The sequence below is a fragment of the Comamonas flocculans genome (genome assembly GCF_007954405.1).
Lineage (GTDB): Bacteria > Pseudomonadota > Gammaproteobacteria > Burkholderiales > Burkholderiaceae_C > Comamonas_C > Comamonas_C flocculans.
This window is the reverse complement of the sequence record NZ_CP042344.1, coordinates 2171723-2226580: the sequence shown is the minus strand read 5'-3', so window position 1 is coordinate 2226580 and position 54858 is coordinate 2171723. Positions and strand designations below refer to the sequence as shown.

Genomic DNA, 54858 nt, shown 5'->3' with positions numbered 1-54858 from the left:
CTCGACATCCACCTGCGGACCCTGCAGGTCGCGCTTGAGCACGAAGGCCAGCTCCACCTCGACGCGCGGCGCGATGAAGCGTTCTGCCGGCAGCTCCAGCACCTGGCCCGGCGTGGCCTGGTAGAGCATGGAGTCGAGCAGCGTGCCGTAGTCGGGCTCGCTGATCTGGCTGCTCAGCTGCATCGCGCGGCTGGTCAGTCCTATCTTGTGGCCTATGACGCTGCGGCCTTCGGCCAGTTGCAGCGCGACCCAGGCGCGGCTCACGCGGTAGCCGTCTTCGATGCTCATGCCGGGAAAGCGCTTGGAAAAATGCTCGACCTGCTGGCGCGAGCGCTCGCTGGCGTGCAGCTCGGCCGCCAGCTGGGCGATGTGGGCGTCACTCAGCATGGCTCAGTCCTTGCGAAACAGCGGGTGCAGGGTGCTGTGCTTGGCGCCGAACACCTCCTGGCCTTCGTCCACCTGCACGGTCAGGCCGATGTGGCGCGTGGCCATCACCGGATCGAGATGGGCGCGCAGCGCCGCAAGCACCGCCGCGCCGGCGCGCTGCTGCGTGGCGCTGCTGCGCCCGCGCGCCATGCGCAAGTTGGCGTAGAGAAAGCCGTACTCGCCCGGGTCGGCGCCGGAAAGACCGGTCTTGCCGGCACCGGCCGCGCGCCCTGCGGGGCCGCCGTCGGCCAGCGCGAAGTGCGGCGCAGGGTAGGCCAGCACGCGGGTGCCGCCCGTGGGAAAGACCTGCGCGCCGTGTTCGTCGCGCACCGCCAGCATGGCGTCGGCCGCGTCGCGGCACAGGCGCGGCATGTCGAGCACGGCGTCGAGGTTGCCGGAATAAAGCATTACCAAATGCGGCATGTCGCCCTCACAGTCTGGGAAAAGCCTTGAAGCTGGTGGCGCGCGAAGCATCGGGCGCTGGCACGGCATGGCCGTCCTGCGCGCTCACCGGGAAGACGGCGTTGATCTGCCCCGTGCCCGAGGCGCCGAAATACGGCGTGAGCACTTCGGCCTTGCCCTCGTAGGCGGACCAGCCGAGCGCACCCAGCAGCATGGCGGTGTCGTGCATCATGCCCTCGCCGTGACCCTTGACCGCGTACTCGGGCAGCATGGCGCAGAAGTCCTGCCACTGGCCGTCCTGCCACATCTGCACCACCTCGTGGTCCAGGCGCTCCAGGAAGGGGCTCCAGATCTTGAAGGCCATGTCCGGCGCCATGCCGTTTTGCGCAAAGCGGTGGGAGAGCGAGCCGCTCGCCAGGAAGGCCACCTTGCCGTCGTAGTGCTTTTCCACCGCTTCGCGCATCGCCCAGCCCAGACGCGCGCTGTCGTTGAGGTAGTGGCTGGTGCACAGCGCCGAGACGGACACCACCTTGAAGTGCTCGTCCTCGTTCATGTAGCGCATCGGCACCAGCGTGCCGTACTCGGGCTGCAGCGTGGTCGCGTCGTGCGCCAGCGTCTCCACGCCCTGGGCATTGCATTCCCGCGCCAGCAGGCGGCCGAGCTCGGGGTTGCCGCTGAAGCCGTAGGCCATGTTGCTGATGAAGTGCGGCAGCTCGTTGCTGGTGTAGTTGCCCTGCCAGTGCTCGGCACAGTTGAGGTGGTAGCCGGCGTTGACCAGCCAGTGCGTGTCGAACACCACCAGCGTGTCCACGCCAAGCGCGCGGCAGCGCCGGCTGATCTCGCGGTGGCCTTCGATCGCCGCTTCGCGCGTGCCCTGGCGCGTGCCCGGCAGTTCCGAAAGGTACATGCTCGGTACGTGGGTGATCTTGGCTGCCAGTGCCAGTTGTCCCATGGTGCTGTCTCCTGAAAATGCTGCAAAGGTGTCAGCGGCATCGCTTGCCGCTGCATGGCGTGCCGGCCGGCGCGCGCTGGCGCCGGCCAACGCCTCACGGCGCTACTCCCCAGCGCGGGATGGCGTGGCTGCCCATGGAGACCGCCACGTTCTTGGGCTCGAGGAACACCTCGTAGCTCCAGCTGCCGCCCTCGCGGCCGGTGCCGCTGGCCTTGGTGCCGCCGAAGGGCTGACGCAGGTCGCGCACGTTCTGGCTGTTGACGAAGCACATGCCGGCCTCGATCGCCGCGGCCACGCGGTGGGCGCGGCCGATGTTCTCGCTCCAGACGTAGCTGGAGAGCCCGTAGTCGATGTCGTTGGCCTTGGCGATCGCGTCCTGCTCGTCCTTGAACGCAATCAGGCAGGCGACGGGGCCGAAGATCTCTTCCTGCGCGATCTTCATGCGGTTGTCCACGTCGGCAAACACCGTGGGCCAGACGAAGTTGCCGCCGGCCACGCGCGCGGACAGCTCGGGCGCGTAGGAGGGGCGGTCGACGCCGCCGCACAGCAGGGTCGCCCCCTCCCTGGGGCCCAGCTCGATGTAGCTGCGTACTTTCGCCAGATGGTTCTTGCTGACCATGGGGCCGATGATGGTTTGCTCATCCCGCGGATCGCCGACGACGATCTTCCTGGCGCGCTCGGCAAACCTGGCTGCAAAGTCGGCATAGATGCTCTGCTGCACCAGGATGCGGCTGCCCGCGGTGCAGCGCTCGCCGTTGTTGGAGAAGATCATGAAGACGGCGGCATCCAGCGCGCGTTCCAGGTCGGCGTCGTCAAAGACCACGAAGGGGCTCTTGCCACCGAGCTCCATGCTGAACTTCTTCAGCCCGGCGCTGCGCACGATGCGGTTGCCCGTCAGGGTGGAGCCGGTGAAGCTGATGGCACGCACGTCCGGATGCGCTACCAGCGGCTCGCCCGCCTCCTTGCCATAGCCGTGCACCAGGTTGAGCACGCCCGCGGGTATGCCCGCTTCGAGCGCCAGCTCGCCCAGGCGCGCGGCGGTGAGCGGGCTGAGCTCGCTCATCTTGAGCACCGCGGTGTTGCCGAAGGCCAGGCAGGGCGCAACCTTCCAGGTGGCCGTCATGAAGGGCACGTTCCAGGGGCTGATCAGCGCGCACACGCCCACCGGGTGGTAGAGCGTGTAATTCAGGTGCGTGGGCGTGGGGTAGGTGTGGCCATCCACGCGCGTGCACATCTCGGCGAAGTAGTGGAAGTTGTCCGCCGCGCGCGGCACCAGCGCCTTGCCGGTCTGGGCGATGGTCTGGCCGGTGTCGTCGGTCTCGGTGGCCGCAAGCTCGGGCACGTGCCGCGCGATCAGGTCACCGAGCGCGCGCAGCTTGCGCGCGCGTTCGGGCGCGGGCAGGCCGGCCCACTTGGGGAAGGCCGCCTTGGCCGCGGCCACGGCGGCGTCCACCTCGGGGGCGCCGCTGCTGGCCACCTCGGCCAGCACCTCTTGCGTGGCAGGGTTGATGGTTTCGAAATAGTCGCGCGCTGCGACCGGCTTGCCGTCGATGAGATTCTCAATTTTCATAGCTGCTACCGCTTGGCTGGTATGGGTTGGATCGGGTTTTTGCCGATAATCGTGTTTTCCAGGCTACCCAGGCCTTCGATGCTGCACACCACGTGGCTGCCTATGGGGCAGTCGACCACGCCATCGGGCGTGCCGGTCAGGATCAGGTCGCCCGGGTACAGGGTCATGAAGCTGGAGAAATGTTCCACCAGCGTGGGTACGTCGAACACCATGTCCGCGGTGCTGCCCTGCTGCGTGAGCTGCCCGTCCACGTGCGTGCTCAGGCGCAACGCCATCGGGTCGGGCACGTCGCCCGCGTCCACCAGCCAGGGGCCGATGGGCGTGCAGGTGTCGCGGTTCTTCACGCGCAGATTGGGGCGGTACCAGTTCTCCAGATAGTCGCGGATCGCGTAGTCGTTGGCCACGGTGTAGCCGGCGATGAAGTCGTAGGCGTCGTCCTTGCCCACCTTGCGCGCCTCGCGCCCGATCACCACCGCCAGCTCGCATTCGTAGTGCATGTGGCGCACGCCCTCTGGGCGCAGCGTGAAGCCGCGGTGGCCCGTGAGCGAGCCGCTGCCCTTGGCAAAGGCCAGCGGCTCCTCGGGCGGCTTGAACGCCAGTTCGCGCGCATGGTCGGCGTAGTTGAGCCCCAGCGCGAGGATGGTGCGCGCGCGCGGCGTGGGCGCCAGCGGCGGCAGCCAGACCACTTCGTCGAAGGACAGGCGCCGTCCGCGCAGGGCCGGGGTGCGCAGCTCCAGCGCGCCACCGGCTTCAACGGCCTCGTGGATGGCGCCGCCCCAGGCAATGCGTGCGTGTTTCATGCGTGCTCCTCCACCAGTGCGTGCGCCAGCGGTGCCAGGCCCGGCGCGCTGAGCTCGATGCGCTCGCCCGCCGCGGCCAGCAGCGGCCTGCCATCGGGCAGGCAGTCGGTGCCCAGCATCAGCACGTCACCGAGCTGCAGCGTCATGAAGGCCGATACCTCGGCCCAGAGGCCGAGCGCCGGGCGCACCAGCGTCGCCAGGTCCACGCTCTGCACCAGCGCGCCGTTGATGTGCACCGCAATCTGCAGCGTGTCCAGCGCAAGTTGCGCCAGCGGCGTGCTCCGCGGCGCGCAGACCAGAAAACCGTCGCGGTTGCGGTAACGGATCGGCGGGCGAAAGTAACTCTCGTGCGGCAGGCACAAATCGTCCAGCAGCACGGCGTGCGTCGGCTCGCCCGCGGCGCCGGCGATCAGCCCCAGCGTCGCGCCCACACGCACCGGGCCGGGCACGGGGACGGCGGCGCCATCGGGTGCAAAGGTGTTGGCGGTCTTCACGTAGAGCACGGGGGCCGCGGGCGGCGCCTCGTAGGGCGCCTCATGCATCTGCGGCGCCCACAGCTCGAATTCACGGCGCAGGTTCAGCAAGGCGCCATAGACCGTGCCCTGTGGCTGCCAGGCCAGTTTGGCTTTCATCTGCATCACGACTCCGGTGTGCCCGCGGGCGCCGCGGCAGCGCTCTCCGCGGGTTGCGGCGCGCGGCCCTTGCCGGCGCCCAGATAGGTTTCAATCACGCGCCGGTCGCTCATCAGGCTGCGGGCCGGGCCGCTGAGCGCGATCGCGCCCATCTCCAGCACGTAGCCGCGGTCGGCCACCTGCAGCGCGGCGCGCGCGTTCTGCTCCACCAGCAGCACCGACACGCCCATGCCGCGCAGCGAGGCGACGATCTTGAGCACCTCGCGCACGATGAGCGGCGCCAGGCCGAGCGAAGGCTCGTCCAGCATCAGCAGGCGCGGGCGCGCCATCAGCGCGCGGCCGATGGCCAGCATCTGGCGCTCGCCGCCCGAGAGCGTGGCCGCGAGCTGGGCGCTGCGCTCCTGCAGGCGCGGAAACAGCGCAAACACTTCCTGCATGCGCTCGGCCTGGTCGCGCTGCCCGCGGCGCCAGCGCGCAAAACCGCCCAGCAGCAGGTTGTCCTGCACCGACATCTCGCCGAACAGCTCCCGCTTCTCGGGCACCAGCCCGACGCCGTGCGCCACCATGGCCTCCACCGAGGGGCGCGGCACCGGCGCGCCTTCGAAGCGCAGCTCGCCGCGCGAGGGCAGCAGCCCCATGGCCGCGTTCAGCAGCGTGGACTTGCCCGCGCCATTGGGGCCGATGACGGTGACGATCTCGCCCTCGTTGACCGTCAGGTCCACCTGGTGCACCGCCTCCACCGGTCCGTAGGAAACAGAAAAACCCTTCAGTTGCAGCAAGGCCCTGGCTGTCATGCGGCATCTCCCTCGATGTCTTCCACGCCCAGGTAGGCCTGCATCACGCGCGGATTGGCCTGCACCTCGTCGGGCGTGCCCAGCGCGATCACGCGGCCGAACTCCAGCACCGTGACGCGGTCGGCCAGGTTCATCACGAACTCCATGTCGTGCTCGACGACGAGCACCGCCAGGCCCTCGGCGCGCAGCTGCACGAGCAACTGCACCAGCGCCTGCTTTTCCAGGTGGCGCAGACCGGCTGCCGGCTCGTCCAGCAGCAGGATCGAGGGCTGCCCCGCCAGCGCGCGCGCGATCTCCACGATGCGCTGCTGGCCCAGCGGCAGCGATGCCGCCGGCGTGTCGATGTAGCTCTGCAGCCCGCAGCGCTCGATCTGCTTGCGCGCCTCGGCCAGCAGCGCCGCCTCTTCGTGGCGGTCGGTCTGCAGCATGGCCGACAGCCAGCCGCGGCGCCCGCGCAGGTGCGCGCCCAGTGCCACGTTCTCCAGCACCGTGCGCTGTCCGAGCAGGCGCACGTGCTGGAAGGTGCGCCCCATGCCCAGCGCGGCAAACGCGCGCGCCGGCTTGCCCGTCATGGGCTGGCCGAGCAGCGCCACCTGGCCGGCGCTCGGGTCGTCCACGCCGGAAATCATGTTGAAGAAGGTGCTCTTGCCTGCGCCGTTGGGCCCGATCAGCGCATGCACTTCGCCGGCCTTGACTTCCAGGTCCACCGCGTCGTTGGCCACCAGGCCGGCAAAGCGCTTGGTCACCTGCTCGGCGCGCAGCACCACCTGGCCCGGTGGCGGCAGCTTGCGCCGGCCCAGCGCCGCCTGCGTCGTTCGGGCGGTGCGCGCCGGCGCCGGCTTGATCCAGCGTCCTGCGCGCGCGGCGATCAGGGGCCACAGGCCATCGGCCGCGCGCTGCAGCAGCAGGATCATCAAGAGACCGAAGACGATCGCCTCAAAGTTGCCGCTGGTGCCCAGCAGCTTGGGCAGCCAGTCCTGCAGCTGCTCCTTGAGCAGCGTGATCAGCGTCGCACCGAGGACCGCACCCCAGAGGTGGCCGGAGCCGCCGACCACCGCCATGAACAGGTATTCGATGCCGATTTCCAGGTTGAACGGGGTCGGGTTGACGAAGCGCTGCAGATGGGTGTAGAGCCAGCCCGAGATGGCCGCCAGCAGCGCCGCCAGCAGGAACAGCTTCATGCGCTGGCGCGAGGTGTCGACGCCCATGGATTCGGCCATCACCCGCCCGCTCTTGAGCGCGCGGATCGCCCGCCCCTCGCGCGAGTCGAGCAGGTTGTGCATCGCCCAGATCGCCAGCAGCAGCACGGCCCAGATGACGATGCCCATGAGGCGCGGCGAGGCCAGCTCCAGTCCTGCGATCGACAGCGGCCGCACGCCGGCGATGCCGGTGAAACCGCCCAGCCCCTCGATGTTGCCGAACAGGTAGTACAGGCTCAGACCCCAGGCCAGCGTGCCCAGCGCCAGGAAATGCCCCGACAGCGGCAAGGTGACCGCGCCGAGTATCCAGGCGATCAAGCCGGTCACGAGCAGGCCCAGCAGCAGGCCCAGCCAGGGCAGCAGCCCCGCAGGCAGCCCCGAGAGCGCCTGCGCCGCCAGCGGCGAGGTGCAAACCCAGGCGGTGGCATAAGCGCCAAGCCCGACGAAGGCCGCCTGGCCGAAGGAGGTGATGCCACCCACGCCGGTCAGCAGTACCAGGCCGACGGCAACCAGCGCGTACAGCCCGATGTAGTTGAGCAGCGTGATGGAAAAGGGCGAGAGCAGCGGCCAGGCGACCGCGAGCAGCGCGATGGCGAGCCAGGTCCAGTGGCGTGAACTCATTCCTCGTCCTCCACATGGCGGGTGTTGAGCGAGCGCCACCACAGCACCGGGATGATCAGGGTGAAGACGATCACCTCCTTGTAGGCGCTGGCCCAGAAGGAGGAAAACGATTCGAGCTGCCCCACCAGCACCGCACCGGCCACGGCCGCCGGATAGCCGGTCAGCGCACCGACGATGGCCGCCACGAAGCCCTTGAGTCCGATCAGGAAGCCGGTGTCGTAGTAGATCGTCGTGACCGGCGCGATCAGGATGCCCGACACCACGCCGATCAATGCCGCCAGGGCAAAGCAGACGTCGCCCGAGAGGTCGGTCGGCACGCCCATGAGGCGCGCGCCGACCCGGTTGATCGCCGTGGCACGCAGGGCCTTGCCGATGATGGAGCGCTCGAAGAACAGATACATGGCCACCAGCAGCACCGTGGCCGCGCACACCACCACGAGCGACTGGCCGCTGACCGGCACACCGCCCAGATCCCATGACGCGTCCCAGACGGCGCTGGTGCGCGAACCTTCGGCACCGAAGAAGTACAGCCCCAGGCCCGCCATCACCAGATGCAGCGCCACCGAGACGATGAGCAGGAACAGCACGCTCGTGTGCGCCAGCGGCCGAAACACCAGGCGGTACAGCAAGGGGCCCATGGGCACGATCAGCGCGAGCACGACGGCAGCCTGCATCCAGGCGCTCTGCGGCTTGAAGCCGAAGACCATCGCGGCCGCAACCGCCGGCAGCACGACGGCCCAGACCACCGTCGACTTCCAGTCCACGCGCAGGCCCTGGTGGTGGCGCCAGGCCTCCATGAGCAAGGTCAGCAGCGCCAGCGCCAGCAGCAGCCAGACGATGGCCGGGCGCGTCCCGGCCTGGATGGCCGCCATGGACAGTGCCGCATAGGTGACGAACTCGCCCTGCGCGATCAGGATGACGCGCGTCACCGAAAACACCAGCACCAGGGCCAGTGCCATCAAGGCGTAGATGGCGCCGTTGACCAAGCCATCCTGCCCCAACATCAAAGCTATCTGCAGATCCATGTGACTACACCACCTGTGCGTTTCCGAGAGCGTGAGAGACACCGCCGTGGGCTGGCGATGAAGCGCGCCGGTTCAGCTTGCGGCACGATGCGAAGGCCGGCCGCAGCCATGGCGCCGCAACCGTTCTTGCGTCGGCCGCCATGCACCTGCTCGCACCTGCGAGCCGGGCGCGCCGCGGCCACGCGCTGGCATGCCGCCGCTTCACGGAACATGCCGCGCGGCCGCGCGCGACTGCAGACGCGAAGGCCAGGGTTCATGGCAGCAGACTGAAGCCCGACTCGAAGCGCGTCTTGCCCGACGACGCCAGCACGATCTGCAGATAGCCCATCGCCTCCAGCTGTACCGACCGCGGAAGGGGCCCGACGTCCACGGCGCGCAGCCCCGCGGCCTGCAGCAGCTCGGTGAGCGCGAGCTTTCCCGCCGCATCGTCCCCGGCGAACAGCACCGTCGTCGCCGTCATGCCGTTCGTGCGGGTCTTGAGCGTGTCCGCCAGGTTCACGTTGAAGGCCTTGAGCACCGCCACGTCCTCGGGCAGCTCCCTGGCCAGCTCCAGCGCGGTGGAGGTGTTGCGCAGGGCTTCGGGCTGCTCGTAGGTCGTGAAATCCATCGGGTTGCTGATGTCGATGACGACCTTGCCACCGAGCCGATCGCGGTAATGCTTGAGGATGTTGGGGTAGGCGCCGTGCGGAACCGCAAGAACGACGATGTCCCCGGTGAGGTCCTCGCCCAGAACCGCGTGGGTGGTGTCGGGGCGGTCGTCGGCTGGCGTGGCGCTGCGGTTGACGAGTTGTATCTGCGCTCCCGCGCGCTGCGCGATCCCGGCGATTGCCGAGCCCATCTTGCCTCTGCCAATGATGCTTATCGATGTCATGCGAGTAAATCCTGTTGGTACGTTGGGGTGCTGACTGCGCGATGTCCAATGCGAATCAAAGCTTCTTGAACCGCTTGAGCGCCATCTCGGCAACCTTGAGCGCGTCGTAGTCGAAAACCGCGGCGCGGCGGAAGTCGCGCCCCGAGGTGATGTCGACGTCGCGCTTTTCGGTATCGGTGAACTGGAACTGCGAATCAAACATCCAGCCCGCCCGGCGCGAACCCACCTGCAGGATGGTCGCGCGCTGCATGCGCACGGCGGTGTAGCGCCTGAAGGCCAGCGCAATGTCGCTGACGCTGTCCGCCTCCTTGAGGAAGTAGGCCAGGGTGAGACAGTCCTCGAAGGCCTGGTTCACGCCCTGTCCCTGGTGCGGGATCATGCTGTGGGCCGCATCGCCCAGCAGCGCGATCGGCCCGCGCGACCAGTTGGTCAGGGGCTCGATGTCAAACAACCCCCACCAGAATGTCTCCTTGATGTGCGAGAGGAACTCATGCACCCGCGGGTCCCATTTCTGGCGTTCGAATTCGGCATGCACCTCGGACACCTGTGCGGGGCCGGACCAGGGGCCGTGCAGGGGCCGGCTGCTGGGCACGCAGGCCACGTAGTTGTAGAGCTTGTGCTGCTGCAGCGGGTAGGTCATCAGGTGGCGGTCGTTGCCCATCCAGGTCTGGCTGATCCTGTTCCAGTCCCTGGGCAGGTCCGCGGCATCGATCACGCCGCGGTAGGCGATGAAGCCGGAATAGACGAAGCCGGTCTGCTGCCCCACCGCCGCCCGCACCACCGAACGGATGCCATCGGCACCGATGACGGCGTCAAAGTCTTCCTGCTCGCCATTGGTGAAATGCACGCGCACGCCCTTGTCCAGCAGCTCGACCGAGCTGGCCCGGTGGTGCAGCCGGATCATGTCGGGATCCACCGCCCCGGCAAGGATGTCGATCAGGTCCGGTCTGAATATGCCGACGTTCTGGTACTTTTTCGCGCTGTCTTCCCAGGCGGCGTCGGTCACCACATTGCCCAGCGCATCGAGATAGACCCCGTGCCCGTCAGGGGTGGCCCCGGCATCGCGGATGGGCTCGAACAAGCCCAGCTTGTCGAGCATGCGCGAGCCGTTGGGCGCCACGGTAACGCCCGCACCGACCTCGTCGTGCTTGTTCGACTGCTCGAACACCGTGGCCCTAACGCCGGCTATCTTCTGCAGGGCGACCGCAGCCGTGAGTCCGGCCAGCCCGCCGCCCACGATCGCGATCCTGGTATCTTGACTAAGCATTCATTCTCCTTCGTTTGGTTTGATTGGTGCCCGCATGTCCATGCGCTGCACGCCGGCTTGAAATTTGATGCAATCGCCCCGCCGCAGCGAGGCGCCCGCGGCGGGAAATTCCGCTCACGGACCGTGCGGGGCACGGGCAGACAGGGCAAACGGCCATGCATGCAGCTCGGGCTGCAACCGCGCCCCACCGGACGGAGCGCCAAGGAGCGCTCGCGAGCTCGCGCCGCCCCGTGCCGGCGCTGGCGGCGCGCACACGCGCCCACAGGCCGCCGTGCGGTGCCGGCTACATGACTCAGTCCTGGCCACTTGCGATGTCTCCTTCAGGTCCATGCGAGTCGCCCGCAGTCTAGGAGTACGGCAGCGGCAGATAAACCGACGCCAGCCGGACACACTGTCCAAATTTTTGGATAATCTTTTTCCATGAACTGGAACGATTGCGAAATGTTCTGCCATGTTGTAGAGCACGGCGGTTTCTCGGCGGCGGCGCACTATCTGGGGCATCCCAAATCGAGCATCAGCAGCGCGGTGCAACGCCTGGAGCAGGAGCTCGATACACGGCTGCTGGAGCGCACCACACGCAGCGTGCGGACCACCGAGGCCGGTGAAATCCTCTACAAGCGCGCAGCCCATCTGTTCACCAACCTGCACGAAGCCTGCAACGAGGCACTGTCGAGCCGGCGCGAAGTCGCGGGCACGCTGCGCATCGCCGCGCCCTACGAGTTCGGCGCCCACCACCTCGGGCCGGTGGCCTGCCGCGTGATGGAAACCTATCCGCACCTGCAGCTGCAGATCGACGTGGAACACCGCCAGATCAATCCGCACGTCGAGCCCTACGACATCGTTTTCGCCATGCTCGAGCACCAGCTGCCCTCGTCGAGCATCGTGATACGGCGCATGTTTTCGCTCGAGCGCGGCCTGTTCACCTCGCCGGCGCTGCTGCGGCAGATGGGGCAGCCGCTGCACCCCGCAGACCTCAAGTCCTGGCCGCTGGTGGTGAGCAGCGCGGACACCGAATGGACCTTCACCGACAAGGACGGCGTGGACCATGGCGTGCCGATCCAGAACCCGCGCGTGATCAGCGCCAACGCCGACTTTCGCCTGCAGGCGGCGACCAGCAGCTTCGGCATCACGCGCGTCACGGCCAATTTCTGCGCGCCGGCAGTGTCCCGCGGCGAACTGGTGCGCGTGCGCCTGCCCGACTACACCTGCGAGCCGCTGCGCATCTACGCCTTGCTGCCGGGCAAGCGCATGGTGCCGGAGAAGGTGCGCTACTTTCTCGAAGCCTTGGCGGCGTATTCGCACGCTCTGCGCTGAGCCCATCCGGGCCAAACCGCCTGAAAAGCCGGCTTCGGCCCCCAAGGATTGTTCAATTTCGTGAACATTATGTCCACACAAGCTTCATTGATTGATGGCCTTGGCGTCGCTACGGTACAGGGCTCCATCGACCCGCGGGCGGGCGCTGGAGCCTTTCCATATCCGGAGACAACCAAGGAAACCACGATGAATTGCAGCAACCTGTATCGGGCCGTCTTCACGCTGGCCGCCCTCACGCTCGCGGCGGCGAGCGCGCACAGCCAGATCAAGATCGGTGTCGTGCTGTCCACCACCGGTCCGGCCGCTTCCCTCGGCATACCCGAGCAGAAAACGGTGGAGCTGTTCCCCAAGCAGATCGGCGGTGAAGCGGTGCAGTACATCATCCTCGATGACGCTTCCGACCCCACGGGCGCCGTCAAGGCGACAAAGAAGCTGGTGACCGAGGACGGCGTGCATACCGTCATAGGCTCGACCACCACCCCGAGTTCGCTGGCCATGCGCGACACCCTGGCCGACGCCGGCGTGCCGCAGATCTCGGTGGCGGCGGGGCGCTCCATCGTGTACCCCATGGACGACAAGCGCCGCTGGGTGTTCAACACCGCTCCTTCCACGGCGCTGATGGCCAACGCCATCGCGCGCCACATGAAGGACCAGGGCGTGAAGAAGGCAGCCTACATCGGCTTTGACGACGCCTTCGGCGAAGACTGGTCGATCAACTTCGCGGAATCGGCCAAGGCCAACGGCATCGAGCTCGTGGCTTCGGAGCGCTACAGCCGCGCCGCCACCTCGGTGACCGGACAGACCCTGCACATCAGGGCCGCCAAGCCCGATGCGGTCATGATCGGCGCCTCGGGCACGGCCGCGGCGCTGCCCGAGCGCTCCTTCAACCAGATCGGCTACAAGGGCAAGCTCTACCAGAGCGGCGGCGTGGCCAACCCCGACTTCCTGCGCATCTGCGGCGCCGATTGCAACGGCACCATCGTCGCGGCGGCGCCGGGGCTGGTCGCTCCACAGCTGCCGGACAGTGCCTCGTTCAAGGCTGCGGCCATGCGCTTCGCCGACACCTACCAGGCAGCCCACGGCCCCAAGACGCTGACGCAGTTCGGCGCCAACGCCTGGGATTCGGGCGTGCTGCTGGAGCAAGCCATCCCGGTGGCACTCAAGAGCGCCAAGCCGAGCGACCGCAAGGCCTTCAGTGCTGCGCTGCGTGATGCGCTCGAAGGCCTGAAGAACGTGCCCGCCGCGGGCGGTGTCTACACCATGACCGCCACCGACCACAACGGCCTGGACGAGCAGGGCGTAGTGCTGGTCGAGATCGTCAACGGCGACTGGAAGCTGATGAAGTAAGGCACCCGCCTTGCACGATCTGCCGCTGGCCAGACGCCAGCGCGCCCTCTTCCTCCTGCCCCGCCACAGTGCGGGGTTTTTTCACCCTTCACGGCACAAGGCCATGCCATCTACTGTCTCTTCCTCTTCCGTCTCCCCGCTGGCCGACCTGGCCGATCCCAGCCTCCTCATCACCGACGGTCTGATCAATGGCCGCTGGCTCAAGGGCCGCCAGCGCTTTGACGTGCTGGACCCGGCCAGCGGCCACAAGCTCGCCGACGTGGCCGACCTGGGCGCCAGGGAGACGCGCACGGCCATCGAGGCGGCCAACGCCGCCTGGGGCCCCTGGCGCAGCAAGAGCGCCAAGGAGCGCTTTGCCGTCCTGATGCGCTGGTATGAGCTGCTCATGCAGCACCAGGAGGATCTGGCGCGCCTGATGACGGCCGAGCAGGGCAAGCCCCTGGCCGAGGCACGCGCCGAGGTGGCCTATGGCGCCAGCTTCGTGCAGTGGTTTGCCGAGGAGGCCAAGCGTGTGAGCGGCCAGACGCTGGCCACCTACGATGCCAACAAGCGCTATCTGGTGCTCAAGCAGCCCATAGGGGTGTGCGCGGCGATCACGCCGTGGAATTTCCCGCTGGCGATGATCACGCGCAAGGTGGCTCCGGCGCTGGCGGCAGGCTGCACCGTGGTGATCAAGCCGGCCGAGCTCACGCCGCTCACGGCGCTGGCGGCGGCCGAGCTGGCCCAGCGTGCGGGCTTCCCCGCAGGGGTGGTCAATGTGGTGACGGGCACGGATGCGCCGGCCATCGGCCAGGCGCTGTGCGAGAGTGCCGTGGTGCGCCATCTGTCGTTTACCGGCTCCACCGAGGTGGGGCGCATTTTGATGGCGCAGTGCGCCCCCACGGTCAAGAAGCTCTCGCTGGAGCTGGGGGGCAATGCGCCTTTCATCGTGTTCGATGATGCCGATCTGGATTCGGCGGTGGAGGGGGCGCTGGCGAGCAAGTACCGCAATGCGGGTCAGACTTGCGTGTGCGCCAACCGGCTGTATGTGCAAGACGGTGTCTATGAGGTGTTTGTCAAGAAGCTGGCTGCGCGCGTGAAGGCGATGAAGGTGGGCAATGGCTTTGAGGAGGGGGTGAGTGTGGGGCCCTTGATCGAGCCGGCGGCGCTGGCCAAGGTGGACAAGCATGTGAAGGATGCGCTCAAGAAGGGCGCGCGCATTGTCACGGGGGGCAAGAGGCTCAGGGGGCAGTTTTTCGAGCCGACGGTGCTTGCCGATGCGTCGGACAAGATGCTGGTGGCGCGTGAGGAGACGTTCGGGCCGCTGGCGCCAGTGTTTCGCTTTCACACGGAGCAGGAGGCGATTGCCGCGGCCAATGCCACGGAGTTCGGCCTGGCGAGCTATTTCTATGCGCGCGACGTGGGGCGCATCACGCGCGTGAGCGAGCAGCTGGAGTACGGCATGGTGGGCATCAACACCGGGCTCATCTCCACCGAGCATGTGCCCTTTGGCGGCGTCAAGCAGTCGGGCCTGGGGCGCGAGGGCTCGGTGCACGGGATAGAGGAGTACCTGGAGATCAAGTACCTGTGCCTGGCGGATGTGCAGCGCTGAGGGGGTAGCTCAGGCGCCGCAGCACTTCTTGTACTTCTTGCCGCTGCCGCAGGGACAGGGGTCGTTGCGCCCCACCTTGTCGCTTTGCGCCGGCGGCTGTCGCGGCCCCAGGCTGCGCGCGATGTCGTAGAGGTCGTACACCGCCCAGACGGCATCCCCAAAGGCTTCGACGCGCGCCTGGCTCACGCTGGGCGCGCACGCCTCGTCGTAGAGATTGAATTCGGGCACGCCGCTGTCATCGTGCAGCAGCACGCCGATGGCGGCAATCGCCTCGCGCATCTCGGCAGCGATCTCCTTGTCGCGCGGCGGAGCCCAGTCCTCCATCCAGTGGTCCACCGCATCGAGAAAGCCCGCCGCCCAGGCCTGGGCGAAGGCCGGCGGCGCCTCGGCGTCCTGCAGTTTCGCGCGCTCGGGCTCGGGCAGGCTCAGCAGCAGGCCGCGCCAGTCCAGCACGCCGGGATCCAACGCACGTTCATCGTCGAGCGCCTGTACCGGCGCCTGCAGCGCGCTGCGCAGCTGCTGCTCGCGCTCGAGCCAATGCATCATGAAGCGGGTTTGCTCGGCGGGGCTGGCAAAAATCTCCTGCGTGCTTCGCTCGAACAGCATGGCCAGCCATTCATCGGCGGGCACCTCGCGGCGTGTGCACAGCAATGCCGTCAGGACGCCTTCGCAGTACTCCCATTCGGGCACGTCGCCGCCGTGTCTGCCCTGCAGCTCCTGCAGCAGGTCTTCCAGCGCTGCCAGGGTGGCGCCGTGCGCAGCGGGGGCCGCGTCCTGGCCGGTGGGTACGTGGGTGGTGGGCTGGGTCATGGCGATGCCTTGCTTGGACAAGGCGGCATGGTAAGCCTCAGCGCCGTCGCGAACCGAGCCAGAGCACGGCGGCGACGACGATGATGGCCCCGAGCATCTGCATCCCCGCCACCGACTGGCGCAGCACCAGCCAGCCGACGATCAGGGCAAACACCGGCTCCACATTGAGCACCGCGGAATTTCCCACCACCCCCAGGCGCGGCAGGACCGTGAACAAGATCGTGATGCCCGTGCCATAGAGCACGGTGAGCAGGACCAGGCCCCACCAGCCGGGCGCCGCATCGGGCAGCTGGAAACCGCCCTGTGCCGCCGCCGCGGCGCAGGCCACGACCACCACCACCGCCATCGACACCAGGGTGCGCACGCGCCCGTCGACTGCGCCCGCCTCATGCTGGGTGAGCACCAGAGCCAGCGCGAACATCACCGCACCGGAGAGCGCAAAGGCCACGCCCGCGCCAATCTCGCGCCATTGACCCGCTGCGCCCAGGCCGGAGGCCGCGCCCAGCACGTCGAGCGCCAGCACCAGGCCGATCAGGATCACCGGCATGGCCACGAGCACCGCGGGCTCGGGGCGGTGTCCATAGAGCACGCGTGCCCAGAAGGCGGTGAGCAGCGGAAAGGTGTTGAACACCAGCAGCGCCAGCGCCACCGGCAGGCGTGCCACCGCCGAATACAGCAGCAGGCTCTGCACCCCGATCAGCGCGCCGATGAACAAGAGGCTGCGCCATTCGCGCGCGCGCAGGGAGCGCCAGGCACCCTGGCGCCACACCAGCAGCGTCACCACCAGCGCAGTGCCCAGGCTGCGAAAGCCGACGGCAGTGGCAACGCTCGCGCCATGGTCGAAGGCCAGGCGCGCGGCCACGTGGTTGCAGGCCATGAGCAGCGCAATGAGCAGGAGCAGGGCAAATCCCGCACCGGCGCCGCGGCGAACCCCGCTCATGCCGGCCCTCGCCCGCGGGCGCCACTGGCCAGGCTCGCGGGTCCGCAGTCCGGCAGCTTGCGCATCGCTTCAGTCTTCAAAGGCAATACCGGTGCGGTAGATGACGTCTGCATTGCGTTTGACTTCGCTGCGCAGAAACCGGGCAAACTGATCGGTACTGCCGGCGATCGAGACAAGACCGTGCGCCTGCAACAGGCTCTGCGCGGATTGGGTCTGGAACACCGCAGCAATCGCCTGGCTCATCTGCTGCACCACGGCCTCATCGACCCCGGCCGGCGCCATCACGCCGCTCCATGAAGCCGACTCGACGCTGGCGCCCTGCTCGCCCAGGGTGGGCAAGTGCGGCGCGAAGCCCGAGCGTTTCTCGCTGGCCACGCCCAGCGCATTGAGCTTGCCTTGGGCGATCGCAGTGCGCAGCTGCGGCCAGGTGCCGAACATCAGCGCGACCTTGCCCTGCAGCAGCTGGGCAAGCGCCGGCGCTTCGCCGCTGTAGGGCAGGTGCACGATGCCCGGCGTACCCAGGATGGTCTTGAGCAGCTCGCCCGCCAGATGGGCCGAGCTGCCCGGGCCGAAAGAGGCATAGCTCAACCCCCTGCCGCTCTCGTACTGGGCGACGATGTCGGCCACATTCTTCAGACCGCTGCCCGGATAGGCCACGAGCACGTGTTCCGAGCGCGCCATGGCCGAGACCGGTTGCAGATCGTGCATGCGGTAGGGCAGACGGCGCACCAGGGTTTCATTGGCGCACAAGCTGTTGGTGACGGAAAGCCAGGAGTAGCCGTCCGCCGGCGCGTCGGCCACCTGCTTGACGCCATGCACCGTGCCGCGGCCGGGCACGTTGTCCACCTCCACGCTCTGACCCAGCAGCGGCGCGAGCGCCTGCGCCAGCATGCGAGTCACGAAATCGGTGGTGCCGCCAGGCGAAAACGGCACGACCCAGCGCAGCGGCTGCTCGGGCCAGCGCGCGCACAGCGCCGCGCCTGGCAGGAGGGTGGCCAGAGCGCTGGCATGGATCAGTTGGCGTCGTCGCATGGTGTCTCTGGGGGGCTGCCGGCCGGCTTGGCAGATCGCCTCGCCCGCAGACTCAGGCAAGGGTCGGGGCGCGCAGGCGGCGGGCGATCTTCGCACACATGCCAGCGGGCTGCCAGACGGGGCGGGCGCGACACGCGGTCCGCCGCCACCTGAAACGCAAGGGCGTGCCCGCGCATCCAATGGGCCACAACGGTTGCGGACACGGCGGGAGCACCACAGCCTGCGTGCCGGCGCATCCCGCTCCGGAAAACAGGCCCGCCTCCATGCTCAGCCGAACCGTCGTCGCCTTGTTGGCCCTCGCCTCGTGGCGTTTGCGCGAGCGGCAACCGTGCCAGCGCTTGATTTTTCCTGCCCGCAGGGCAGACTGATTTGGAACCACACGAAAGGGAGCCGCAAATGCTCATGCATGTACAAGCCAGTCCCGACAACGAGAAGCAAGCCGGTGCAGGCATGGCGGTCTCCGAACGCATACGCTATCGCCTGATGTGCGCCGGCCAGCGCTTCAACGCCAACGACAACATTGCCGACTTCATCGAGGAAGGCGAGCTCGACGAACTGCGCGACGAGGTGCAGGCCAGGATGCAGGCCGTGCTGCGCGCGCTCGTCATCGATACCGACCACGACCACAACACCTTCGATACCGCGCGGCGCATGGCCAAGCTCTACATCGACGAGGTGTTTGGCGGGCGCTACGAGGCCGCGCCGCAGGTGACGGCCTTTCCCAACGTGGCGCAGCTCAACCAGCTCATGGTGATCGGGCCGATCACGGTGCGCAGCGCCTGTTCGCACCATTTGTGCCCGATCGAGGGCAAGGTCTGGGTCGGCGTGCTGCCCAATGCCGAATCCGACCTCATAGGCCTGTCGAAATACGCGCGCATCTGCGACTGGATCATGCGCCGCCCCCAAATCCAGGAGGAGGCCATCACCATGCTGGCCGATGAGCTGCAGCGGCGCATCCAGCCCGACGGCCTGGCGGTAGTGATGCAGGCCAGCCACGCCTGCATGCACTGGCGCGGCGTGAAAGACGAGGGCGCGCGCATGAGCAACTCCATCATGCGCGGCGAATTCCTCACGAACGCGGCGCTGCGCCGCGAGTTCCTCGGGTTCGTCAGGTAAGACGCGCAAAGGGCTGGGGCGACACCGCCCTCAGGTGTCCTTGCTGATGATGATGTCGGGGAAGGCCGGCAGCTCGTTGCCAGCCTGGCGCGCGACATTGCTCGCGAGCTGGCGCGCCATCGCCTTGTACAGGCGCGCGACCTCGCCATCAGGCTCGGCAAAGACCGTGGGGCGGCCCGAGTCGGCCTGCAGGCGGATGTGCAGTGCCAGCGGCAGCGCGCCCAGGTAGGGCATCTCGTAGTCCTGGGCCAGGCGCCTGCCACCGTCTTCGCCAAAGATGTGCTCGGCGTGGCCGCAGTGGCTGCAGATGTGCACCGCCATGTTCTCCACGATGCCCAGGATGGGCACGCCCACCTTCTGGAACATGGTGATGCCCTTCTTCGCGTCCAGCAGCGCAATGTCCTGCGGCGTGGTGACGATGACCGCGCCGGTCAGCGGCACCTTCTGCGCCAGCGTCAACTGGATGTCGCCCGTGCCCGGCGGCATGTCCACGACGAGGTAGTCCAGGTCCTGCCAGCGCGTCTGGTTGATGAGCTGCTCCAGCGCATTGCTCGCCATGGGGCCGCGCCAGGCCATGGCCTGCTCCTCGCGCACCAGAAAGCCTATGGAATTGATCTGCAGCCCCATGGCGCGCTTGGGCTCCATGAGCTTGCCGTCGCGCGTCTCCGGCTTGCCCGAGGTGCCGGTCATCATCGGCTGGCTCGGGCCGTAGATGTCGGCATCCAGAATGCCCACCTGCGCACCTTCGGCCGACAGCGCCAGCGCCAGGTTCACCGCCGTGGTGCTCTTGCCCACGCCGCCCTTGCCCGAGGCCACGGCGATGATGTTCTTCACGCCCGGAATCAGGCGCGCGCCGCGCCCCGCCACCTGTGCAGTAATTCTGCTGCTGATGTGCACCGCCGCGCTGCGCACCCCGGCCAGGCTGCGCGCCGCAGCCGACAGCTGCGCCTGCAGATCGGGCACCAGACTTTTGGCCGGGTAGTCCATCTGCACTTCGAAGGAAATGCTGTCGCCCGCCACCTGCAGGTTGCGCACGCTGCGGGCCGTCGCCAGCGGCTTGCTCGAGACCGGGTCCTTCACGCCGGCGAGCGCCGCCAGCAAATCCTGTTCGGTAATGGCCATGTCCTGTGGTTTCCGTACCTCTGGTCTGTGAACCCGGCTAGTCTAGTCAGGGCGGCTAGCCATTTGAGCAAGTGCGGTGATTTCAAGCAAAATATGCCCCAAACGCTTTGTTGGCAAGCGCTACAAGCTATTATTTTCATAGGCCACCGCGCCACGGCGGTGCGTGGGCGAAAATACCGGCCCGCTGCACGCCTGCAGCCGAGCGGCCCGCCGCCTTCGATTGCCGTGTCCCACCCCTGCCCCATACGCCCCGCCGACATCGGCCGCTTTGATGCGCTGATCGATGCGCGCTCGCCCGCCGAGTTTGCCGAAGACCACCTCCCCGGCGCGATCAACTGCCCGGTGCTGGACGACGCCGAACGCGCCACCGTCGGAACGCTGTACGTGCAGCAAGGCGCCTTCGAGGCGCGGCGCGTGGGCGGCGCGATGGTGGCGGCGCACCTGGCCGAGCACCTGCGCGGCGCCTTTGCCGAGCAGCCCGCCGGCTGGCGCCCGCTGGTGTACTGCTGGCGCGGCGGCATGAGAAGCGGCGCCATGGTGCAGTGGATGCGCCTGGTGGGCTGGAAGGCCGAGCAGCTCGCCGGCGGCTACAAGGCTTTTCGCCGCCATGTGATCGATGGCCTGCAGGCGGGTGCGGCGCAGCTGCAGATTCGCGCGGTGGTGGGCGCCACCGGCAGCGCCAAGACCCGCATCCTGCACGCCCTGGCCGCACGCGGCGCGCAGGTGCTCGATCTGGAAGGTTTGGCACGGCACAAGGGCTCGCTGCTGGGCGGACTGCCGGGGGTGGAGCAGCCCTCGCAAAAACACTTCGAGACCCGGATCTGGCACGCGCTGCAGGCCATGGACCTGGCGCAACCCGTCTATGTGGAAGGCGAGAGCGCGCGCATCGGCCGCCTGTCGGTACCGCCGGCGCTGGTGCAGCGGCTGCGCCAGGCGCCTTGCATCGAGATCGATGCGCCGCTGGACGAGCGCCTGCGCTACCTGCTGCGCGACTATGCCTACCTCGGCGACGAACCCGAAGAGCTGGCCGAGCGCCTTGCGATGCTGACCGAAATGCACGGGCACAAAACCGTGCAGCGCTGGCAGGCCTGGGCGCATGGGCGCGAGCTCGCCCCGCTGTTCGGCGAGCTGATTGCACGTCACTACGACCCGCACTACGGGCGCTCACAACAGCGCAACTTCGCGCGCTGGGACGCCCGCCAGCGCATCGCCGCTGGCGATCTGTCCGATGCGGGCATCGCAGCGCTGGCCGAGACGCTGCTCGGCCAGGCGCGGGCCGCCGCCTAAAATGCCCCGCTTCAGCCCCTGGATGAACACCATGAACCGCTGTCGCCGCCTACTCGCCCCCGCCGCGCTGGCCCTGCTGCTGGCCGGCCCGGGCCTGCCCGCACAGGCCCAGCAGCAGCCGCTGGCGCCTTCGGGCGGCGCGGCACGCAACTTTCCCGATGCGGCGCTGCGCGGCAGCGTCACCTTCGAGTCGGCACAGCGCGTGCTGCTCAACGGCCAGCCGCTGCGCAGCGCACCCGGGCTGCGGGTGTTCGACACGCACAACCGCCTTGTCATGGCGCACACCCTGCGTGGCAAGACCTTCACGGTGCACTACGTGATCGAACGCTCCACCGGCATGCTGCACACCGTCTGGCTCCTGAGCGAGGCCGAAGCCGCGCGCCCGCGCGCCGCGCCCGGCATGCAGTTGCGCAACTTCCGCTTCGAGTCCGAACTGCCGGACGGCGGCATCCAGCGCCACTGAGCCACCGCGCCCGGACGCCGCGCCTGCGTGCCGCTGGCCGGTGCCCGTCCTGACCCCTTCCCCGCGAGAACCCCATGAGCAAGAAAGTCTTCATCAAAACCTTCGGCTGCCAGATGAACGAGTACGACTCGGGCAAGATGCTGGACGTGCTGGCCGATGCCCGGGGCTATGAAGCCACCGACAACCCCGACGAGGCCGACCTGGTGCTGTTCAACACCTGTTCGGTACGCGAGAAGGCGCAGGAGAAGGTGTTCTCCGACCTCGGGCGCGTCAAGCACCTCAAGGACAAGGGCACACTGATCGGCGTGGCCGGCTGCGTGGCCAGCCAGGAGGGCGAGGAGATCGTCAAGCGCGCGCCCTTCGTCGACCTGGTCTTCGGCCCGCAGACCTTGCACCGCCTGCCGCAGATGCTGGACGCGCGGTTGAAGGAAAACCGCCCGCAGGTGGACGTGAGCTTTCCCGAGATCGAGAAGTTCGATCACCTGCCGCCGGCGCGTACCGAAGGCTGCACGGCCTACGTCTCGATCATGGAAGGCTGCTCCAAATACTGCAGCTACTGCGTCGTGCCCTACACGCGCGGCGAGGAGATGAGCCGCCCCTTCGAGAGCGTGCTGCTCGAGATTGCGCAGCTGGCCGAACAGGGCGTCAAGGAGGTCACGCTGCTGGGCCAGAACGTCAACGCCTACCGCGGACCCATGGGCAAGAGCAAGGAAATTGCCGACTTTGCGCTGCTGCTCGAATACGTGGCCGAAATCCCCGGCATCGAGCGCATCCGCTACACGACGAGCCACCCCAACGATTTTTCGCCGCGCTTGATCGAGGCCTACGCGCGCATTCCAAAACTGGTGAGCCACGTGCACCTGCCGGTGCAGCACGGCAGCGACAAGATCCTGTCGTACATGAAGCGCGGCTACACCGCCGCGCAGTACAAGAGGACCATCGCCGCGCTGCGCGCGGTGCGCCCGGGCATGGCCATAGGCAGCGATTTCATCATCGGCTTTCCGCGCGAAACCGAGGACGACCACGCCCAGCTGCTCGCACTGATCGAGGAAGTGGGCTTCGACAACTCCTTCAGCTTCATCTTCAGCGCCCGCCCCGGCACCCCCGCGGCCAGCCTGCACGACGAAACGCCGCAAGAGGTCAAGCAGCGCCGCCTGCTAGAGGTACAGGCGCTCATCGACCGCCAGATGCACGCGATCAGCGAAGAGCGCGTGGGCACGGTGCAGCGCATCCTGGTGGAAGGCCCGAGCAAGCGCGACCCCAAGGAACTCATGGGCCGCACCGAATGCAACCGCGTGGTCAACTTCGCGGCCGACGCCGCGCTGGTCGGCCAGATGGTGGACGTGCGCATCACCGAAGCGCGCCACTACACGCTGCGCGGCGAGCTCTGCCGCGAGACGGCGAGCGCCTAGAAACAGGTATGGATGGCGCCGCTCACCGCGCCATCGTCTTCCACCAGCGCCATCCAGCGCCACTTGTCGAAGGTGGTGCAGGGGTGGGAAATGCCCAGCTCCACGCGGTCGCCCACAGCCGGTGCAGCGGCTCCGGCGGGAAAGCGCAGGTAGGCGTGCTGGTCGTTGAGCGCGCTGATCTTCCAGCCCTCGGGCGCCGGGCGCGCAACGCGCGTGGCGGCCGCGGCCCAGCGCACCGGCTTGGGCAGGTCGATATCGAAGGACAGGTCGCGCCGCCCTGCATTGAGCAACGCCAGGCCGGGTTCCGGCACGGACTGCACCAATGCCCAGACGGTGAGCGCGGGCTGCAGGCTGTCTCGCAAGCCTTCGCGCTCGGCCACCAGATGCACGAAACGCTGGTAGTTGCCATGGTCGTGCGTGAGGTAGCAACCCGAACGCAGCACGCCGGTGACGGGGCGCGACAGCCCCTGTGCCCGCAGCAGCGGCAGCACCAGGTCGAACACCGCCGAGCCGCCCGCGGAAAGCAGGATTTGCGCCTCGCCCGCGGCCCACAGGTCTTCGGCATCCACGGCGCGCGCCAGCGCCAGGGCGCGCCGCACCAGCTCGGTGACGGCCAGCGCGTCGTGCGCGCTGTCGCCGGTGGCAAGCAGCCCCTCGTAACACTCGATGCCGCACAGGCGCACCGCCGTGCTGGCCGCAGCCGCGCGGGCCAGCGCCAGCGCCTGCTCGTGCGTACGGTAGCCCGTGCGCTGGCCCGGGACACCCAGCTCCAGCAGCACGTCGAACACCCGCGCGCTGGCATGGCGGCGTTCCCAGTCTTCGATCAAGGCCAGCTGGCGCAAAGAATCAACAAGAAAGTACACGCGCAATCCCGCATGGCTGGCCAGCAGCGCATCCAGCGCATCGAGATCCGCATCTTGCAATACCTGGTTCGCGATCACGATGCGCACCGCGCCCGCGGCCACACCCAGCTGCGCCTGCCAGACGTTGGCAAAGCTCAGGCCCCAGGCGCCGGCAGCCAGCTGCATGGCGCACAGCTCGGGCGACATCGTGGTCTTGCCGTGGGGCGCCAGCACCACGCCGCGCGCGCTCGCGTAGCGCTGCATCCACGCAAGGTTGTGCGCCAGCGCGCCGCGGCGCAGCACTGCCAGCGGCAGCGGCAGGTCGCCGGCGAGCACGTTCCAGCCCTGCCCGCCGATCTCGCTGGCAAGGCAGGGCGCGGCAGCGGGCGGATAACCCTTGAGCGATGCGTCCAGCCGGAAATCCGCCGCCATGAAATACTCCGAATTCAATAGCTGCCAGCGCCTTGCCAGAAAGCGCCAGAGGCCAAAAACACTCTTGCTTTCATGGGCCTCAGAACGGCATGCCCGGCATGCCCGGCATGCCCTTCATCCCGCCCATCTTCTTCATCATCTTCATCAGGCCGCCGCTCTTCATCTTCTTCATCATGGTGCGCATCTGGTCGAATTCGTTGAGCAGGCGGTTCACCTCCTGCACCTGCACGCCCGCGCCGGCCGCGATGCGCTTCTTGCGCGTGGCCTTGATGATGTCGGGGCGGCGGCGCTCGTGCGGCGTCATGCTGCAGATGATGCCTTCCTTGCGCCGGATGTCGCGCTCGGCCTTGCCCATGTCCACCTGGCCGGCCTTGGCGGCAAGCTGCGCGGGCAACTTGTCCATGAGGCTGGACAGCCCGCCCATCTGCTTCATCTGCTGCAGCTGGCCGAGGAAGTCGTTGAGGTCAAAGCCGTCGCCGCTCTTGACCTTGGCCGCGAGCTTTTGCGCCGCCTCCATGTCCACACCCTGGGCCACCTGCTCGACCAGCGCGACGATGTCGCCCATGCCCAGGATGCGCCCGGCATGGCGCTCGGCGTCGAAGACCTCCAGTCCGTCGAGCTTTTCCGACACGCCCGCGAACTTGATCGGCGCGCCGGTGATCTGTCGCACCGACAGCGCCGCGCCGCCGCGCGAGTCGCCATCGAGCTTGGTGAGCACGATGCCGGTGAGCGGCAGCGCCTCCTTGAAGGCGCGGGCGGTGTTGACCGCGTCTTGGCCCTGCATCGCATCGACGACGAACAAGGTCTCCACCGGGTTCAGGACGGCATGCAGCTCCTTGATTTCCTGCATCAGCACTTCGTCGATGGCCAGGCGCCCGGCGGTATCGACCAGCAGCACGTCGAAGAAATGCTTCTTTGCATAGTCCAGTGCGGCAAGCGCGATCTCGCGCGGCTTCTGTTCGGGGCCGGAGGCAAACCACTCTGCCCCGGCCTGCGCGGTCACGGTCCTGAGCTGCTCGATGGCGGCCGGCCGGTACACGTCGCCCGAGACGGTGAGCACCTTCTTCTTGCGCTTCTCTTGCAGGTGTTTCGCCAGCTTGGCGGTGGTCGTGGTCTTGCCCGCGCCCTGCAGGCCGGCCATCAGGATGACGGCGGGCGGCTGCGCGGCCAGGTTGATGTCGGCCACGCCCTCGCCCATGGTCGCCGCAAGCTCCTTGTTGACGATGCCGACCAGTGCCTGCCCGGGCTTCAGGCTGCCCAGCACCTCCTGGCCCAGCGCCTTTTCCTTGACGCGCGCGATGAAGTCGCGCACCACCGGCAGCGCCACGTCCGCCTCCAGCAGCGCCATGCGTACCTCGCGCAGCATGTCCTGCACGTTGGCTTCGGTGATGCGCGCCTGGCCGCGCATCTGTTTGACCAGGCGCGAGAGCTTGTCGGTAAGGGCGGACGCCATGCGGTGGTGCTCCTGCGGGGCGGCTGGGCCCCAATGGGTGGCGCTCCAGCCACGACGGCCAGAGGCTAAACTGACGGGACCATGATTTTACCGACCGCATCATCGCCGGGATGGCCGCTGGCAGGCGCGGCGGCGCTCGCCTATCTGGTGCCGGTCTTCATGGGACGCCAGGTGTCGGGCCGCGCCCAGCGCCTGGCCATGACGCCGGGCTGGCTGCTGCACGCGCTGGCGCTGGCTGCCGGCGTGCTGGGCAGCACCCCGCATTTCGGTTTTGCGCCGGCGCTGTCGATGACGCTGTGGCTGGTGCTCGCCACCTACGCGGTGGAGCACCAGGTGCTGCCGCAGATGCAGTCGCGCGGCGCGGTGGTCGGCATGGCCATCCTCGCCGCCGTGGTGGTGCTCGCAGCCGCCGTCTTTCCGGGGCTCGCGCTGCAGGAGCGCTCATCTCCCTGGCTGGCGCTGCATCTGACGCTGGGCATCGCCAGCTACGGCCTGATCGCGGCGGCCGTGGTGCACGCCTGGCTCATGGGCCGCGCCGAGCAGCGCATACGCCAGGCCGAGCAGGTGCCCGGCAGGCTGCCGCTGCTGGCGCTGGAGCGCCTGACCTTTCGCTTCATCACCGCCGGCTTCGTTCTGCTCAGCGCCACGCTGGCCGAAGGCTGGCTGTTCGGCGAGCAGCTCTACGGCCATGCGCCGCGCTGGGACCACAAGAACGTGTTTTCGCTGCTGGCCTGGCTGACCATCGCCATCTTGCTGGTCGGGCGCGCGCGCTTCGGCTGGCGTGGACGCAAGGCCAGGCGCGTGCTGTATGCGGGCGCGGCGCTGCTGCTGCTGGCCTACGTGGGCTCGCGCTTCGTGCTGGAGGTCGTGCTGGGACGTTCGGCATGAGCAAATACCTGCTGATCCTCCTCATCGTGGTGCTGCTCTACGCGCTCACGCGCAGCGGCCGCAAGCCACCCTCGCAAGGCGCGACGGCGCCGCGCCGGCTCAGGAAGCCGCAGGCCATGGTGGCCTGTGCCCGCTGCGGCCTGCACCTGCCCCAGGCCGATGCGCTGGCGCAGGACGGGCAGTTTTACTGCTGCAGCGCCCACCGCGACCAGGGCCCCGCTTGAAACGCGGCACCCTCAGCCCCGGCAGCGCCCAGGGCAGCGCACGCCTGTGGAGCGGTTTTCTCTCCGCACGCGTGCTGGTGGCGCTGGCCCTGCTGGGACTGCACTTGGCCGCACTGGCCTTGGGCCAGCCGGTGACCGCGCGCCTGCTGCTGGCCAGCGGCGCCTATCTTGCGGCCACGCTCGCGCTGCGCTCGTGGCCGCGCTCGGACAACTGGCCCGGCACTTCCGCCTGGCCCTGGCTCGCCTCCATAGGCGTGGACCTGCTGGCCTACACCGGGCTGCAGCTGCTGCAGATGCAGACGCAGGAGCCTATGAGCTACACGCCGCTGTTCGGCTTTGCCGTATTGATGGCGGGCGTGCTGGGCAATCGCAGCGTGGCCCTGGGCGGCGCAGCCGCCGCCACGCTGCTGCTGCTGGCCCTGGCCTGGTGGACCGGCTGGCGCGGCGGCACCGAGACGACCGGCGCCTACCTGGGCGCCGCGCTCACCGGCACCGCCTACTTCATCGTCGCCTGGCTCGCGCACCAGCTGGCCACGCGCTTGCTGCACGAACAGCACCATGCGCGCCAGAGCCGCATCGCCGCGCACACCCAGGCGGCCATCAGCCACATGGTGATGCAGCATGTGAGCGACGGCGTACTGGTGCTGGACCCGCACGGGCGCGTGCGCCTGGCCAACCCCGTGGCACTGGTGCTGATGGATCGCAAGGGCGACGAGCCCCTGCCCTTCCCGCTGGCCCCCGACCTGCGCTGGCGCCCGCTGCTGCAGCTTGCGCACCAGACCTGCTGCGAGCTGCAATCGCAGGCGGCCGACGTGACCATCACGCACGAGGGCCAGAGTCCGCTGGTGCTGCGCGTGCGCACCTGGCTGACCAGTACCGCGCAGCCCGGCGCACGCGACGAACAGGAACAGTTGTGCGTCATGTTCCTGCAGGACCTGCGCGAGATGGAAGCGCGCCTGCGCACCGAGAAGATGGCCGCGATGGGACGCATGTCGGCCGCGGTGGCCCACGAGATCCGCAACCCGCTGGCCGCCATCATCCAGGCCAATGAACTGCTGGCCGAGGACTTGAGCGACCCGGCGCAGCAGCGCCTGTCGGCCATGGTGGCGCAAAACGCCGAGCGCCTGGCACGCATCACCGAAGACGTGCTCGACATCGCCCGGGTGCACCACCAGATGGGCAACGCCAGTTCGCGCGCGCTGGTGCTGGACGAGGCGGTGCAGCGCATCGCCGCCGACTGGCAGGCGGCCCACCCCGGCACCGCGGTGACGCTCAATCTGCTGGCACGCCAGGCGCAGGTGGTCTTCGACCCCGAACACCTGCGCCGCGTGCTGGTGAACCTGCTGGACAACGCGGCGCGCTACGCGAGCACAGAGGCCGACGCGCTGCAGCTCATCACCCAGGGCAGCGTCGGACGGCCGGCAACGGTACAGGTATGGAGCGACGGAGCGCCGCTGGACCGCTCGGTGCAGCAGCACCTGTTCGAGCCCTTCTTCTCGTCCGAAAGCCGCTCCAGCGGCCTGGGTCTGTACATCTGCCGCGAGCTGTGCCAGCGCCACGGCGCCACGCTGCACTACGCACGCCGCGCGCTGGAGCTGGCGCGCGGCACGGTGCAGGGCAATGCCTTCACCCTCACCTTCCGCGCCTCCAGCCGCCCGCCCGATGCCTCCTCGACGCTGGACGCGATCGTGGTTTGAACCCGCCGCGGGCTCTCTGCAACAATGAACGCGACCATGACCGGCAACGCCCCCTCCCAGGTGCTCGTGATCGACGACGAGCCTGACCTGCGCACGCTGTGCGAGCTAACCCTGCTGCGTGAAGGCTACCGCGTGCAGACGGCGGCCAGCCTGGAACAGGCACGGGCCGAGCTGGCGCGCCAGAGCTTTGACGTGGTGATCACCGACATGCGCTTGCCCGACGGCCTGGGCATGGAGCTGCTGCACGAGATGCACGCCCAGCGGCGCGGCGAACGCTGCATCGTCATGACCGCCTACGGCTCGGCGGAAAACGCGGTCGAGGCGTTGCGCGCCGGCGCCTTCGACTATCTGACCAAGCCGGTCGACCTCAAGCAGGTGCGTAGTGTCGTCGCCTCCGCCGCGCGGCAGGCGCCGGGCACGGCCATGCTCGCTGCGGCAAGGCAAAAGCCCCGGACCGACGCGGAGGCCGAGGTGCGGCCCGCGGCGCTGGCGCGGCTGGTCGGGGTGTCACAGGCCATGCGCCGGCTGCGCACGGACATCGCCAAGGTGGCGCGCAGCATGGCGCCGGTGCTGGTGCGCGGCGAATCGGGCACCGGCAAGGAACTGGTGGCGCGCGCGCTGCACGCCTGCAGCCCGCGCGCGGCCGGCCCGCTGGTGGCGGTCAACTGCGGCGCCATCCCCGAAGCGCTGCTCGAGGCCGAATTCTTCGGCGCGCGCAAAGGTTCCTACACCGGCGCAACGCAGGACCGCGTGGGCTATTTCCAGGCGGCCAGCGGCGGCACGCTGTTTCTCGACGAGATCGGCGAGCTGCCGCTGTCCATGCAACCCAAGCTGCTGCGTGCGGTACAGGAACGCACCATCCGCCCGCTCGGCGCCACGCAGGAGGAAACCGTGGACGTGCGCATCGTCAGCGCCACCCATCGCGACCTGGCGGCCGACGTACACAGCGGACGCTTTCGCCAGGACCTGTACTACCGGCTCAACGTCATCGAGCTGGCCACCGCCCCCTTGCGCGAACGTCTGGAGGACCTGCCGGTGCTGTGCGCCACGCTGCTCGAGCGCCTGGCACAGGAGTCGGGCGTAGCCACACCGACGCTGGACGAGGCGATGCTCGCGCGGCTGGCGCAGTACCCGCTCAGCGGCAACGTGCGCGAGCTCGAGAACCTGCTGCACCGCGCGCTCGCACTGAGCGACGGCACCGGCCTGCAGATACCCCCATACCTGCCGTCCGGCGATGCGCCCGAGTCGGCCCTCCGCAACACTGCCGCAGCGGCACCGGCGCAGCATGATCAGGACGGCGCAGCGGCGCGCAGCGGCGGCTCGTTGCTCGCCTGGCTCGATGCGCGCGAAGCCGCCCTGCTTCGCCACACCCTGGACGAATGCGCCGGCGACCACGGCGCAGCAGCGGCCAAGCTGGGCCTGAGCGCGCGCCAATGGACGGTGCGGCTGCGGCGCCTGGGCCTGCCGCACGCGCCCGAGGCCGACGTGCACCATGGCGCGCAGTCCTGAGCCCGGCGTCTGGCGCGGCGGCTGGCTGGCCTGCGCGCGCACCCGCCCTTCGCCGAATTTCGACGCACGCCCGCAGAACGCCTGCGTCGATCTGATCGTGCTGCACTCCATCAGCCTGCCACCGGGCGCCTACGGCACTGGGGCGACAGCCGCGCTGTTCCTCAACCAGCTGGACTGGGATGCCCATCCCTATTACGCGCAGATCCGGGGTCTGCGCGTATCCAGCCACTTCTTCATCACGCGCAAGGGCGTGCTTTGGCAGTTCGTCGATGCGGACCAGCGCGCCTGGCATGCGGGCGCCTCGCACTGGCGCTTGCGCGGGCGCTGCAACGACGACGCGGTCGGCGTGGAGCTCGAAGGACTGGAGGGCGAATGCTTCGAGCCCGCGCAGTACGCGACGCTGCTGTGCCTGTTCGATGCCCTGCGCACACGCTATCCGGTGCGCTACGTCGCGGGCCACGAGCACATCGCGCCCGCACGCAAGAACGACCCCGGATCGGGCTTCGACTGGGAGCTGCTGTCGCGCCACTGCGCGGGCAGCGGCATCCTGCTGGCGCCCACCGTGCGCCGCTGAAGCACGGGCTCGCACCGCAGCATGAACCGGTGCATGGCATGCGCGCGGCGTGATGGCCCGCGCAAGCGCTGCATGCAAGCAACAGAACACCGCCTGGCAAGCCTGGTGTGCTTTTCATTCTGAAGCACTGCTTTCATAATCCGTGCGTGATGGACAGCTGCACCACGATAGACATGCCACTGCAAGCCCGTGCTGATCGCATGGCTCTCCAACCCAACGCCGGCCTCCACGCGTCAGGGCGTTGAATCACCCCGCCATGGTTTTGCGCCACCCATCCACCACGCATTTCACGGCGCCCCCGACCCCTGCCATGCAAGGCCATGCGACAGGTGCGGGGCGTTTCCATATTCGTGACCCCAGGCACCCCGCCCGGTGGCCATGGATCGCTGCATGCGCCATGCAAGCAGGCAGTGCTCTTTGCTAATCGACTCAAGGAGAACATGATGGCAACTGCGAAGAAGCCCGCCGCGAAGAAGGCGGCACCAGCGAAGAAGGCTGCCCCTGCAAAGAAGGCAGCAGCGCCGGCCAAAAAAGCCGCCGTGAAGAAGGCGGCGGCCGTGCCCGCCAAGAAGGCCGCGCCGGCAAAGAAGGCGGCAACGCCCGCCAAGAAGGCGGCGGTGAAGAAGGCGGCGCCGACCAAGAAGGCTCCCGTGAAGAAGGCCGCAGCGCCGGCCAAGAAGGCCGCGCCCGCCAAGAAAGCTGCGGCACCGGCCAAGAAGGCGGCGGTGAAAAAAGCCGCTCCGGCGAAAAAGGCCGCACCCGCAAAAAAGGCGGCAGTGAAGAAGGCGGCCCCGGCCAAGAAGGCCGCAGCGCCAGCGAAGAAGGCCGCAGCACCGGCCAAGAAGGCGGCGCCTGCAAAGAAGGCAGCGGCACCGGCCAGGAAGGCGAGCGCAAAAAAGGCCGCCCCCGCCAAGAAGACGGCGCCGGCCAAGACCACGCTGAACCCGCAAGCCGCCTGGCCCTTCCCGACCCAGAGCAAGCCCTGAGCCTTTTGGCACCTGCCCGACCCTCCGCGGCCTTGATGGCCCGGAGGGTTTTGTCATTGCGCCCCGCGTCGCACGGCTGCGCTGCTGCCGCCCGCCGGCGGCGGGCCCGCAGCGCAACTCAGGCGACGGAAAAATCGAGGGTGTAGTTCTGCGGCCCTTCGTGCGCCACCTTGAGCGCGCCCAGGCGATTGCCCAGTTCAGCGCAGCGTGCAAGAGGCCAGCCGCGCTCCAGACCATAGAGCAGCGCGCCCCGCCAGGCGTCGCCGCAGCCCGTGGGGTCGCGCACCTCGCGCGGCTTTGCAGCAGCAAGGGCCTGGCTCTGCCCCTGCTCCCAGACCTCGCAGCCCTGGGCGCCCAGCGTGACGAAGAGGCCGCGCACCTGACGCGAAATCTGCGCCTTGCTCCAGCCGGTGCGCTCGCACAGCATCTGACCCTCATAGTCGTTGACCGCGACCCAGCTCGCCAGGCCCACGAAGCGGCGCAAGGCATCGCCATCGAACATGGGCAGGCCCTGGCCCGGATCGAACACGAAGGGGATGCCGGCGGCCGCCATCTGCTCGGCATGTTCGAGCATGGCTTCGCGTCCGTCCGGCGCGATGATGCCCACGCGCACGCCATCCTCGGCCACCACGCGGTTGCGGTGCGCAAGCGCCATCGCACCGGGATGGAAGGCGGTGATCTGGTTGTTGTCGCGGTCGGTCATGATCATGGCCTGCGCGGTGTAGACCTCGCTGAGCAGTTGCACCGCGTCGGTGCGTATGCCCAGCGTGCGCAGTCGCTCGAGATAGGCCTCGCCATCGCTGCCCAGCGTAGCCATGGGGCGCGGATCGCCGCCGAGCAGCTTGAGCGCATACGCGATGTTGCCGGCGCAACCGCCAAAGTCGCGGCGCAGGCCCGGCACCAGAAAGGACACGTTCAGGATATGCAACTGCTGCGGCAGGATCTGGTCGGCAAAACGCCCCTCGAATCCCATGATGGTGTCAAATGCCAGCGATCCGCAAATCAGTGCAGCCATGTCAGGTCCGTAGTCCGAAGAAATCAGGGATAAAAGGCGAGCAGGCGATAGCCGCTCACCCGCGCGGCGTCGGCATGCAGACGCAGCTGCAAGCCACCACTCCATTCGCCGTGCGCCGCAAGCTGCACCGGCGCGTTCAGCTCCTGAACGGATAGCACGCGGCGCAGCACAGGCTGCTCCTGCACGTCGAGCAGCGTGAGCTCGAAGGCGGGCATCGCGAGCGCCACCGAAGCCTTGTTGCGCACCAGCAGCTGCAGCGCGTAGCTTGCATCGTCAGCGTTCTGGCGCACGAAGGACGAGCCTTCGATGACGACGTCGGCAATGCGCCGCAACGGCGCCACGCGGCAGGCAAGCGGCTCGCACAGGCGCTCCAGCCAGGGCCGCGCCTCAGGGTAGGCGGCGGCGATACGGTCGCGCTCATGCAGCGCCAGCTGCAGGGCCAGCATGCCGATGAGTGCGAGCAAACCGAGAAACAGCACGGAGCGCACCAGGGGCCGACGCCAGAAGGCCTTGCGCCGCGCCGAACGCACGAAATCAAAATCATCGCCCGCGTCGTGCTCCGGGGACGGGAAGGATGGCACCTGCAACACCCGGGCGCCCGTCGACGCGGCCTGGGCGGCGCCAGCGCGCGCTTCGGGCTGCGGCTGGGGCTCCAGCGCCCACGATGGCTCCGCCTGCCCATCCCGGGATTGCGACAGTCCGGCGGCGGGCCTTGGTCCCGGTTCTGACTCCGGCTCCGAATCAGGCTCAAGTTCTACCTCGGGCTCGGGCTCGGGCTCGGGCTCGGGCTCGGGCTCGGGTTCTGGTTCTGGTTCTGGTTCTGGTTCTGGTTCTGGTTCAGGTTCAGGTTCAGGCTCAGGCTCAGGCTCCGCAGGGCTCTGCACAAGCGTTTGCGTCCCGGGCGACAGCGTTTCGTCCCAGGTCGGCTCCACCCTCGCTTCCAGGGCGTCGGCCTGCGCCAACGGCACCTCTGCTGGTCCTTCGAAATCCGACTCCTGCTGCAATCCCGATTCCGGCGGCGCGGCCGACCGCGGCCGCGCGTCGTCCACCGTCTCCCGCTGCGCCGGGGCCGCGGGCGCAGGAGCTTGCGGCGCATCGGCCGCCACGTCGACCGCGGGTTCCGCGGTAGGCGCCACCGCCCTCTCTGCGGACGGCCCGGCGGCATCGGGCACGGAAAACACCCGGGGCGCCGCAGCCTTCGGCTGCGGCAGTCCGGTAGTGCCCGTGGCCACCACGAAGTCGTGCAGATGGGCGCGCCAGCCTGCGGCGCTGCCGCGGGACGTCGGCGCGTCAGCCGCTGCCCGAAACCCGGGCGTCACATCCGGCGCTGTGGCCGCGGGCAGAGGCGGCGGATCGCGCGTGAGCTCGGGCGGCAGCGACAGCAGCGGCTCGGCCGGCAAGGTGGGCGCGAAGTCCTCAACCAAGCCTTCGAAGGCGTCGAAGATTTCCTTGCAGCGTCCGCAACGCACCCAGCCTTCGGCCAGGCGCAACTGGTCCGAGACGACCTTGAACGAGGTCCTGCAATGGGGGCAGCGCGTGATCTGGCTCATCGGGCAGCGATTGTAGAAAACGCCTGCAGCCAGCGCGCCCGCGCTTCAGCGGCTCGCGCTCATCAGTATCCAGCCGTCCTCGTGGTCTGCCACTTCCAGTGCCAGCCAGGGGGCATAGGCCTGACGCAGCTCGTCGGCCTGGCGCTCGAGGATGCCGGCAAGCACCAGCCGGCCTCCGTCGGCCACATGCGCGCACAGCAGTGGCGCCAGCACCTTCAGCGGCGTTGCCAGGATGTTGGCGAGCACGGTACCGTAGACACCCTGGGCGAGCTCCGGCGTGCCGGCGTTGAGCTGCAGGGCATTGGCCCGGGCGTTGGCGCGCGTGGCCTGCACCGCCGCCTCGTCAATGTCCACCGCATCGATCTCGCGCGCGCCGAAGCGGGCCGCCCCCATGGCCAGGATGCCGGAGCCGCAGCCGTAATCGAGCACGCGGTGCGCGCCCACATGTTCGGCGTGCGCGGCAAGCCAGCGCAGGCACATGCGCGTGGTCGGATGCGTGCCGGTGCCGAAGGCCATGCCCGGGTCCAGCCGTATGGCAAGCCGCGCCTGCGCAGGCGGCTCGTGCCAGGTGGGGACGATCCAGAATTCGGGCGTGATCTGCACCGGCGCAAACTGGGCTTGCGTGAGGCCTACCCAGTCCTGCTCGGCGACGGGCGCCACGCCGATCAGCGTGCAGTCCGCGAAGAAATCCTGCAGCAGCAGCAGCGCGGCGGCCTCGTCCGCCGCCTCGTGGCTGGCGAACAGCGCGCTCACCCGGCTGCGCTGCCAGCCCTGCTGGGGTGCAGGCATGCCAGGCTCGCCGAACAGCGGGCGTTCGTGCTCGGTCAGTGCATCGGCATCTTCAACCGAGACGCTGAGCGCGTCCAGCGCATCGAGCGCCTCGCTCATCGGCTCGACCCCCGCCTCGGGGCAGAGCAGGCGCAACTCGAACAGGCCCATCGCGCGTCGTCAGCGCTTGCGCGCCGCGAGCCACTCTTCAAGATAGTGGATGCTGGTGCCGCCGGCGACGAAGCGCGCATCCACCATGAGTTCGCTGTGCAGCGGGATGTTGGAGGAAATGCCCTCGACCACGGTTTCGTTGAGCGCGGTGCGCATGCGCGCCAGCGCCTGCTCGCGGGTGTCGCCATGCACGATGATCTTGCCGATCATGGAGTCGTAGTTCGGCGGCACGTAGTAGTTGGTGTAGATGTGCGAATCCACCCGCACGCCCGGTCCGCCCGGCGCATGCCACTTGGTGATGCGCCCCGGCGAAGGGGTGAACTTGTAGGGGTCCTCGGCATTGATGCGGCACTCGATGGCGTGACCCCGCACCTGCACGTGTTTCTGCGCGAAATCGAGCTTCTCGCCCGCCGCCACCTTGATCTGCCAGCGCACGATGTCCACGCCGGTGATCCATTCGGTCACCGGGTGCTCGACCTGCACGCGGGTGTTCATCTCGATGAAGTAGAACTCGCCGTTTTCGTACAGGAATTCGAAGGTGCCCGCGCCGCGGTAGCCGATCTTCTTGCAGGCGCTGACGCAGCGCTCGCCGATCTTCTCGATCTGCTTGCGCGGTATGCCCAGCGCCGGCGCCTCTTCCACCACCTTCTGGTGGCGCCGCTGCATGGAGCAGTCGCGCTCGGCCAGGTAGACCGCGTTCTTGTGCTTGTCCGCGAGGATCTGGATCTCGATGTGGCGCGGGTTCTGCAGGAATTTTTCCATGTAGACCGCAGGGTTGCCGAAAGCCGCCTCGGCCTCGGCCTTGGTCAGCTGCACCGCATTGATCAGCGCCGCCTCGGTGTGCACCTCGCGCATGCCGCGCCCGCCACCGCCGCCCGCGGCCTTGATGATGACGGGGTAGCCTATGCTCTTGGCGATCTTGCGCCACTGCGCCGGGTCGTCGGGCAGTTCGCCATCGGAGCCGGGGACGCAGGGCACGCCGGCCTTGATCATCGCCCTCTTGGCCGAGACCTTGTCGCCCATCATGCGGATGTTCTCGGGCGTCGGGCCGATGAACTGGAAGCCGCTTTGCTCCACGCGCTCGGCAAAGTCGGCGTTTTCCGACAGGAAGCCATAGCCGGGGTGGATGGCTTCGGCGTCCGTCACCTCGGCGGCCGAGATGATCGCCGGCATGTTGAGGTAGGACTGCGCAGACGGCGCGGGGCCTATGCACACCGCCTCGTCGGCGAGCTTGACGTACTTGGCGTCGCGGTCGGCCTCGGAATAGACCATCACGGCCTTGACGCCGAGCTCGGCGCAGGCGCGCTGGATGCGAAGGGCGATTTCGCCGCGATTGGCGACCAGAATCTTTTTAAACATGGCTGCTCTCGCGGCTCATCGCCCGCGCGCTGGCGCGCGCCAGTGCGATTTGCTTCGCCTTGCCTGCGGCAAGAACGCCGCGATTGGCGACCAGAATCTTTTTAAACATGGCTGCTCTCGCGGCTCATCGCCCGCGCGCTGGCGCGCGCCAGTGCGATTTGCTTCGCCTTGCCTGCGGCAAGAACGCCGCGATTGGCGACCAGAATCTTTTTAAACATGGCTGCTCTCGCGGCTCATCGCCCGCGCGCTGGCGCGCGCCAGTGCGATTTGCTTCGCCTTGCCTGCGGCAAGAACGCCGCGATTGGCGACCAGAATTTTCTTGAACATGGCGTCCTTGTGCTTGGCTGATCGGGCGCCCGGGGTCGACCCCGGCGCCCAGACACATCACTCGATGACGAACAGGGGCTGGCCGTATTCGACCGCCTGGCCGTTTTCCGCGAGCACGCGGGTGATGACGCCGCTCTGGTCTGCCTCGATCTCGTTGAGGATCTTCATGGCTTCGATGATGCACAGCACGTCGCCCTCCTTGACGTGGCTGCCCACGTCCACGAAGGCCGCGCCGCCCGGGCTGGACGAGCGATAGAAGGTCCCGACCATAGGCGACTTGACCACGTTGCCGGCAATGGCCTCTTCGGCCGGGGCCGCGGCCGGCGCAGGCGCAGCCTGGGCCGGCACCTGCACCACGGACGCCGGAGCGGGCGCCTGCATCGCCATGGGCACCATCTGGCCGGCCGCCCCCGCGCCGCTCTTGACGATGCGCACCTTGCCCTCGGCCTCGGTGATTTCCAGTTCGGAGACGTTCGACTCGGATACGAGATCGATCAGAGTCTTGAGTTTTCGCAAATCCATGAATATTCCAAAATGATGCGAACAAGCGGCAATTTACCGCAATCTGCATTCAACAGACAAATTCTTGCGGAACTTATTGGCTTGCCCGGAGGGCGCGACCGAAGGCGGAATTCAGAGGGCAGCCCGCCACTGCTGCAGGTCGACGCTTGAAAGTTCGCCGATTTTACGCTCGACGATCTGGCCGCTCGGCGCGAATAAGACGGAGAAGGGCAAACCGCCGCCGGGGTTGCCCAGACCGCGCACCAGCGCCAGTCCCGCCGCTCCCGGCAAGGCCTGCGGAAAGCCGAGCGGCGTGCGCTGCAGGAAGCTGCGCACGCTGGCCAGCTGGTCTATGGCCAGGCCCAGCACCTGCCAACCCTGGGCCTGGTGCGCCGCGTGGAAGGCGTTCAGGCGCGGCAGCTCCTGCACGCAGGGCGGACACCAGGTGGCCCAGAAGTTGAGCAGCAGCGGGCGCCCGCGGAATGCCGCCATCGCCAGCGGCTCGCCCTGGGGGCTTTCGAAGCTGGAAGACCAGAATTGCGCCAGCGCCTGCGCGTCCTCGTTGCGCGGACTGAAGCGCCACCACGCCAGGCCCGCACCCGTAGCGGCCGCCGCCAGGCCCACGCCCAGCAACAGCCCATGCCGGCGCTGCCTGCTCGCGGGACCGGCAACGCCGGTGGCGGCGTCCCTGGCTTCGCTGTGCTCTTGCGCGTTCATGGTGCGAGCGTAGCAGACCCGTCGCCCTGCAGGAGGCGCTGCACCGCGGCGATGTCGCCACGCGGCAGGCGCCCGCGCGGATCGGTGCGCAGGGCGCCACGCAGGTCATCGAGGTCGTAGATCAGCAGGTGTACCCAGACGTCTTCATTGAACTCGGCCAGCCTGGCCGGTACCGCCAGGGCGTCGACCTGCTCGCCGCGCAGGCCGGTGGTGGTGTGCGGCTCATAGCTTTGCTGCAGATTGATCAGGGCGATTTCGGCCGACTTCGGATCGTCGCAGAACAGCGAAATCACCACGTCGCTGCGCCGCGTGGCCGTGCCCCACCAGACCGCGCCGCCAAGATAGGGGCGAAACGCCTGCATGCGCCGCATCCAGGCCAGCGCCAGCTCGCGCAGCGCACGCAGCTCGCCCGGCTGGGTGTCGGCGTGAAACAGCGCGATGTGTTCACGCACCGCGTCTTCCAGCTGCAGGTTGTCGGGCAGCGGTGTGCGCGCCGGCAGGCCCAGCTCGCGCAGCGCCCGGCGCTTGGCACTGCCCCAGTCCATGCCTTCGTCCACCGCCAGGCGGGCGGCCGTCTGCAGGATCTCGGTGGTGTGGTCGGCGCGCATGCGCCACAGGATGCCACAGCCGCGGCGCCCGGCCTCGCAGGTCGGTAGATCAAACACCATCAATTTGCTAGCTGCTCGCGCTTTATCCACGGGCGTTGAAGCCCGATTTGGCTTGAAATTCTTGGCAGATGAACCGCTTAGAATCGGCCCATGCACATCCACATTCTTGGCATCTGCGGCACCTTCATGGGCGGGGTGGCGGCGCTGGCGCGCGAGGCGGGGCACCGGGTGACGGGCTGCGACGCGGGCGTCTATCCGCCGATGAGCGAGCAGCTGCGCGCGCTCGGCATCGAGCTGATCGAAGGCTACGGCGCCGACCAGCTGCAGCTCAAGCCCGACGTGTTCGTGGTCGGCAACGTCGTAAGCCGCGTGCACCTGGCCGATGGCACGGCCAGATTCCCGTTGATGGAAGCGATTCTGGACGCCGGCCTGCCCTACACCAGCGGGCCGCAATGGCTGGCCGAACACGTGCTGGCGGACCGCCACGTGCTGGCCGTGGCCGGCACGCACGGCAAGACCACGACCAGCGCCATGCTCGCCTGGCTGCTCGATGCCTGCGGGCTTGCACCCGGCTTCCTGGTGGGCGGCGTGCCGCTGAACTTCGGCGTTTCGGCGCGCCTGGGCCAGCAGGCCGCGGGCCAGGCGCGGCCGCTGTTCGTGATCGAGGCCGACGAGTACGACACCGCCTTCTTCGACAAGCGCAGCAAGTTCGTGCACTACCGCCCGCGCACCGCGGTGCTGAACAACCTGGAGTTCGACCACGCCGACATCTTCCCGGACCTGGCGGCGATCGAGCGCCAGTTCCACCACCTGGTGCGCACCGTGCCGCAGAGCGGGCGCGTCGTCGTCAACCGCGATGCGGAGAGCCTGGAGCGCGTGCTGGCCCAGGGCGTGTGGAGCGAGGTGGCCGGCTTTGGCACAAGCGCCGGCGACTTCCGCGCCCGGGGCGAGCCGCACGACTTCGAGGTGCTGCGCAGCGGCCAGGGCCTGGGCCGCGTGCGCTGGAAGCTGACGGGCACGCACAACCAGATGAACGCCCTGGCCGCGATCGCCGCCGCCGAACACGTGGGCGTGGCGCCCGCGCAGGCAGCGCAGGCGCTGGCGGACTTCGAGAACGTGCGCCGGCGCATGGAGCTGCGCGGCACGGCGGGCGGCATCGCGGTCTACGACGACTTCGCCCACCACCCTACGGCAATCCGCACCACGCTGGACGGTCTGCGCCGACGCGTGGGCCCGCAAGCACGCATCCTGGCGGTCTTCGAGCCGCGCAGCAACACCATGAAGCTGGGCACCATGAAGGCGCGGCTGCCCTGGTCGCTCGAGGCCGCGGACCTTGCCTTCTGCCACACCCTGGGTCTGGACTGGGACGCCGCCGCAGCGCTCGCGCCCCTGGGCCAGCGCGCCTGGGCCGGCGGGGACTTGAACACGCTGGTGGCGCAGGTGGCAAAGGCGGCGCGGCCGGGCGACCATGTCGTCTGCATGAGCAACGGCAGCTTTGGGGGCATTCATGCGATGCTGCTGGAAATGCTCTCAAACCGATAGCTTGCCGCGCTTTCCCAGCAAGGGATTTGGCCATATTTCTTCACCCATTCCCCAGCCTGCCGGCCCGCCGGTGGGCACACGTCTCCAGCCAGGCGGCATGACCACGCCACGCACGGCGCCGGCGCCTCACCGCCTCACTGCCGAAATGCCTCGATCGTCGCGGTGATGCGAACGCTCTTGGGCATGCCCACGGCCACCAGGTAATCCATGCCCCACTCGGTGCGGTCGATCACCGCCTCGAAGTCGCCGCCGCAGGCCTCGGTCTTGGCGCGCTTGTTCGGGTAGCACTTGAACTGCAGCGCCTTGAGCGTCAGCGGCCGGGTCTGGCCGAGCAGCGTGAGCTGGCCCGCGACCTGCACGAGCCGCTCGCCGTCGAAGTCCAGCCGGTCGGCGACGAAGCGCATCGTCGGGTGCCTGGCGGCGTCGAACAGATCGGGGCTCTTCAGGTGTTCGTCAAAACCCCTGGAGCCGCTGTAGATGCTGTTCGTGTCCACCGTGATGTCGAACTGCCCCTGCCGGGCCGCCGGGTCGTAGCGCACGCTGCCGCTCACGGCGTCGAAACGCCCGCGGTTGACCGAGGCGCCGTAGTGGTCGATGGCGAAGGTGACGTAGGTGTGGTCCGCGTCGATCTGGTAGCTGGCGGGTTCGGCCCGGGCGGCGCCCATGCCCAGCGCGAGTGCGGCAGCAAGCAGGCAAGCGGTCTTCTTCATGGCGGACGGTCCTTGTGGTGGGCGCACTCGGCGCGGTTGGGAGGTGCGCAAAAGCGCAGGTCTGCACGCGATGGATGAGGGCGGCGGATCAGGGTTCAATGCCGCCGGCGCACTTGTTTGATCTGCATCAGGAAGGGCGAGCAGGCACCAGCCTGCTCAGACCTTGCGCCGCAGGCCCATGCCGCTCACCGTGACAAGCCCGAGAACAATGAGCACGATACCCAGTCCCTCGGCCGCATCCGGGCGCTCGCCAAGCAAGCCCCAGGCCATCAGGATGGCGGTGATCGGCACGCACAGGCTGGACAGGCCGGCCACCGTCGCGGGCAGCCGGTCAATGATCAGAAACCACAGCACCCAGGCCAGGCTGGAAGCGAACACCGCCGCGTACAGCAGCCCCAGAACCATGCCCGTGGTCCATTCGATCGCGCGCTGGGGCACCAGCCAGGCCACCAGCGCCAGCATGAGGCTGCCCAGCAGCATCTGCCAGGCGGTGAAGGACAGCGCAGGCGGGCGGTGCAGCTGGAACATGCGCTTGGTCAGCACCGTGCCCAGGCCCCACAGGCCGCCACTGGCCAGCGCCAGCAGCGTGCTCTGGCCGCTGCCCAGCGCATGCCAGGGTTCGATGATGAACACCAGGCCGACGACGGCCAGCGCGATGCCTGCCCACTGGCGCCGGCCGGGACGCTCGCGCAACAGCCACCAGGCAAACAGCACCGACCAGAAGGGCATGGTGTAGGCCAGCATGGACACGCGCCCCGCGCCGCCGCTGACCAGCGCCCACTGCGACAGCCCCTGGAAGGCCGCCGTCTGGCACAGCCCCACCGCCAGCGTCAGGCCCAGCGGCGGCGGCCTGAGCGAATGGCCGCGCAGCACCAGCACCGCGAACAGCACCAGCGCACCCAGGCCGAAGCGCAGCGCCGCAAAGTCGAACGGGCCGGCCCAGCGCATGACCTGCTTCATCACGATCCAGCTGTAAGCCCAGATCGCGACCATGAGCGCGAGCGCCAGCAGTGCGCCGCGCCTGGATGGGGGGGCACCGCTCATTCCACCGTCACGCTCTTGGCCAGGTTGCGCGGCTTGTCCACGTCGGTGCCGCGCGCGCAGGCGGTGTGGTAGGCGAGCAGCTGCAGCGGCACCACGTGCAGCAGCGGGCTGAGCTGGCCGTAGTGCTCGGGCATGCGGATCACGTGCATGCCCTCGCTGCTCTCGATCTGGGTGTCGGCGTCGGCCAGCACGTAGAGCACGCCGCCGCGCGCGCGCACCTCCTGCAGGTTGCTCTTGAGCTTTTCCAGCAGCGCATCGTGCGGCGCCACCGCCACCACCGGCATGCTGCTGGTGACCAGCGCCAGCGGCCCGTGCTTGAGCTCGCCCGCGGGGTAGGCCTCGGCGTGGATGTAGCTGATCTCCTTCAATTTCAGCGCGCCTTCGAGTGCGATCGGATAGTGCAGGCCGCGGCCCAGAAAGAGCGCATTTTCCTTCTTGGCGAATTCGTCCGCCCAGCCCATGATCTGCGGCTCCAGCGCCAGCACCGCCTGCAGCGCCACCGGCAGGTGGCGCATGGTCTTGAGCTGCGCCGCCTCCTGCTCGGGCGTGAGCCGGCCCTTGGTCTGGGCCAGCGCCAGGGTCAGCAGAAACAGGCCCGCCAGCTGCGTGGTGAAAGCCTTGGTGCTGGCCACGCCGATTTCCACCCCGGCGCGCGTGACGTAGGCAAGCTTGCATTCGCGCACCATGGCGCTGGTGGCCACGTTGCAGATGGTCAGCGTGTGCTGCATGCCCAGGCTTTGCGCGTGGCGCAGCGCGGCCAGGGTGTCCGCCGTCTCGCCGCTCTGGCTGATGGTGACGACGAGCGTGCGCGGATCGGGCACGCTGGTGCGGTAGCGGTATTCGCTGGCCACCTCCACCTGGGTCGGGATGGCGGCGATGTCCTCGAGCCAGTATTTGGCGGTGCAGCCGCTGTAGTAGCTGGTGCCGCAGGCCAGGATCAGCACGCGGTCTATCTCCTTGAACACGCGCCAGGCGGCGGCATGGGGGCCGTCAAACAGCTCGGGCACGACGGCCTCGATGCCGTCCAGCGTGTCGGCAATGGCGCGCGGCTGCTCGAAGATTTCCTTCTGCATGTAATGGCGGTACGGCCCCAGCTCCGCCGCGCCGCTGTGCGCGGCCACGGTGCGCACCGGGCGCTGCTGCGCATCCATCGGTTTGCCGCCCTGCGTGGTGAGCCAATAGCGCCCCGGCTGCAGGTCCACCAGGTCGCCCTCTTCCAGATAGACGATCTGGTCGCTCACGCCGGCCAGCGCCATGGCGTCGCTGGCCAGGTAGTGCTCGCCCGCCTGCGCGCCCGTGCCCACGCCCAGCACCAGCGGCGAGCCGGCGCGGGCGCCCACCACGCGGTGCGGTTCGTCCTTGTGGATGACCGCTATGGCATAGGCGCCGCGCAACTGCTGCACGGCCTGCCGCACCGCGGCAAACAGGTCGCCGTCGTAGAGGCTGTCGATGAGGTGGGCGATGACTTCGGTGTCGGTCTGGCTGGCGAACTCGTAGCCGCGCGAGCGCAGGTGCGTGCGCAGCGCCTCGTAGTTCTCGATGATGCCGTTGTGCACCAGCGCCACATGGCCGCCGCGCGTGGAGTCGGCCGGTGCCACGTTCGGGCCGTAGCTGGCGTGCGGATGGGCGTTGAACACCGCCGGCGCGCCGTGCGTGGCCCAGCGGGTGTGGGCGATGCCGGTGGCGCCCTGCAGATGCTCGTGCTGCACCTGGGCCATGAGCTCGGCCACGCGGGCCGTGCTGCGCGCGCGGCGCAGGCCGCCGGCGCCGGTGTTGCCCAGGCTGGCCTCATGCACCGCCACGCCGCAGGAGTCATAGCCGCGGTATTCGAGCCGCTGCAGCCCCTGCACCAGGATGGGAACGATGTTGCGCGACGCAACGGCCGCCACGATGCCGCACATGTCTGAACCCTCACGATGAATCGCAAAGGCCCGATGCTAGGGCTGGAACGTGTTTTTTGCAGGTCATTTTTCAGCGTGTTTTGATCAAAAATTGCATCGACTCTGGATAATGCAATTTTCATTCATTTTGTATTTCAAAACGAAATTCCATGTACACGCCCGATGCCACCGATCTCGCCCTGCTCGCACTGTTGCAGCACGACGCCACACCCAGCAACCAGGCGCTGGCACAGGCGGTGGGCATCTCGCCCGCCACCTGCCTGCGCCGGCTGCGCACGCTGCGGCGCGAAGGTTTGATCGAGCGCCAGGTGGCGCTGCTCTCGCACGACAGGCTGGCGAGCGCTCTCGGGCATGGCCTGGCCGCGATCGTCGAGGTCACGCTCGACCGCCAGGGCGCCGAGCTGCTCGACGCCTTCGAGGCGCGCGCGGTGGCCGAGGCGGCGGTGCAGCAGTGCTGGCGCGTCTCGCCCGGGCCGGACTTCGTGCTGGTGGTGCAACTGCGCGACATGCCGGCCTATCAGGCGCTGGCGCAGCGCCTGTTCACCCAGGACGCGAACGTGCGCAACGTGCGCGCCTTCTTCGCGACGCGGCGTGCAAAATTCCAGACAAATCTGCCTCTCGGGCAAGTCTGACAAGCGCTTGCAGCTATGTTTTTCAAGTTGCCCCGCTCCGCTTTTGCCGCATCGCTCTTGACCTTGGGGCGCTTCGCCGTAATCTGTGGCTGATGCATCGCCGCTGACAGGAAGCGGCAGGGAGCGAGCATGGAGTTCAAGGATTACTACAGGATCCTGGGCGTGGCACGCGACGCCGGCAGCGAAGAGATCAAGAAGGCCTACCGCCGCCTGGCGCGCAAATACCACCCGGACGTGAGCAAGGAAAAAGACGCCTCGGCGCGCATGGCCGAGGTCAATGAGGCCAACGCCGTGCTCTCCGACCCCGAGAAGCGCGCCGCCTACGACGCGCTGGGCAGCGGCGGGGCACAGGCCGGTGCGCAGGACTTTCGCCCGCCGCCCCACTGGGACGCGGGCTACGAATTTTCCGGTGCGCCCGGCGCCGCCGGCGGCATGGACGAGGCGCAGTTCAGCGAATTCTTCGAGCAGCTGTTCGGCCGCGCCGCACAGGCACGCCGGGGCCAGGGGCGCGCATCCACCGCCAGCGCCCAGCGCGGCGCGGACCACCATGCGCGCATCGAGCTCGACCTGCGCGACGCCTACCAGGGCGGCGAGCGCCTGCTCACCCTGCAGGGCGCGCATCTGGACGCGCAAGGCCATCTGGTACGTGAGGAGCGCCAGGTGCAGGTCAAGATCCCCAAGGGCGTGCGCGAGGGCCAGTTGATCCGCCTCAGCGGCCAGGGCGGACCGGGCCTGAACGGCGCGCCGGCTGGCGACCTGTTCCTTGAGGTCCTGTTCAAACCCGACGCGCGCTGGCGCACCCAGGACCGCGACGTCTACCTGAGCGTGCCCGTCGCCCCCTGGGAGGCGGAGCTGGGCGGCCCGATCGAGGTGAGCACCCCCGGCGGCGCCACCGTGCAGGTGACGGTGCCGGCGCGCTTCAAGAGCGGGCGCAAGCTGCGCCTGAAAGAGCGCGGCATACCGGCCGCCACGCCGGGCGACCTCTACCTGGAGCTGCAGGTGGCGCTGCCGGCCGCCGAAACGCCCGCCCAGCAGCAGGCCTACCGCACCCTGGCCGAGGCCTTTCCCCAGTTTGCGCCGCGCACGGCGGCAGGAGTCTGAGATGTCGCAAGCCACCGAACTGCACCGCGCGATGATGCAAATCCTGGACGACAGCGCCTGCCTGAGCGTGCAAGAACTGGCCCACGCCACGCAGATGCAGCCCGAATGGGTGCTGGAGCGGCTGAGCGCAGGGCTGCTGCAGGGCGAGCTGCAAGGCGGCCAGTGGCGCTGCCTGGGCACCACCGTGGTGCGCGCGCGCCGTCTGGCGCAACTGGAAACCACCTTCGACGCCGATCCGCAGCTGGCGGCGCTGACCGCCGACCTGATGGAAGAAGTGGCGCAGCTGCGCCGCCAGCTTCAGCAACTGCAGCGCCACCTGAGCGAGGCGCTCTGAGCCCGCCGCCTCAGACTGGGGCGGCCGGCCAGTGCAGGGTGACGGTGCAGCCCCGGCCCGCGCCGGGACTGTCGGCCGCAATCCGCGCGCCGTGGCGCTCGGCAATGCGCCGGCACAGCGCCAGACCCGCGCCCACGCCCGGGAAGTCGCCCTCACGGTGCAGGCTCTGGAAGACCTGGAACAGCGAGTCCGCCCGCGCCGGGTCGAAGCCCGCACCCTGGTCGGCAACCTCCATCTGCACCTGCTCGCCCACGCGGCGGGCGCTGACCTGCACCAATGCCTGCGCGCTGCCCTGCGAGAACTTCACCGCGTTGCCCAGCAGCTGCTCCAGCAGCTGCTCCAGCAGCGCCGCATCGGCCTGCACCGCCGGCATGGGGGCCTGGATCGCCCAGCGCACGCCCGATGCGCCCGGCAGCCGCGCCTGCGCCGCCCGCACCGCGGCCTGCAGATCCACCGCCGCCAGATGCAGCGGCGCGCGGCCGGCGCGGCTGATGGCGAGCAGCCCGTCGAGCATCTGCCCCATGTGCCGGGCCGAACGCTGCAGCGTGGCGGCGAAGTCCAGCGCCTCGCCCAGCGGCTGCGGCGGCGGATCCACCTCGGCCAGCACCTCGCGCAGCAGACCGGCGTAGGACACCACATGGCGCAGCGGTGCGCGCAGGTCGTGCGAAACGGCGTGCAGCAGCTCGTCGTGGGCAGCGCCGAGGCTGCGCAGCTGCGCGCGCAGCGCATCGCGCTCGGCACTCAGGTGCTGCAGCTCGGGCGACATCTCAGCCCTTGTCCTTCTTGTCCGGGCGGTGCCATTCACTCTTGCTCACCTGGCGCCCGCGCCCCAGGGTCAGCACGCCGGGCGGCGCATCCTGCGTGACGACCGAGCCCGCGCCCACCACGCCGCCCGCACCTATGCGCACTGGGGCCACCAGCACGCAGTTGCTGCCCACGTGCACGTCCTCGCCTATCACCGTGCGGTGCTTGTTCACGCCGTCGTAGTTGGCGGTGATCGAGCCCGCGCCGTAGTTCACGCGCGCGCCCACCGTGGCGTCACCCAGATAGGCCAGATGGTTGGCCTTGGCACCATCGGCCAGTTGCGAATTCTTGATTTCGACGAAGTTGCCCACATGCACTTCGCGCCCCAGGCTGGCGCCCGGGCGCAGGCGCGAAAACGGCCCCAGGCGCGCACCCTCGCCCACCTGCACGCCGGCCTTCTCGCCATCGATGTGGGTATAGGGCTGGATCACCGTGCCCGCGCCGATGACGGCGTTGGCGATCGAGCAGTAGGCGCCCACCTGCACGCCATCCCCCAGCACCACCCGGCCGGTGAAGAGGCAGCCCACGTCGATTTCCACATCCTGCCCGCAGGCCAGCTCCGCCGGGATGCCCAGGCGCGGGTCGTCGCGCAGGTCCAGACGCGCCGGGTCGGCCAGGCGCACGCCCTGCTCCAACAGCGCCCGTGCCTGACGCAGCTGGTGCGCGCGCTCCAGCTCGGCCAATTGCACCGGGCTGTTCACCCCCGCTACCTGCAGCGCGTCAGTGATGCAATGCGCCACCACCGGCACGCCGCCAGCCACCGCCATGGCCACCACGTCGGTCAGGTAGTACTCCTGCTGGGCGTTGTCGTTCTTCAGCCGCGCAAGCCAGGCACGCAAGCGCGCGGCGGGCACGGCCATGATGCCGCTGTAAATCTCGTTGATGGCGCGCTCGGCCTCGCTCGCGTCCCTGTGCTCGACGATGCGCTCCACCTGCCCATCGCCCGCGCGCACGATGCGCCCGTAACCCGCGGGATCGTCAAGGCGCACGGTGAGCAGCGCCAGCCGCTCGCCACCACTGGCCGCCACCAGCGCGCGCAGGGTCTCGGCCTGCGTCAGCGGCACGTCGCCCGAGAGCACCAGTACCGTGGCATCGTCCTGCAACAGCGGCAGCGCCTGCTGCACCGCATGGCCCGTGCCCAGCTGCGGCTGCTGCAATGCAAATTTCAGGTCAAATTGGCCTGCAGCGCCCGCCCAGCCTGCGCAAGCAGCTTGTACTTCAGTAGCGCCATGGCCGGTGATGACCACCACCCGCCGTGCCCCCAGGCTGGCCGCCTGGCCCAGCACGTGAAACAGCAAAGGACGCCCGGCCAGGCGCTGCAACACCTTGGCCGTGCGGCTCTTCATCCGCGTGCCCTTGCCCGCGGCCATCACCACCACGTCCAGCGGCCTGCTCATGACAATTGCACCCGCGCGAATTTGCGCTTGCCCACCTGCACCACATAGCTGCCGGCCGCCAGCTTCAGGCCCCGGTCGCTGACCACGGCGCCGTCAATGCGCACGCCACCGCCGTCGATCAAACGCCCCGCCTCGCTGCCCGACGGCGCCAGGCCCGCCTGCTTGAGCAGGGCCGCCACGCCCAGCGGCGCGCCGCCGAGCCGCACCTCGGGAATATCGTCGGGCACACCGCCCTTGCTGCGCAGCATGAAGTCCTGCTCGGCCGCCTCGGCCGCGCTGGCACTGTGAAAGCGCGTGGTGATCTCCTTGGCCAGCATCACCTTGGCGTCCTTGGGGTTGCGCCCGTCTTGCACCTCCTGCTTCAAGGCCGTGATCTCCGCCAGGCTCTTGAACGAGAGCAGCGTGTACCAGTCCCACATCAGCGCGTCCGAAATGGACAGCACCTTGGCAAACATGGTGTTGGCCTCTTCGGTGATGCCGATGTAGTTGTTCTTGCTCTTGGACATCTTCTCGACGCCGTCCAGCCCCACCAGCAGCGGCATCGTCAGGATGCACTGCGGCTCCTGCCCGTATTCCTGCTGCAGGTGGCGGCCCACGAGCAGATTGAACTTCTGGTCGGTGCCGCCCAGCTCCAGATCGCTCTTGAGCGCCACCGAGTCATAGCCCTGCATCAGCGGGTAGAGAAATTCATGCACGCTGATCGACTGCCCGGCCTTGAAGCGCTTGTCAAAATCGTCGCGCTCCATCATGCGCGCCACGGTGTACTTGGCCGCCAGCTCGATCATGCCGCGCGCGCCCAGCGGGTCGCTCCATTCGCTGTTGTAGCGGATCTCGGTCTTGGCCTCGTCCAGCACCAGCTTGGCCTGGGCGAAATAGGTTTCCGCATTGGCGCGGATCTGCTCGGCCGTGAGCGGCGGGCGCGTGGCGTTGCGCCCGGAAGGGTCGCCAATGAGACTCGTGAAGTCGCCAATCAGAAAGATCACCTGATGGCCCAGGTCCTGCAACTGGCGCATCTTGTTGAGCACCACGGTATGGCCGATGTGGATGTCGGGCGCCGTGGGATCCAGCCCCAGCTTGATGCGCAGCGGCTGGCCCGTAGCCTCGGCGCGCGCGAGCTTTTGGGCCCAGTCCGGCACCGGCAGCAGCTCGTCGGCGCCACGCAAGGAAACCTCCAGCGCATGCCGGACGCCATCGGTCACCGGGAATTTTGTAACAACGGCTTGATTCATAAGGGTTTTCGACCATGCATGGCAGCCATGCGGGGCTATACTCTTGCGGTTTTCGCAGTGGCGGATTCTAGTGGCCACCCGAGGCAGCGGGATTTCGGCCCTTTCGCCGCGGATTGTTACAGGCGTGACGCAGCGCACTTTTGCCAAGGCTTGCCGCGTGCACGCCCACTTGCCTGGGGCCCAGCTTGACCAACGGATTGAACAGCGCCGGTACGGCGTTTTTGACTTCCCTGAAACAATCCCTGCACAAGCATCCCAAACGCGTCAGCGCCGCCGTTGCCGCGGTGCTGCTCACCGGCGGCGGCGGCGCCTTCGCCGTGGCATCCCTGGGTCCGGACGCGGCCGATCTGCCAATGGTGACCCTCACCGAAAGCGTTCCCTCGCTCGCCACCGACCTGGAGCTGGCCGACCTCTCCGAGCTCAACGCCCTGGCGCTGTACCGCTCGGACGTCACGCGCAGCAACGACAACCCCGAAGCCATGCTGCAGCGCCTGGGCATCGCCGACCCGGCGGCCTCGGCCTTTCTGCGCGCCGATGCGCTGTCGCAGCAGAACCTGCTCGGACGCACCGGCCGCGTGCTCTCCGCCGAAGCCGACAGCGAGCACCGCCTGGGCCGGCTGACCGCACGCTGGGCGCCGGACGACAGCGGCAACTTCAAGCGCCTGGTGATCGAGCGCCAGGCCGACGGCAGCTTCAGCTCGCAGCTGCAGACGGCCGAGCTTGCCATAGGCAATCGCCTGGGCAGCGGCGTCATCACGAGCTCGCTGTTCGCCGCGACCGACGCGGCCGGCATTCCGGACGCGGTCGCGGTGCAGCTGGCCGAAATCTTCTCGGGCAACATCGATTTTCGCCGGGCGCTGCGCAAGGGCGACCACTTCAGCGTGGTCTACGAAACCCTGGAGGCCGACGGCGAGCCCATGCGCACCGGCCGGGTGCTCAGCGCCGAATTCCACAACAACGGCAAGACCTTCAACGCCGTCTGGTTCCAGGACAAACCCGAGGCCAAGGGCGCCTACTACACGCTCGATGGCAACAGCATGAACCGCGCCTACCTGACCTCGCCGGTGGCCTACACCCGGGTCTCCAGCGGCTTCAAGATGCGCTTTCACCCCATCCAGAAGACCTGGCGCGCCCACCTGGGCACCGACCTGGCCGCCCCCAGCGGCACGCCGGTGCGCACCATCGGTGACGGCACGGTCAGTTTCGCGGGGGTGCAGAACGGCTATGGCAACGTGGTCTACGTCAAGCACGCCAACCAGCACGAAACCGTCTACGCGCACCTGAGCCGTATCGATGTACGCAAGGGCCAGGCGATCTCGCAAGGCCAGACCATAGGCGCCGTGGGCCAGACCGGCTGGGCCACCGGGCCGCACCTGCATTTCGAATTCCGGGTCAACGGCAAGCAGCAGGATCCGATGGCCATGGCCCTGCGCAGCGAGGCCGCCGCGCCCATCGCCGCAGCGCAGCGCAGCGCCTTCGAGCGCCTGGCCGGGCAGATGCGCGTGCAGCTCGACTACGCCCAGCAGACGCTGCAGACCGCGCAGGTGGACTGAGCGGGCGAGCGAACACCACCCTGCATCGCCTGCGCCCGCCGATGCGCGCCGCTGCCGCGAGCCGCTACATCGGGCTGATGTCCGGCACCTCGCTGGACGGCATCGACGGCGTGCTCGCCGATTTTTCACAGGGAAAATGCCTTGTAACGCAGCATGCGTCTGCGCCGCTAGCTCCTGAACTCAGAGCAGAACTGCTCGCGCTCAACACCCCGGGCGACAACGAGCTGCACCGTGCGCAACTCGCTGCCAACGCGCTGGCGCGCGCCTGCGCCGCCCTGGTGCAACAGCTGCTGCGCCAGGCGGCGCTGGATGCGGCCGATATCGCCGCCATAGGCGCCCACGGCCAGACCGTGCGCCACCGCCCCGGCGCCTTTGACGCCACCGGTTACACCGTGCAGCTGAACAACCCAGCGCTGCTGGCCGAACTCACCGGCATCACCGTGGTGGCCGACCTGCGCAGCCGTGACTTGGCCGCGGGCGGCCAGGGCGCACCGCTGGTGCCGGCCTTCCACCAGAGCTGCTTCGCGCGGCCGGGACAGGACATGGCGGTGCTGAATCTGGGCGGCATGTCCAACCTCACGGTGCTGTCGGCGACGGGGCAGGTACGGGGCTGGGACTGCGGGCCAGGCAACGTGCTGCTCGACCTCTGGTGCCAGCGGTACACCGGCCAGCCTTGCGACCGCGACGGCGCGCTGGCCGCCAGCGGCCAGGTACAGGATGCGCTGCTGCGGTCGCTGCTGACCGAACCGTATTTCTCCCGGCCTGCGCCCAAGAGCACCGGCCGCGACCTGTTCAACGCGCGCTGGCTGCAGCAGCACCTGGCGGCCGCGCCCGGTGCGCGCGTGCAGGACGTGCAGGCCACGCTGACCGAGCTCAGCGCGCACTGCTGCGCCCAGGACCTGCGCCGCCACGCACCGGCCACGCGGCAGCTGGTGGTCTGCGGCGGCGGCGTGCGCAATCGCGAGCTGATGCGCCGGCTGCAGGCGCAGCTGCCCGATGTGCGCGTGATGTCCTCGGACGCGCTGGGCATCGCGCCCGAACAGGTGGAGGCCGCCGCCTTCGCCTGGCTGGCCCGCCAATGCCTGCACGGCGAGCCGGGCAACCTGCCTGCCGTCACCGGCGCCCGCGGCCCGCGGATACTGGGCGCGATCTACCCCGCCTGAATCGGCCAGCCCTTGCCCGTTGCGGGGCGCGCCATGACAAAGGCCGCCCGAGGGCGGCCTTCCACTATCGAACCCGCAAGCGGGCGTTCAGCATTCGCAGCCGACTTCCTCGTTCGGGTTGACGACGATGAAATGCGCGCCGCCCGAGCCTTCCAGGCAATCGATCTGCGAGCCCACGAGGTGCGGATAGCTCAGCGCATCGACCACCAGCGTCGCGCCGGCGTCGCTCACGGTGATGTCCCCCTCGCGCACCGCATCGTCGAGCGAAAACAGGTATTGAAAGCCCGCGCAGCCGCAGCCGTCCACGCGTGCACGCAACTTGAGCGCTGCATTGCCCTTTTCGGCGATCAGGCCGGCCAGGCGCGCCGCCGCGCTCTCGGTCAGTTGAATCGAAGCATTTGCCATCGTTGCCGCCACAAGACTCCAAGTAAGAAGGAAACGGAATGCCTGATGCTAAGTCATCGCGCGAATTTCTGCTGGCTCAGCCCCCGGACGAGGCAAGCTTGAGCGGGGGCGCCTCTTGCAGCACCACCTCGCTCGGACGCATCTGACCGGAAATCAGCGCGCCCTGGTGCATCTCCAGCGCCTTGTAGTGCACGTCGCCGGTCACGCGCGCACGCGGCTGCAGCTCCAGCAGCTCGCCGGCATGCACCGGCCCGAGCACCGTGCCGTTGACGATGACGTGCGCGGCCTGCACGCGCCCCTGCACCTGGGCCGATTCGGAAATCACCACGATGCTGGGCTCGACATCGGCGCGCACGTCGCCGTGTACCTCGCCGTCGATGCGCAGGCCGTCGGTGAACAAGACGTCACCCTGCACGCAGGTGCCCTTGGCAATCAGGCTTTTGATCAGGGGTTGCTTCTTGCGCGAAAACATGGGCTGGACTCCCTGAGGCAGCGCGGCGCGCAAAGCGGGCGCCGCTGCCGTATCAGTCTTGCAAAGTGAGGGATTGCTGGGCGCGCACCGAGCTGCCCTGCAGCAGTCGCACCGTCACGGTTTTTACCATAACGCGCTCGGGCAGATCGACCAGGCCCTCGACGCGGCGGTACTGCTGCATCTGCAGCGGTCGCACTACGGCGGGCGGCCTGGACGTCCAGGGCTTGCCGTCGCGCAGCCCGGCCAGCACCAGTTCGAGTTGGCCCTTGAACTCGGGCGCGTTGCGCACCGGCTGGATCACCAGCACCTGCCAGCGCAATTGCACGCCGCCCAGCACGTCGGCCTGCAGGCCGCGGATATCGAGCGTGCTGTTGCTGGCCGACGAGGCGGCCGGGATCAGCTTCTCGAAAAACGCCAGATCGTCGCGCAGGCTGCGGTTGTCCGCCTCGAGCGCGCGCAAGCGCTCGCCCAGCGCATCGGCCGCGGCCCGTTCGGTGGCGCGCAGGCTGTCGGCCGCGGCGCTCTCCTGCTGCAGTTCGTTGATGCGCGCGTGCAGCAGGCGTGTCTGGCTGCGCAGCTCGCCGAGCTCCTGCTTGGCGCTCGCATCCAGCCCGGCAATCGCCTTGCCGAACTCGAAGGCCCAGAGCGCGACGGCGGCGCTGAGCCCCAGCAGCACCGCCAGCGCCAGCCAGCGCAGCGGCCAGGGCAGGCTGCGGCGCACCACCAGGCGTGGACCGCCAAGCGAGAAACGGCGACGCAGGCGGCGCAGGCGCATCAGCGGCCCTCATCCCGGCCCCGGGGCCCGAGCGCCGGCGAACCGCACCCGTGCGCCAGAGACACAAAAACCGCCACGGGGGCGGTTTTGATGTCGCTGCTGCAGCCCGCATGGGCCGCCAAGGCTGCGCGCATGTCGCCTTTCCGCCCGCACTGCGGGGCGGCAGGCAGACGCGAATGCGGCGGCGGCATGGCGGCAGCGCTTGCGCCGCGGATCAGCGCTTGGAGAACTGCTTGGCGCGGCGTGCGGAGTGCAAACCGACCTTCTTGCGTTCCACTTCGCGCGCGTCGCGGGTCACGAAGCCGGCAGCGCTGAGCTGGGGCTTGAGCGTGTCGTCGTAGTCGATCAGCGCGCGCGTGATGCCGTGGCGGGTGGCGCCGGCCTGGCCGGATTCACCGCCGCCGTGCACGTTCACCTGGATGTCGAACGTGGCGACATGGTCGGTGAGCACCAGCGGCTGCTTGGCGATCATGATCGAGGTTTCACGGCCGAAATACTGCTGAATGTCCTTGCCATTCACCGTGATCTTGCCGCTGCCTTTTTTCAGAAACACGCGGGCGACGCTGGATTTGCGACGGCCGGTGCCATTGTTCCATTCACCTATCATGGTCCGGCTCCTCAGATTTCCAGTGCCTTGGGCTGCTGCGCGGTGTGCGGATGTTCCGCGCCGCCGTAGACCTTGAGCTTCTTGATCATGGCGTAACCGAGCGGACCCTTGGGCAGCATGCCCTTGACGGCCTTCTCGAGCGCGCGGCCCGGGTGCCTGGCCTGCATGTCGCGGAAGTTGGTCGCACGGATGCCGCCCGGGAAGCCCGAGTGGCGGTAGTACATCTTGTCGATGCTCTTGGTGCCGGTGACCTTGAGTTTGGAGGCGTTGACCACGACGATGTAGTCGCCGGTGTCGACGTGAGGCGTGTAGATGGCTTTGTGCTTGCCGCGCAAACGGTGGGCCACTTCGCTGGCGACCCTGCCGAGCACCTTGTCGGTGGCGTCAATCACAAACCACTCGTGCACGACCTCAGCGGGCTTTGCGCTGAAAGTAGTCATGAGTTTTCTTCGGAAAGAAGGTTTGCAGGCCCTTTTCCACGGTCGGTGCTCTTCTTGGAAGCGGAGCCTCTTAGGTGGGGTTCACGGCTTGCGCCATGCTTCGCCGCGGGGCCAGGAAATCGCTGCGAAGCCGGG

General features: G+C 68.4%; 54 protein-coding genes (1 of these 54 running past the window's edge). 19 read left to right on the top strand and 35 right to left on the bottom strand.

The features are described 5' to 3' along the window. From hpaH to FOZ74_RS10655, 11 genes are all read right to left on the bottom strand, one after another. Nucleotides 1-387, bottom strand: the start of a protein-coding gene (gene hpaH, locus FOZ74_RS10705; RefSeq protein WP_146913054.1) for a 2-oxo-hept-4-ene-1,7-dioate hydratase. Its footprint begins 429 nt before the window's first position; 387 of the gene's 816 nt are visible here — the first part of the coding sequence; its start codon is at nucleotides 385-387; the stop codon falls past the left edge of the window. Nucleotides 388-390: 3 nt separating this feature from the next. Next, nucleotides 391-849 (bottom strand): 5-carboxymethyl-2-hydroxymuconate Delta-isomerase, encoded by a 459-nt coding sequence (locus FOZ74_RS10700; protein ID WP_146913053.1) that lies wholly within the window; start codon nucleotides 847-849, stop codon nucleotides 391-393. 7 nt (nucleotides 850-856) lie between these two features. Further along, a complete protein-coding gene (gene hpaD, locus FOZ74_RS10695) occupies nucleotides 857-1780 on the bottom strand; it encodes a 3,4-dihydroxyphenylacetate 2,3-dioxygenase (RefSeq protein WP_146913052.1) in 924 nt (307 codons plus the stop codon). 94 nt (nucleotides 1781-1874) lie between these two features. Further along, nucleotides 1875-3350, bottom strand: coding sequence for a 5-carboxymethyl-2-hydroxymuconate semialdehyde dehydrogenase (gene hpaE, locus FOZ74_RS10690; protein ID WP_146913051.1), 1476 nt, complete (start codon nucleotides 3348-3350; stop codon nucleotides 1875-1877). A gap of 5 nt (nucleotides 3351-3355) precedes the next feature. After that, nucleotides 3356-4150 (bottom strand): fumarylacetoacetate hydrolase family protein, encoded by a 795-nt coding sequence (locus tag FOZ74_RS10685; RefSeq protein ID WP_146913050.1) that lies wholly within the window; start codon nucleotides 4148-4150, stop codon nucleotides 3356-3358. Next, nucleotides 4147-4782 (bottom strand): fumarylacetoacetate hydrolase family protein, encoded by a 636-nt coding sequence (locus FOZ74_RS10680; RefSeq protein WP_146913049.1) that lies wholly within the window; start codon nucleotides 4780-4782, stop codon nucleotides 4147-4149. The genes FOZ74_RS10685 and FOZ74_RS10680 overlap by 4 nt, the downstream gene beginning before the upstream one ends. Nucleotides 4783-4787: 5 nt before the next feature. Beyond that, nucleotides 4788-5576 carry an ABC transporter ATP-binding protein gene (locus FOZ74_RS10675; protein WP_146913048.1) on the bottom strand — a complete coding sequence of 263 codons (789 nt, stop codon included), beginning with the start codon at nucleotides 5574-5576 and terminating at the stop codon, nucleotides 4788-4790. Beyond that, nucleotides 5573-7396 carry a branched-chain amino acid ABC transporter ATP-binding protein/permease gene (locus FOZ74_RS10670; RefSeq protein WP_146913047.1) on the bottom strand — a complete coding sequence of 608 codons (1824 nt, stop codon included), beginning with the start codon at nucleotides 7394-7396 and terminating at the stop codon, nucleotides 5573-5575. The genes FOZ74_RS10675 and FOZ74_RS10670 overlap by 4 nt, the downstream gene beginning before the upstream one ends. After that, nucleotides 7393-8421, bottom strand: a complete 1029-nt coding sequence (locus FOZ74_RS10665) for a branched-chain amino acid ABC transporter permease (protein ID WP_146913046.1) — start codon at nucleotides 8419-8421, stop codon at nucleotides 7393-7395. Before FOZ74_RS10665 ends, FOZ74_RS10670 begins: the two co-directional genes overlap by 4 nt. 253 nt (nucleotides 8422-8674) lie before the next feature. Continuing rightward, the gene (locus tag FOZ74_RS10660) at nucleotides 8675-9292 is read right to left on the bottom strand and encodes an NADPH-dependent F420 reductase (protein ID WP_146913045.1); all 618 of its coding nucleotides are present in this window, start codon (nucleotides 9290-9292) and stop codon (nucleotides 8675-8677) included. Nucleotides 9293-9347: 55 nt separating this feature from the next. Next, nucleotides 9348-10559: an FAD-dependent monooxygenase gene (locus tag FOZ74_RS10655; protein ID WP_146913044.1), complete on the bottom strand. Its 1212-nt coding sequence runs from the start codon at nucleotides 10557-10559 to the stop codon at nucleotides 9348-9350. A 420-nt stretch (nucleotides 10560-10979) separates the two neighbouring features. Here FOZ74_RS10655 and FOZ74_RS10650 point away from each other — a divergent pair, with 420 nt between their 5' ends. The 3 genes from FOZ74_RS10650 (at nucleotide 10980) to FOZ74_RS10640 (ending at nucleotide 14811) form a co-directional block, all read left to right on the top strand. After that, a complete protein-coding gene (locus tag FOZ74_RS10650) occupies nucleotides 10980-11873 on the top strand; it encodes a LysR family transcriptional regulator (RefSeq protein ID WP_146913043.1) in 894 nt (297 codons plus the stop codon). 186 nt (nucleotides 11874-12059) lie between these two features. Continuing rightward, nucleotides 12060-13220: an ABC transporter substrate-binding protein gene (locus FOZ74_RS10645; protein WP_146913042.1), complete on the top strand. Its 1161-nt coding sequence runs from the start codon at nucleotides 12060-12062 to the stop codon at nucleotides 13218-13220. A 103-nt stretch (nucleotides 13221-13323) separates the two neighbouring features. Next, nucleotides 13324-14811, top strand: a complete 1488-nt coding sequence (locus tag FOZ74_RS10640) for an NAD-dependent succinate-semialdehyde dehydrogenase (protein ID WP_146913041.1) — start codon at nucleotides 13324-13326, stop codon at nucleotides 14809-14811. 9 nt (nucleotides 14812-14820) lie between these two features. Here the strand turns inward: FOZ74_RS10640 and FOZ74_RS10635 are convergent, their stop codons facing one another. The 3 genes from FOZ74_RS10635 to FOZ74_RS10625 form a co-directional block, all read right to left on the bottom strand. Beyond that, complete coding sequence (locus FOZ74_RS10635; RefSeq protein WP_146913040.1) at nucleotides 14821-15621, bottom strand: UPF0149 family protein; 801 nt, start codon at nucleotides 15619-15621, stop codon at nucleotides 14821-14823. Nucleotides 15622-15658: 37 nt separating this feature from the next. Then, the gene (locus tag FOZ74_RS10630) at nucleotides 15659-16561 is read right to left on the bottom strand and encodes an EamA family transporter (protein ID WP_146913039.1); all 903 of its coding nucleotides are present in this window, start codon (nucleotides 16559-16561) and stop codon (nucleotides 15659-15661) included. 69 nt (nucleotides 16562-16630) lie between these two features. After that, nucleotides 16631-17593: a Bug family tripartite tricarboxylate transporter substrate binding protein gene (locus FOZ74_RS10625; RefSeq protein WP_146913038.1), complete on the bottom strand. Its 963-nt coding sequence runs from the start codon at nucleotides 17591-17593 to the stop codon at nucleotides 16631-16633. A 396-nt stretch (nucleotides 17594-17989) separates the two neighbouring features. Between FOZ74_RS10625 and folE the strand changes: the two genes are divergently transcribed. After that, nucleotides 17990-18709: a GTP cyclohydrolase I gene (gene folE / locus FOZ74_RS10620; RefSeq protein ID WP_146913037.1), complete on the top strand. Its 720-nt coding sequence runs from the start codon at nucleotides 17990-17992 to the stop codon at nucleotides 18707-18709. A 30-nt stretch (nucleotides 18710-18739) separates the two neighbouring features. Here folE and apbC read toward each other — a convergent pair whose 3' ends face one another. Next, entirely contained in the window at nucleotides 18740-19831 is a 1092-nt protein-coding gene (gene apbC, locus FOZ74_RS10615; RefSeq protein ID WP_146913036.1) for an iron-sulfur cluster carrier protein ApbC, read from the bottom strand. A gap of 225 nt (nucleotides 19832-20056) precedes the next feature. Here apbC and mnmH point away from each other — a divergent pair, with 225 nt between their 5' ends. From mnmH to miaB, 3 genes are all read left to right on the top strand, one after another. After that, entirely contained in the window at nucleotides 20057-21118 is a 1062-nt protein-coding gene (gene mnmH / locus FOZ74_RS10610) for a tRNA 2-selenouridine(34) synthase MnmH (protein ID WP_146913035.1), read from the top strand. 31 nt (nucleotides 21119-21149) lie between these two features. Continuing rightward, nucleotides 21150-21581: a hypothetical protein gene (locus FOZ74_RS10605; protein WP_186764579.1), complete on the top strand. Its 432-nt coding sequence runs from the start codon at nucleotides 21150-21152 to the stop codon at nucleotides 21579-21581. 74 nt (nucleotides 21582-21655) lie between these two features. Beyond that, a complete protein-coding gene (gene miaB / locus FOZ74_RS10600) occupies nucleotides 21656-22993 on the top strand; it encodes a tRNA (N6-isopentenyl adenosine(37)-C2)-methylthiotransferase MiaB (RefSeq protein WP_146913034.1) in 1338 nt (445 codons plus the stop codon). Here miaB and FOZ74_RS10595 read toward each other — a convergent pair. Together FOZ74_RS10595 and ffh are read right to left on the bottom strand one after the other, a co-directional pair. Then, nucleotides 22990-24267, bottom strand: a complete 1278-nt coding sequence (locus FOZ74_RS10595; protein WP_146913033.1) for a type III PLP-dependent enzyme domain-containing protein — start codon at nucleotides 24265-24267, stop codon at nucleotides 22990-22992. The genes miaB and FOZ74_RS10595 overlap by 4 nt on opposite strands. A 79-nt stretch (nucleotides 24268-24346) precedes the next feature. Next, complete coding sequence (gene ffh / locus FOZ74_RS10590; protein ID WP_146913032.1) at nucleotides 24347-25720, bottom strand: signal recognition particle protein; 1374 nt, start codon at nucleotides 25718-25720, stop codon at nucleotides 24347-24349. An 81-nt stretch (nucleotides 25721-25801) separates the two neighbouring features. Between ffh and FOZ74_RS10585 the strand changes: the two genes are divergently transcribed. The 6 genes from FOZ74_RS10585 to FOZ74_RS10560 all read left to right on the top strand — a co-directional run bounded on the left by FOZ74_RS10585 (nucleotide 25802) and on the right by FOZ74_RS10560 (nucleotide 31598). Next, nucleotides 25802-26608: a cytochrome C assembly family protein gene (locus FOZ74_RS10585; RefSeq protein ID WP_146913031.1), complete on the top strand. Its 807-nt coding sequence runs from the start codon at nucleotides 25802-25804 to the stop codon at nucleotides 26606-26608. Further along, nucleotides 26605-26832: a PP0621 family protein gene (locus tag FOZ74_RS10580; RefSeq protein ID WP_146913030.1), complete on the top strand. Its 228-nt coding sequence runs from the start codon at nucleotides 26605-26607 to the stop codon at nucleotides 26830-26832. The genes FOZ74_RS10585 and FOZ74_RS10580 overlap by 4 nt, the downstream gene beginning before the upstream one ends. After that, nucleotides 26829-28529 carry a two-component system sensor histidine kinase NtrB gene (locus FOZ74_RS10575; protein ID WP_146913029.1) on the top strand — a complete coding sequence of 567 codons (1701 nt, stop codon included), beginning with the start codon at nucleotides 26829-26831 and terminating at the stop codon, nucleotides 28527-28529. The genes FOZ74_RS10580 and FOZ74_RS10575 overlap by 4 nt, the downstream gene beginning before the upstream one ends. A 36-nt stretch (nucleotides 28530-28565) precedes the next feature. Next, complete coding sequence (locus tag FOZ74_RS10570) at nucleotides 28566-30038, top strand: sigma-54-dependent transcriptional regulator (protein WP_432417457.1); 1473 nt, start codon at nucleotides 28566-28568, stop codon at nucleotides 30036-30038. After that, nucleotides 30022-30612, top strand: coding sequence for a 1,6-anhydro-N-acetylmuramyl-L-alanine amidase AmpD (ampD, locus tag FOZ74_RS10565; RefSeq protein ID WP_146913027.1), 591 nt, complete (start codon nucleotides 30022-30024; stop codon nucleotides 30610-30612). The genes FOZ74_RS10570 and ampD overlap by 17 nt, the downstream gene beginning before the upstream one ends. Before the next feature lie 443 nt (nucleotides 30613-31055). Continuing rightward, nucleotides 31056-31598 carry a histone gene (locus tag FOZ74_RS10560; protein WP_146914176.1) on the top strand — a complete coding sequence of 181 codons (543 nt, stop codon included), beginning with the start codon at nucleotides 31056-31058 and terminating at the stop codon, nucleotides 31596-31598. 118 nt (nucleotides 31599-31716) lie between these two features. Here FOZ74_RS10560 and FOZ74_RS10555 read toward each other — a convergent pair whose 3' ends face one another. From FOZ74_RS10555 to FOZ74_RS10525, 7 genes are all read right to left on the bottom strand, one after another. Continuing rightward, nucleotides 31717-32613 carry a carbohydrate kinase family protein gene (locus tag FOZ74_RS10555; protein WP_146913026.1) on the bottom strand — a complete coding sequence of 299 codons (897 nt, stop codon included), beginning with the start codon at nucleotides 32611-32613 and terminating at the stop codon, nucleotides 31717-31719. A 23-nt stretch (nucleotides 32614-32636) separates the two neighbouring features. Next, the gene (locus FOZ74_RS10550; protein WP_146913025.1) at nucleotides 32637-34163 is read right to left on the bottom strand and encodes a zinc-ribbon and DUF3426 domain-containing protein; all 1527 of its coding nucleotides are present in this window, start codon (nucleotides 34161-34163) and stop codon (nucleotides 32637-32639) included. Between the two features lie 45 nt (nucleotides 34164-34208). Continuing rightward, the gene (gene prmA, locus FOZ74_RS10545; RefSeq protein ID WP_146914175.1) at nucleotides 34209-35096 is read right to left on the bottom strand and encodes a 50S ribosomal protein L11 methyltransferase; all 888 of its coding nucleotides are present in this window, start codon (nucleotides 35094-35096) and stop codon (nucleotides 34209-34211) included. Nucleotides 35097-35111: 15 nt separating this feature from the next. Further along, complete coding sequence (accC, locus tag FOZ74_RS10540) at nucleotides 35112-36461, bottom strand: acetyl-CoA carboxylase biotin carboxylase subunit (RefSeq protein WP_146913024.1); 1350 nt, start codon at nucleotides 36459-36461, stop codon at nucleotides 35112-35114. Nucleotides 36462-36845: 384 nt separating this feature from the next. Further along, the gene (gene accB, locus FOZ74_RS10535; RefSeq protein ID WP_146913023.1) at nucleotides 36846-37310 is read right to left on the bottom strand and encodes an acetyl-CoA carboxylase biotin carboxyl carrier protein; all 465 of its coding nucleotides are present in this window, start codon (nucleotides 37308-37310) and stop codon (nucleotides 36846-36848) included. A 111-nt stretch (nucleotides 37311-37421) separates the two neighbouring features. After that, complete coding sequence (locus FOZ74_RS10530) at nucleotides 37422-38006, bottom strand: TlpA family protein disulfide reductase (protein ID WP_146913022.1); 585 nt, start codon at nucleotides 38004-38006, stop codon at nucleotides 37422-37424. Then, complete coding sequence (locus tag FOZ74_RS10525) at nucleotides 38003-38614, bottom strand: hypothetical protein (protein ID WP_146914174.1); 612 nt, start codon at nucleotides 38612-38614, stop codon at nucleotides 38003-38005. The genes FOZ74_RS10530 and FOZ74_RS10525 overlap by 4 nt, the downstream gene beginning before the upstream one ends. Nucleotides 38615-38764: 150 nt before the next feature. Here FOZ74_RS10525 and mpl point away from each other — a divergent pair, with 150 nt between their 5' ends. Continuing rightward, a complete protein-coding gene (gene mpl, locus FOZ74_RS10520) occupies nucleotides 38765-40156 on the top strand; it encodes a UDP-N-acetylmuramate:L-alanyl-gamma-D-glutamyl-meso-diaminopimelate ligase (RefSeq protein WP_146913021.1) in 1392 nt (463 codons plus the stop codon). 134 nt (nucleotides 40157-40290) lie between these two features. Here mpl and FOZ74_RS10515 read toward each other — a convergent pair whose 3' ends face one another. From FOZ74_RS10515 to glmS, 3 genes are all read right to left on the bottom strand, one after another. Beyond that, complete coding sequence (locus FOZ74_RS10515) at nucleotides 40291-40866, bottom strand: YceI family protein (RefSeq protein WP_146913020.1); 576 nt, start codon at nucleotides 40864-40866, stop codon at nucleotides 40291-40293. Nucleotides 40867-41022: 156 nt separating this feature from the next. Then, complete coding sequence (locus tag FOZ74_RS10510; protein WP_146913019.1) at nucleotides 41023-41910, bottom strand: DMT family transporter; 888 nt, start codon at nucleotides 41908-41910, stop codon at nucleotides 41023-41025. Continuing rightward, nucleotides 41907-43811: a glutamine--fructose-6-phosphate transaminase (isomerizing) gene (glmS, locus tag FOZ74_RS10505; protein ID WP_146913018.1), complete on the bottom strand. Its 1905-nt coding sequence runs from the start codon at nucleotides 43809-43811 to the stop codon at nucleotides 41907-41909. The genes FOZ74_RS10510 and glmS overlap by 4 nt, the downstream gene beginning before the upstream one ends. Nucleotides 43812-43960: 149 nt before the next feature. Here glmS and FOZ74_RS10500 point away from each other — a divergent pair, with 149 nt between their 5' ends. The 3 genes from FOZ74_RS10500 (at nucleotide 43961) to FOZ74_RS10490 (ending at nucleotide 45878) form a co-directional block, all read left to right on the top strand. Continuing rightward, complete coding sequence (locus FOZ74_RS10500) at nucleotides 43961-44443, top strand: Lrp/AsnC family transcriptional regulator (protein ID WP_146913017.1); 483 nt, start codon at nucleotides 43961-43963, stop codon at nucleotides 44441-44443. Between the two features lie 129 nt (nucleotides 44444-44572). After that, nucleotides 44573-45544 carry a DnaJ C-terminal domain-containing protein gene (locus FOZ74_RS10495; RefSeq protein WP_146913016.1) on the top strand — a complete coding sequence of 324 codons (972 nt, stop codon included), beginning with the start codon at nucleotides 44573-44575 and terminating at the stop codon, nucleotides 45542-45544. Between the two features lies 1 nt (nucleotide 45545). Then, nucleotides 45546-45878, top strand: coding sequence for a chaperone modulator CbpM (locus FOZ74_RS10490; RefSeq protein WP_146913015.1), 333 nt, complete (start codon nucleotides 45546-45548; stop codon nucleotides 45876-45878). Between the two features lie 10 nt (nucleotides 45879-45888). Here the strand turns inward: FOZ74_RS10490 and FOZ74_RS10485 are convergent, their stop codons facing one another. Genes FOZ74_RS10485 through tyrS form a run of 3 tightly spaced genes read right to left on the bottom strand, consistent with a single transcriptional unit; the run spans nucleotide 45889 to nucleotide 49308 of the window. Further along, complete coding sequence (locus FOZ74_RS10485) at nucleotides 45889-46644, bottom strand: sensor histidine kinase (RefSeq protein ID WP_146913014.1); 756 nt, start codon at nucleotides 46642-46644, stop codon at nucleotides 45889-45891. A gap of 1 nt (nucleotide 46645) precedes the next feature. Next, a complete protein-coding gene (gene glmU, locus FOZ74_RS10480) occupies nucleotides 46646-48079 on the bottom strand; it encodes a bifunctional UDP-N-acetylglucosamine diphosphorylase/glucosamine-1-phosphate N-acetyltransferase GlmU (RefSeq protein WP_146913013.1) in 1434 nt (477 codons plus the stop codon). Then, entirely contained in the window at nucleotides 48076-49308 is a 1233-nt protein-coding gene (gene tyrS, locus FOZ74_RS10475) for a tyrosine--tRNA ligase (protein WP_146913012.1), read from the bottom strand. The genes glmU and tyrS overlap by 4 nt, the downstream gene beginning before the upstream one ends. 185 nt (nucleotides 49309-49493) lie before the next feature. Between tyrS and FOZ74_RS10470 the strand changes: the two genes are divergently transcribed. Together FOZ74_RS10470 and FOZ74_RS10465 are read left to right on the top strand one after the other, a co-directional pair. Continuing rightward, complete coding sequence (locus FOZ74_RS10470; protein WP_146913011.1) at nucleotides 49494-50861, top strand: M23 family metallopeptidase; 1368 nt, start codon at nucleotides 49494-49496, stop codon at nucleotides 50859-50861. Between the two features lie 41 nt (nucleotides 50862-50902). Beyond that, entirely contained in the window at nucleotides 50903-52024 is a 1122-nt protein-coding gene (locus FOZ74_RS10465) for an anhydro-N-acetylmuramic acid kinase (RefSeq protein WP_146913010.1), read from the top strand. An 87-nt stretch (nucleotides 52025-52111) separates the two neighbouring features. Here the strand turns inward: FOZ74_RS10465 and FOZ74_RS10460 are convergent, their stop codons facing one another. The 5 genes from FOZ74_RS10460 to rplM form a co-directional block, all read right to left on the bottom strand. Then, nucleotides 52112-52429 carry an iron-sulfur cluster assembly accessory protein gene (locus FOZ74_RS10460; RefSeq protein WP_146913009.1) on the bottom strand — a complete coding sequence of 106 codons (318 nt, stop codon included), beginning with the start codon at nucleotides 52427-52429 and terminating at the stop codon, nucleotides 52112-52114. 76 nt (nucleotides 52430-52505) lie between these two features. Further along, nucleotides 52506-52901 carry a bactofilin family protein gene (locus tag FOZ74_RS10455; RefSeq protein WP_146913008.1) on the bottom strand — a complete coding sequence of 132 codons (396 nt, stop codon included), beginning with the start codon at nucleotides 52899-52901 and terminating at the stop codon, nucleotides 52506-52508. A 52-nt stretch (nucleotides 52902-52953) separates the two neighbouring features. Then, nucleotides 52954-53676, bottom strand: a complete 723-nt coding sequence (locus tag FOZ74_RS10450) for a DUF6776 family protein (RefSeq protein WP_146913007.1) — start codon at nucleotides 53674-53676, stop codon at nucleotides 52954-52956. Nucleotides 53677-53890: 214 nt separating this feature from the next. Further along, nucleotides 53891-54283 carry a 30S ribosomal protein S9 gene (gene rpsI, locus FOZ74_RS10445; protein ID WP_146913006.1) on the bottom strand — a complete coding sequence of 131 codons (393 nt, stop codon included), beginning with the start codon at nucleotides 54281-54283 and terminating at the stop codon, nucleotides 53891-53893. Between the two features lie 11 nt (nucleotides 54284-54294). Then, nucleotides 54295-54723: a 50S ribosomal protein L13 gene (rplM, locus tag FOZ74_RS10440; protein WP_146913005.1), complete on the bottom strand. Its 429-nt coding sequence runs from the start codon at nucleotides 54721-54723 to the stop codon at nucleotides 54295-54297. Nucleotides 54724-54858 lie beyond the last annotated feature (135 nt).

Coding starts and splice junctions, on each gene's coding strand:
- FOZ74_RS10700 (WP_146913053.1), bottom strand. CDS start 849: ATGCCGCATTTGGTAATGCTTTATTCCGGCAACCTCGACGCCGTGCTC.
- hpaD (WP_146913052.1), bottom strand. CDS start 1,780: ATGGGACAACTGGCACTGGCAGCCAAGATCACCCACGTACCGAGCATG.
- hpaE (WP_146913051.1), bottom strand. CDS start 3,350: ATGAAAATTGAGAATCTCATCGACGGCAAGCCGGTCGCAGCGCGCGAC.
- FOZ74_RS10685 (WP_146913050.1), bottom strand. CDS start 4,150: ATGAAACACGCACGCATTGCCTGGGGCGGCGCCATCCACGAGGCCGTT.
- FOZ74_RS10680 (WP_146913049.1), bottom strand. CDS start 4,782: ATGAAAGCCAAACTGGCCTGGCAGCCACAGGGCACGGTCTATGGCGCC.
- FOZ74_RS10675 (WP_146913048.1), bottom strand. CDS start 5,576: ATGACAGCCAGGGCCTTGCTGCAACTGAAGGGTTTTTCTGTTTCCTAC.
- FOZ74_RS10670 (WP_146913047.1), bottom strand. CDS start 7,396: ATGAGTTCACGCCACTGGACCTGGCTCGCCATCGCGCTGCTCGCGGTC.
- FOZ74_RS10665 (WP_146913046.1), bottom strand. CDS start 8,421: ATGGATCTGCAGATAGCTTTGATGTTGGGGCAGGATGGCTTGGTCAAC.
- FOZ74_RS10660 (WP_146913045.1), bottom strand. CDS start 9,292: ATGACATCGATAAGCATCATTGGCAGAGGCAAGATGGGCTCGGCAATC.
- FOZ74_RS10655 (WP_146913044.1), bottom strand. CDS start 10,559: ATGCTTAGTCAAGATACCAGGATCGCGATCGTGGGCGGCGGGCTGGCC.
- FOZ74_RS10650 (WP_146913043.1), top strand. CDS start 10,980: ATGAACTGGAACGATTGCGAAATGTTCTGCCATGTTGTAGAGCACGGC.
- FOZ74_RS10645 (WP_146913042.1), top strand. CDS start 12,060: ATGAATTGCAGCAACCTGTATCGGGCCGTCTTCACGCTGGCCGCCCTC.
- FOZ74_RS10640 (WP_146913041.1), top strand. CDS start 13,324: ATGCCATCTACTGTCTCTTCCTCTTCCGTCTCCCCGCTGGCCGACCTG.
- FOZ74_RS10635 (WP_146913040.1), bottom strand. CDS start 15,621: ATGACCCAGCCCACCACCCACGTACCCACCGGCCAGGACGCGGCCCCC.
- FOZ74_RS10630 (WP_146913039.1), bottom strand. CDS start 16,561: ATGAGCGGGGTTCGCCGCGGCGCCGGTGCGGGATTTGCCCTGCTCCTG.
- FOZ74_RS10625 (WP_146913038.1), bottom strand. CDS start 17,593: ATGCGACGACGCCAACTGATCCATGCCAGCGCTCTGGCCACCCTCCTG.
- folE (WP_146913037.1), top strand. CDS start 17,990: ATGCTCATGCATGTACAAGCCAGTCCCGACAACGAGAAGCAAGCCGGT.
- apbC (WP_146913036.1), bottom strand. CDS start 19,831: ATGGCCATTACCGAACAGGATTTGCTGGCGGCGCTCGCCGGCGTGAAG.
- FOZ74_RS10605 (WP_186764579.1), top strand. CDS start 21,150: ATGAACCGCTGTCGCCGCCTACTCGCCCCCGCCGCGCTGGCCCTGCTG.
- miaB (WP_146913034.1), top strand. CDS start 21,656: ATGAGCAAGAAAGTCTTCATCAAAACCTTCGGCTGCCAGATGAACGAG.
- FOZ74_RS10595 (WP_146913033.1), bottom strand. CDS start 24,267: ATGGCGGCGGATTTCCGGCTGGACGCATCGCTCAAGGGTTATCCGCCC.
- ffh (WP_146913032.1), bottom strand. CDS start 25,720: ATGGCGTCCGCCCTTACCGACAAGCTCTCGCGCCTGGTCAAACAGATG.
- FOZ74_RS10585 (WP_146913031.1), top strand. CDS start 25,802: ATGATTTTACCGACCGCATCATCGCCGGGATGGCCGCTGGCAGGCGCG.
- FOZ74_RS10580 (WP_146913030.1), top strand. CDS start 26,605: ATGAGCAAATACCTGCTGATCCTCCTCATCGTGGTGCTGCTCTACGCG.
- FOZ74_RS10570 (WP_432417457.1), top strand. CDS start 28,566: ATGACCGGCAACGCCCCCTCCCAGGTGCTCGTGATCGACGACGAGCCT.
- ampD (WP_146913027.1), top strand. CDS start 30,022: ATGGCGCGCAGTCCTGAGCCCGGCGTCTGGCGCGGCGGCTGGCTGGCC.
- FOZ74_RS10560 (WP_146914176.1), top strand. CDS start 31,056: ATGGCAACTGCGAAGAAGCCCGCCGCGAAGAAGGCGGCACCAGCGAAG.
- FOZ74_RS10555 (WP_146913026.1), bottom strand. CDS start 32,613: ATGGCTGCACTGATTTGCGGATCGCTGGCATTTGACACCATCATGGGA.
- FOZ74_RS10550 (WP_146913025.1), bottom strand. CDS start 34,163: ATGAGCCAGATCACGCGCTGCCCCCATTGCAGGACCTCGTTCAAGGTC.
- accC (WP_146913024.1), bottom strand. CDS start 36,461: ATGTTTAAAAAGATTCTGGTCGCCAATCGCGGCGAAATCGCCCTTCGC.
- accB (WP_146913023.1), bottom strand. CDS start 37,310: ATGGATTTGCGAAAACTCAAGACTCTGATCGATCTCGTATCCGAGTCG.
- FOZ74_RS10530 (WP_146913022.1), bottom strand. CDS start 38,006: ATGAACGCGCAAGAGCACAGCGAAGCCAGGGACGCCGCCACCGGCGTT.
- FOZ74_RS10525 (WP_146914174.1), bottom strand. CDS start 38,614: ATGCGCGCCGACCACACCACCGAGATCCTGCAGACGGCCGCCCGCCTG.
- mpl (WP_146913021.1), top strand. CDS start 38,765: ATGCACATCCACATTCTTGGCATCTGCGGCACCTTCATGGGCGGGGTG.
- FOZ74_RS10515 (WP_146913020.1), bottom strand. CDS start 40,866: ATGAAGAAGACCGCTTGCCTGCTTGCTGCCGCACTCGCGCTGGGCATG.
- FOZ74_RS10510 (WP_146913019.1), bottom strand. CDS start 41,910: ATGAGCGGTGCCCCCCCATCCAGGCGCGGCGCACTGCTGGCGCTCGCG.
- glmS (WP_146913018.1), bottom strand. CDS start 43,811: ATGTGCGGCATCGTGGCGGCCGTTGCGTCGCGCAACATCGTTCCCATC.
- FOZ74_RS10500 (WP_146913017.1), top strand. CDS start 43,961: ATGTACACGCCCGATGCCACCGATCTCGCCCTGCTCGCACTGTTGCAG.
- FOZ74_RS10495 (WP_146913016.1), top strand. CDS start 44,573: ATGGAGTTCAAGGATTACTACAGGATCCTGGGCGTGGCACGCGACGCC.
- FOZ74_RS10490 (WP_146913015.1), top strand. CDS start 45,546: ATGTCGCAAGCCACCGAACTGCACCGCGCGATGATGCAAATCCTGGAC.
- FOZ74_RS10485 (WP_146913014.1), bottom strand. CDS start 46,644: ATGTCGCCCGAGCTGCAGCACCTGAGTGCCGAGCGCGATGCGCTGCGC.
- glmU (WP_146913013.1), bottom strand. CDS start 48,079: ATGAGCAGGCCGCTGGACGTGGTGGTGATGGCCGCGGGCAAGGGCACG.
- tyrS (WP_146913012.1), bottom strand. CDS start 49,308: ATGAATCAAGCCGTTGTTACAAAATTCCCGGTGACCGATGGCGTCCGG.
- FOZ74_RS10465 (WP_146913010.1), top strand. CDS start 50,903: ATGCGCGCCGCTGCCGCGAGCCGCTACATCGGGCTGATGTCCGGCACC.
- FOZ74_RS10460 (WP_146913009.1), bottom strand. CDS start 52,429: ATGGCAAATGCTTCGATTCAACTGACCGAGAGCGCGGCGGCGCGCCTG.
- FOZ74_RS10455 (WP_146913008.1), bottom strand. CDS start 52,901: ATGTTTTCGCGCAAGAAGCAACCCCTGATCAAAAGCCTGATTGCCAAG.
- FOZ74_RS10450 (WP_146913007.1), bottom strand. CDS start 53,676: ATGCGCCTGCGCCGCCTGCGTCGCCGTTTCTCGCTTGGCGGTCCACGC.
- rpsI (WP_146913006.1), bottom strand. CDS start 54,283: ATGATAGGTGAATGGAACAATGGCACCGGCCGTCGCAAATCCAGCGTC.
- rplM (WP_146913005.1), bottom strand. CDS start 54,723: ATGACTACTTTCAGCGCAAAGCCCGCTGAGGTCGTGCACGAGTGGTTT.